Source organism: Chryseobacterium sp. PvR013, from assembly GCF_017833095.1.
In the GTDB taxonomy this organism is placed as follows: Bacteria; Bacteroidota; Bacteroidia; order Flavobacteriales; family Weeksellaceae; genus Chryseobacterium; species Chryseobacterium culicis_A.
In genome coordinates this window covers 4488694-4546364 of the sequence record NZ_JAFIBT010000001.1, presented here as the reverse complement: position 1 = coordinate 4546364, position 57671 = coordinate 4488694, and the positions used below count along the sequence as shown (strand labels likewise).

The window sequence follows — 57671 nt, the reverse complement described above, 5'->3', positions numbered from 1 at the left end:
CTTTCGATAATTTGATTGAAATTTATTTTATTTTCATTCCTATCTTCGATGATATATTTTGAGTTAATTTCGTTAATTCTATTTTTAACTTCATTTAGCTTATTATTATTAGCAGAAATTTTGTTTTCGAACTTATTGAGTGCTTTTACTATTTCGAATAATTGTATTTCTGCCTGCGATTTGTCAACTAGGATTGATGCTCTATTAACGATAGAATTTTCGTGTATTGTACCACATAGTGGGCATTCTATTTCGTCATCAGGAATATTTTCGACAGTAAATCGATAATCAGAATCTAACTCCAAAATAATTTTCTCTGTAATCTCTTTTTGATGATTTAAATGTGTTAATTCTGCATTGTTAAGAGCTAAATTTTCAAGCAGCTCTTCTTGTTCTTCTTGTAAATTAAGTAAATCATTTTTAATATTCTCTGTAAGTATTTCTAATTGATCAACAGTAGTTACAGTAGTTAATGGTTCAGGGATGTAATTAGAAACAATATCAATAGCTGTTTCAATTTTTTCAATTTCTTCTTTTACGACATTTTGACTAAACTTTTTTTCTGATTTTTCAATCTCAATTTCAAAATGCTCTGCAGTTAAAAGTCCTATGTGATATTTAACAATTGTTTCCTTCCAATTTCTATATTGACCTAAATTTTCAAAATTGTTCCAGGCAGTAGACCAACTTCTTTTTTGGTCGATATAAAATGGGATGAAATAATATGCTGGGGGTGGGATTTCAAGTTCGTTCGTATTCTGATTCGGTAGTAAAGCTCTAAATTGAAGTAGGTCCGCAATGTCTTTAGAAAAATCTCCGGTTATCTTTTCATAATATATAGCCTTAGAATTTGGTGCAAGTAAAGTAACCTGATTTTTATATCTCTTAAGCTTATATAACTTATTAGAAATTTCAAATTCCACTAAAGTTGTACAATCTTTTGATTTCCAAGCAGTATCAAACTCCGGTTCACAGCCAAAAGTCCAGAAAATCAATTTTAATAAAGTAGATTTACCAACACTGTTATCAGTTGCCGTTATTAGATTCAGTGTTTTGCTGAACTCGAATTGATTTGCTAATTTTTCGGAATTCGATAGCACTAGAAGACGACTGAATTTTAAGCTTTGCATTTTTCTTTGTTCTAAGGTTTCTAATTAGTATTTTAAAATTTTCTTTATTCATTAGTTCATCATTATAAATTCACATATAATTGCAGATGCTATTTCTTGTTCGTTTGTGAACTGCTTTTTGATATTTTGAGGCAGTGATTTACTAACATTATTTATTAAATCCTTAATGTCAGTTTCTCCGTTAGAGAAGTTTTCATTTATAAGCTTAATTACATTTTTTGTTGTATCCAACTGCAGTGTACTTCTATTACTTAATTTTTGTGTTCTATATCTATTAAACTGTTGTCGTAATTGCTTTGATTGAACAGACTTTAAGTTAAGTTCTTTACAAATATCATTGAACTCTATATCAATATTTGATTCATTCTTAATATTTGTAAATTGGGCGATTACATTTACTACTTGTACGGAAGTTAGTGCTTTGTTTTTGAGAACTTCTTCCCAAAGTGTGAAATCATATGTTTCTTTTCCTTTTCGAATTAACTCATCTATAAGTGTGGTATAAATATTTTTAGCGTCTGTATAAGAATGCGGAAAGAGAGAATTAATTAATTCGGCAATCGCTCCAATAGTTATTAATTGATAATTTGTCTCAGGAAGATTTGTAACAATAAACTGTAAATTATCGGGTAACCCATTTACACCTATTTCTTTTTTTAGTTCGAGTTCTAATTCATCCAACTGTTTTTTAGACAAGTCGTCTTTTGTAATTGTTTTAAGTGTAATGCCTTCTTTTTTTAATTCTAATCCATAATCTTTAACCGCTATCAAGTTTATTTTATTAATAGCCTTTGTAAATGGCTTTTCAGAACCGCTTTTTACAAGTTTTCCTAAAACAGAACTTCCATTCTTTTTACTTTTTACGAGTTGATTAGTATTAAATTTAACATTTGTTGTTTTGACCTGATTAAAATCAAACTTTGCTTTATTAACATCTAAAGAATCACAGATTATAACATCTTCATGTAATTCAAGAAAAATAGCATATTCGGGAATGGTACTATGTTCTGTGATTATTTTATATAAAGCCCAATGATATTGAAATAAATATTTACTTATAGTTTTTGAACCGGATTTTTCTCTTTGAGCTTCAAATAAAGGATTCTTCTTTTCTGGCATTTAGTTTTTATTTTGGTTCAATATGACATGTAGCTGTGCCATTAGATTATTTATATATGCTGTTATCTAGACACTTATTTTTTCACTAATGTAATAATTATTTCTTATTAAGATACAGGATTCAAAGATAAATATTCTATCTTATAACAAATTACGGTATACCGTAAATAAAAAAATAGAAATTTTTAATTAGAATAATATTTTTATAATATTTACTTTTTAACTCCCATCTTTTTTATTTCTTCATCTGTATTATTGTCTAGAATCTTAGCATATCTGTAAAATGTTGCTCGAGTTAATCCAAATGGCTTGTAGATATCTTCCGGTTGTAATGTTGGATCCTTATAAATTGAACGTAGAAGTAGTAGCTTTGAAATTGTTTCTGCAGTATAACCTTTAGGTCTTCCTCCCAATCTTCCTCTTGCAGATTGCAATCCTGCATTAGTTCTTTCTCTTATTAGCTCCCGTTCATATTCAGCCAACGAAGCCATAAGGTTTAAAAATAAGCGACCATTAATAGTTTGAAGTATCTACACCATCAACAAGACCTTTTATTATAATTCCTTTATCACTCAAACTTAAAACAAGGTCAATAATGTTTTTTAAGCTTCTTCCTAATCTGTCCAGTCTCCAAACATAAAGTTCATCACCTTTTCTAAACTGTTCAATCATCTTATCAAGCTCAGGGCGATTCTTTGTTGTGCCGGATATTTTCTCCTGATAGATTTTCTCACATCCTGCTTTTTCTAAAGCTTCGATTTGTAAATCCAAATTTTGGTCTTTGGTTGAAACCCGAGCATATCCTATTTTCATAATTTGTTACATTAAACTCGTCTCTTGTAAATTTATAAAACTTTGTTTACTGATACGACATTTTGAGAAAATATATTTAAAAAGTAAAGTAATCAGATCCAACGACTTTAGAAATCTCATAAAACCACCGAATTATTTATGAAATATTACAACGGGAAATAATCTTAATATAAGCTTATTAATAGTAGAAAAAATTTACTTAGATCACGAATTTAATTCTGCCAACATTTCCAAATCAGCAACTAATTGGTTCGACATTTGTTCATCTTGGACTACAAACCATCCTTTTTTAAGGATGGTTTTTGTTTTTATTCTACATAGTAAATAGTAAATTTTATAATAATAAGAATTATTATAAATCAAACGCAAAATTTGGGGATTAAACCAAAACACCAACTAGTCAACACTCTTTCTTTCAACCATCTAAGCTAGATAGTACAGGAAAATATTCTTCTATTTTAATAATCAATCTTTCAAATTTAAATTACAAAAGTTGAAAATTCTATTTTTCATTGCTTACTTTCAGGCAAAAGAATCCTTTGATATGAAAAAAAATAAAGTGAGATTACGAAAAAATAAGAGTGGAATTTCTTCCACTCTTATCTAATTGGATGATAATTATTAGAGCAAGTATTAAACTTACTTATAAGGCTTTCCTTTACAATACCAATCATGTCTGATAATAGTATCTTTTTTATGAATAACAAGTTCTAGATTTCCTGCTCTCTTAATTATTGTATCTCCCGCTTCCACTTCATTATAGTCGTCAATCCAATTATTATGTACCATAATATTTGATTTTTCATAGGTTATGGGATGATAGCCTGTAATTTTGATCCAGGAATTATCTATACTTGCTTCTCCGACAATCAAATTATACTCATCAGGGTAGAACGCTTTTTTCACATCATTGCAATCAGGTTCTCCACATGAAGACACCAAGATTAAAAAGCTAAAAAAGACAAATATTTTCATAGTTTAATCGAATTGAGGTTTAAGGTAAATATGTTTTTTAAACCAACTTTCATTTATTCTTGTTGTCTCAGTAGTAGCAACTCCTATATCATTACCTATCATTAAATTTATACTTCTAGTTGCTGTCCCATAGTTTACAGCACGTCTATTTTTAGAACTTCTATTCATTTCTCAACCTAGTAAGAATGATCCAGCCTCAAAACACTATTAGCAATGTTTAATATGAGTTTTATCATTTATAAATGCAAAGATATTCATACAAAACGACCGATCTTGTCGCAACAAAATCCAATTGATATAAGTATTCAAAATACTATTGAGGTACAAAAAAAGCATACAAAAAGACCTTTTGCAAGGTCTTTTATATTTAGATTTATTCGTTTATTATTTTTTAAGCTCATCAATCTCTTCCTGTATCGATTTGATTCTGTCTCTTAATTCCTGGCTTATTTTTCCCGGAATCTTTTTGACTTTCCTTAAATCCAGAGCGAGCATAATGGAAGCAATTCCCATGAAAATGAAAGAAATGCCTGTAAGGGTCACTAACGAAATTCCTGTAAACATCGGATTAAATATCAGCAACAGAGAAAAAATGATTCCTCCTACACTGGCCAGCGCTACATTTCCCCAACTCATAATTCTCATGCTTTTCAGATCGAAGGCAAATCCTAATAATTGAAAGGAGCGAAACAGCAAAGTAAATCCTATTACAAAAGGAAGTACTGTCATAGAAATCTGAGGGTTTGCAATAAGATAAACCCCTATTGCAGTTGTTAATAATCCACTTACAAGAAACCAGCCCCATCCCTGTAAGGATTTACTGTTTTGCAGGGAAAAAAATATTTCAGTAATTCCTGAAAATAAAAATGAAACACTGAAAAAAATAGAAAGTGTAACATACGTTGCAAGGGGTACACTGAATACATAAAAACCACAGATAAGGAAAAGAATTCCAAAGATTAATGGGATGTACCAATGTTTTACAGTGTTGGTAAGGGTTTGAAATAAATTGGCCATAGGTGTCTTTTTTGGTCCTGCCTACTTTTTTGTAACGGTTTTCGGCTTATCCGCAGGTATTTCAAACAGATTATAATTTTCACCTGAATTTGAAATATACCCTCTTACCAATTTACGAAAAATAACCGAGGAACCTTTCAGATTCCGTGAATTGTTTTTACAAAAATCAAATGAAGCAATTTATTCAATTAACTTCATCTGATCTACAAAAAATTAATTTCAATATTCTTTAAATTTATCTTACCAGATTTCCGGCAGGCTGCTGCTGGGTTACACAATGCACCATTCCTCCGTTTTCATATAGGTTTCTTACATCTATTCCTATTACTTTTCGATCCGGATATTGATCCTGAATAATCTTATTGGCAATTTTATCATTAGGATCTCCATAATTCGGAACTAATACAACAGTGTTGGCGACATAATAATTAACATAGGAGCCTTTTTCTTCCAATTGCTTTCCGTACGCTGTTTTCACTTTATTTTTAGTGGATGGTACGTAGACTTTTTTATATTCTTTTCCGTTGACATTGGTTGCTGTATAAAGGGTATTGACATCTTTTTCAGAAAGTCCCAGCTCAAGAAGATCATCATCTTTCATGGTAAGCATCGTATTATGGTTAATAAACTTCATAAATCCGTCAATATGCATATCGGTAACATCCAGGCCTGTCACTCCTTCCAGCCAGATTACTTTAGATACTCCATAATAAGTTTCAAACATTTCTTCTGCTTCCTTCTGAGTGATGTCTTTGTTTCTGACAGCTCCTTTTTTCTGACTGATAACAGAGCTTTTGCAAGCCATTAAAACACCATTTCCATCAGTTTCTACAGAACCTCCTTCGTTGACCATTTCTTCATTCAGGTTGATTACTTTTACTCCAAGGTCTGCCCCTATCTTTTGTGGAATTTCATCACAGTTTTCAAAATCAAATTTCTCACCCCATCCATTAAATCCCCAATCTTCAATAAAAACATTTCCTTTGTTGTCTTTTACGAAAATAGGTCCGTTATCTCTGATCCATACATCATCGGTAGGATAAACCTTAAAATCAACGTTTTTCATCGGAACTTCATTTTCTTCCAAAAGATGGATAATTCTGTTTTTTTCTTCATCATTATAGGTAATAATGTGAACTTTCTCGCCGGACTGAAGGGCTTTTGTCATATCTACCCATGTTTGCTCTACCCTTTTACGGTAAGTCATTCCATGTTGATAGTGATGCGGCCACTGCAGCCATGTTCCTTCATGTCGTGAAGATTCCTCTGGAAAATGATAGTCTGTCTGTGCCATACTTAGTATAAAACTCAATACAAAAGTGAGTGTGAATAATTTTTTCATATCATTAAAATTTCTTTTCAATTAATACCTCCAAATTAGTAATGGCCTGCGTAGAAATCCGTGACCAGGAAAAAAAAGCAAGAGGATGAGGAGAAATATATTTTTCATTCTATTTGTTTTTTAAGTTTTACACTGCAGCTTCATCATTGTGATGATTTACAGGTGCAAAATTACATCTCTCAAAAAACCAAATCTTGTCCTAAATTGACATTCTTTTCATACAGAGAAAATAAAAGACAGGTACTCATATTCTCTATCTAATTTACAGAAAATAAAACAAAAGAGGTGAAAACCGTATGATTTTCACCTCTTCCAAACCCATCTGAATGAGTTGTTATATTCTTATTTTGGTTTGTACAATTTATACATTACGAACAAAAAGCCAATCCATATCGGAATCAGGATCACCTGAATTTCCATTCCTGTGATACTCATCAGCCCAAGAATCAGAACCAAAAATGCAATACAGATATAGTTGGAAATCGGGTAAAATATAGATGGGAATTTTGATTGAACACCTTCTGCATTTATAGATTTTTTAAACTTCAAATGGGTGTAGCATATCATCAGCCAGTTGATAATCAATGTAGATACTACTAAAGCCATCAGGTATTCAAAAGCTTTTTCCGGTACTAATTTATTGATGATAATACAGATCCCGGCAAAACATGAAGAAATAATGATTGCATTAGTAGGAACGGAGTTTTTGTTCAGTTTTTTCAGGAATTTCGGAGCATTTCCCTGCTGGGCTAATCCGAAAAGCATTCTGCTGTTACTGTAAACACTACTGTTGTACACGGACAAAGCAGCTGTCAAAACAATCAGGTTAAGAACATTCGCAATTAATGTATTGAACTGTACAACCTTTCCAAAAAGACTGAATTCAAGCCCATTCAGATTTTGAAATACCATTACAAACGGACTGGATCCTTCTGTAATATCTCTCCACGGACTTAATGAAAATAAGATCACCAAAGCACCTACGTAGAAAATAAGAATTCTATAGATCACCTGGTTGGTAGCCTGTGGAATTGTTTTTTCCGGATTTTTTGCTTCTGCAGCAGTAATCCCGATAAGTTCAAGGCCTCCAAATGAGAACATGATCATCGCCATTGCCGCAAACAATCCTGAATATCCGTTTTCTGTTTTATTAAATAATCCTTTCGGGAAAAATCCGCCATCATTCCACAGATTGGTGATCGTAGCTTTTTCTCCTCCAGTACCACTGATTAAAAGGTATACTCCAAAGATAATCATCGCAATAATAGCGACTACTTTAATGATGGAAAACCAAAATTCTGTTTCTCCATAGACCTTTACAGAAGCCAGATTAAGGGCATTGATAACGATAAAAAAGAATAAACTGGAAACCCAAAGTGGTATTTCCGGCCACCAAAAGTGGATATAATGCCCGATTGCCGTGAGTTCGGCCATACTTACCAGAATATAGAGAATCCAGTAGTTCCATCCGGAAGCAAATCCAGGGAAATTTCCCCAATATTTGTAGGCAAAGTAGCTAAAACTTCCCGATACGGGTTCCTGAACGACCATTTCACCCAGCTGACGCATAATAAAAAAGGCGATAATTCCGGCCAGGGCATAGCCTAAGATTACAGATGGTCCTGCCAGTACTGCAGCGGGTCCGATTCCTAGAAATAACCCTGTTCCTATGGCACCTCCAAGGGCAATTAATTGTATGTGTCGGTTTGTTAATCCCCTAACTAAAGTCTCGTTTTGTCCTGTTTTATTTTCGTTGCTCATTGAATGAATTATTCGGTCGCTAAATATATAAAAACTTTTCAGAGAAATTCACATTCCATGGGGCAAATTGACAATTTGTAATTCACGGGACAAGAAAAAACCTTAACAATTTGCCAAGGCCTTTTCTGAGTATAAATATAAAATCGTTGATCTTTTTTATTGAAATTGGTTTTAAAATTCTTTTTCGTAGAAATGTCCAACAATTTGCAAAAAATTCTTTTCAGCGGTTTCATCTCTTTAACAAAACTAAAGAAGTTGTATTAATGAATTTCGCTGTAGATTTCCAGCAATTCAACAAGATTGGTGATCTTTAATTTTTGATAAACCCTTCTTTTATAAGTTCCTACAGTAGATTCTTCAATATCAAGAGCATTGGCAATTTCAAGATTACCATTTCCTTTTGCCAGAAGATTAAAAACCTGCAGTTCTCTCTCTGATAAATTCTCAATGGCTTTTCGTTTTTTATTTCCTTTCAGCAATTCACTCAATATCTCCGGAGTGTAATACTGTCCATCTTTAAAGAGCGCCTCAACAGCTTTGACAAAATTTTCGGGATCACTTTGCTTATTCAAAAAACCGTTTGCTCCTTCTTCAATGTATTGCAACGCAATATTTTCTTTGTAGGATGTAAATATTAAGATGAGTGTGTCTTCAGCAATTACTTTGATCTCTTTCACCATTGATTTGAGAATACTTCCTGGAAGTTCAATATCAAGAATAACCAGATCATATTTTTCCGATTGTATTTTCTGTTTTACCTCATCATAGGTTTCTGCAAAATCGACCTCAAAATGGTTAAAATTTTTCTCCAGAATCATCGCGGTTCCAATTCTTACCACATGATGATCATCTGCAATGAGTATTTTTTTCGTCATATTTTAATAAAGATTTTAATAGTGGTTCCTTTCGGAGTATTTTTATGAAAAGTCATTTCGGAATTAATCTTCATGAGCAGCTGAACAACCATATGAAGACCTAACCCATAGTTTTTGAAAATCATATGTTCATCATTTTCCTTTTTCTTAAAGAGCCCGGAATAGTAAATTCTCTGTTCCTCAGACATTCCGTTCCCTGTATCTGAAATATTGATTTCCAAATGGGAAGCTGCGGAAGCTGATGTGATGGTAATTTCTCCATCTGAAGTATTTTTCACTGCATTATCTATGATATTGTGGAAAACTGCAAGGAGAATGTTTTTATTGAGCCGTGTTCTCAACTGGTGATCACAAAAGTTGTAGATAAATGTATTTTTCTGCGCTGCAATTTCTTCAAACAGTAATCTTTTGGTTTCAATCAGATCATAAATAGAGTATTCTTCATTGGCTGTATTTTCCTGCTTATACAGTTCGGTGTATTCTTTAAGACTTAAAGTAAATTTATACAGCTGTTCAGAAGTTTTGTAAATACTGTCAAAATATTTTTTCTGTGTCTTCAAGTCCTGAGACTGGTTGAGTTCCTGAGAAAGGAGGGCAATAAATTTCACAGGTGTGGTAATATCATGACTGATGCTTTCCACCAGTTTTTTTTGATAGTCGGACGCGTTTTTAAGTTTGTTATTCGTTTCGAGAAGTTCTTTGTCTTTATGAACAAGGGTATTTTTCAGCACTTTATTTTTCAGTCTTAAAAAATTGGTTCTGATCTGTACAATCACCAAAACAATGAAAATAATAATCCCAGCGATCAGTATTTTAAAGATAAGCGTCTGATAAAAATAGGCTTCTACTTCTACAGGGATGGTTTTATACATAAATTTCCCTGTTTCGGAAGACAGAAACCGAACGAGAAGATTGTAGGTTCCAGGATCTATATTGGCCAATCGGAATGTTTTATCACTTTTAATATTTATCCATGAGCTGTCTTCATTGTCAAGCTTAGCCTGTAAATAAATATTTTCCAAATCGGAATAGTAAGGAACATCAATATAGATTTCTGCATTTTTATATCCTCGTTCCAGAAAGAGTTTATCTTTCACCTCAATCATCTTTCCTTTTATCTTTGCTCTTTCCAGATGTATGTCTTCAAGCCGGGGATAATACGTTTTTACATTTTCAGGATTAAAAAATACGAATCCATCCATGGAAGGAAATACAAACTGTCCATCTTTCAGAATGTGGGCACAGGGATTTGCACTGCCGTTGAATTCATTATTTAAAAGTCCCTGTTTTTTGGTGTATCGGTAATAAGCGAGATCTCCTTTCGGATCATTTATATGTTGTAAAAGTATATTTTTATTGATTTTAAACAATCCGTTATTGGACGGGATCCACAGATTGGAATTCTTATCTTCCAACAGATAATGGGCATTCGCCAGGAAATCATTTTTATCAGACGGAATCCTGACTGCCTTTTGATCTTTTAGTAAGTAAAGCCCTCTATTGTATGTGGTAAACCAGATATTTCCGTCTTTTGTCCTAATAATTTGTTTTACCGGAAGACCTTTTCCGATAAGCTTCACCACTTTATTCGCAGTAAGAGAATACACATATATTCCACCGCTGCTTCCCAGATAGAGAAAATTTTTATCATATCGGAGAACAGCATCTATATTATCTTTACAGGGAATGATTCTTTCTATTTCTTTAAAATGGTCTTTCTTAAACAGATAGAGATAAGACCCTTTTCCGCTGACAAACGATGCCATATAAAGCGCTCCGCTTTTATACAGACCATCAAGTTCCTTATTTTTAAAAGAAATGGAATCATATTTTGTAAATCCGCTGTTCTTATATCTGATGTAAATGGAATTATTTTCCCTGTAAACCAGATTTCCGGCATTATCTTCCAAAATATACCGTTTATCATAAGATTGGGGAGCGGGATATAGTCTTTCTGATGTATTCTGATAGTACCTGATACCTTCTGATGTCAGGACAGAATTATTACCATAGCGTAATGCAGCATAGCAAACCTCATCCTGATAAGATAAGTTCTTTCTGGAAACTGAAAAATCGGATAAGCTTAGGATTTTAAGCCCGTTAATAGAACTTCCGATGTATAACTTCCGGGCTGCTTCATCGTAAAACATAGCACCGGAAATATCTTTATTAATATCCTTATATTCCAGCAAATAAGTAAGCTTCAACTTTCCATCTGAAAATTCACTTCTGTATATTTTACCATGACTGATCATGAAGACCTGTCCGGTAATCTGCTGCCAGTAAATTTTAGTTTCCGGATCCGTATAAACAGATGGTGCGTTGATATAAGAATATTTCCCCTGATAGAGCTGAAGAATTTTTTTATTCTCAGCATCAGCAACAAAAACGTAATCCCCATGAACAAACAATCGGTTCAATCTGCTTTGTGAAAATGCCAGATCAATTTCCGTACGCTTCTTATTTTTCTTTTCAATATAAATAATTCCATTCTTTTCAAAATAATAAGAACCTTTATTTAAATGGATGAAAAACGAATCTACAATCGAAACATACCGTACCGTGAAATTATTTTTAAAAATCTGTTTGTATATTTTATTGTTTGTTTTATTTCTGAAATTGGATACCAGTCGGGAAGATATAATATGGGGGCTTCTATGGGAAATCATCAGAACATCTTTTTCAGAAGCATTAAAAACAGCAATACTGTCTTTTTGAATGTTTCCGGAGAAATCACCAAAACTTAAATTTTTAAGTTTAAAATTTTTGTACTCAACGAAATTACTTCCATCGTACCGTACAATTCTGCCTTCCATAGACAGCCATATAAAACCATACTTATCTTTTACAATGTCCTTGATGCTGTTTTGAGGCAAACCATTGTCCATGTTGCACCAATGGGTAGTATAGCTTTGCCCGTTGACACTTAAAAAAAACAAAAGTGAAATAAAGTAAAGAAGCTTCATTCAATAGGGCAGCGTTATATTTAAGACAAATATATTATAGAAAATCAAATCCATTGTAAATATTTATCCACAATTATGTGAATTTTTCTCTACATAATTATTTATGAATAACATATCTATTATAATAAATTTGAAAACACTAAACACTTGTCCCTGTCAATGCCTCATCAGGCATGGTGCTAGAAACACAGTCTTTTTTGTCCGAAAAAAACATGATCTCCTTCTGTCCGGGGAGATCATTGTTTTATGAGCGTTAAAATGTAATATAAAGGGAAAGGGTAAAGCTTATAACAATTCTTTCGGAATAGAAATATTATTCTTTTTCATGTACTCCAGAAGATTTTGATATTTATCTTCATAGGCATCATTACCACATTTATGCGAAATACTACAGATATCCGATGGCTTGATGTCTAAAATATCAGATATTTTAGTCAGTATCTCCAGGTTGATCTTCACTTTGGAATTCTCAATATCGGAATATGCTTTTTGGGATATACCCATTTCAAAAGCCATATATTCCTGCGTAAGATCTCTGCTCCTACGTATTTTCCTGATATTTTGTCCACATACTTTCATCGTTTTTGTTTTAGTAGTTTTCGGTATATTTTAGAAGATTAGCTATTAGTCTCTAACAAAGTTAATAAATACCTTTGGCAAAACATTACACACGTTACATGATATTTATTTTCAATATAGAAAAGGCCTAAAAATAAGGTTTTTTCAGAGAAAATATCACTTCGGTAAACACTATTGGAATTTATGGAGACGCAAAAATTTAATTATGACAATAATATTGTCAGAGCATTCCTCTATGCGACTATCGCATTCGGACTTGTAGGATTTCTGCTGGGGCTTACAGCTGCACTGATGCTTTTTTATCCTGAATTACCTGAATTTTTATTCGGTACGGATGATACAACTATTAAAAGCTTGGCTTCGGGTAATATTCAAGGACTGATCAACACTCAGGGAGCCATGGGCTTCGGAAGAATCAGAATGCTTCATACCAGTGCGGTAATTTTTGCTTTCGTATGTAACTCCTTTTTCTGTGGTGCTTATTACAGTATGCAAAGGCTTCTTAAAACCAGAATGTACAGTGACACGCTTTCATGGCTTCACTTCTGGTCTTGGCAGTTTATGATTGTAAGTGTAGTGATTACATTCCTTATGGGAATCAATACTTCTAAAGAATATGCTGAACATGAATGGCCAATTGATATCTTAATTGCTTTCTCCTGGATCATTTTCGGAATCAATATGTTCGGAACTATTGCCAAAAGAAGAGTGAGACATTTATATGTTGCTATATGGTTCTATCTTGCAACCTGGATCGCTGTAGCAATGCTTCACATCTTCAATAATCTGGAAGTTCCGTTATCTTTCACAAGCTGGAAATCTTATTCTGTATATGCAGGTGTAAAAGATGCATTAGTACAATGGTGGTATGGGCACAATGCAGTAGCATTCGTATTAACCACCCCTGTATTGGGTCTGATGTATTACTTTATGCCAAAAGCAGCTCAACGACCGGTATTCTCATACAAATTATCCATCATTCACTTCTGGTCGCTGATCTTCGTATACCTTTGGGCCGGGCCTCACCACCTGCAATATACAGCTTTACCGGCCTGGGCTCAGGCGGTGGGAACAGGATTCTCCATCATGCTGATTGCTCCATCATGGGGAGGAATGCTGAACGGTCTTCTTACCCTGAGAGGAGCCTGGGATAAAGTAAGAGAAAATCCTATTCTAAAATTCTTTGTTGTGGCAATTACCTGCTACGGTATGGCTACTTTCGAAGGACCTTTATTAGCAACAAAATCATTAAATAAAATTGGTCACTATACCGACTGGGTTATTGGTCACGTACACTTAGGAGCTCTTGGATGGAATGGTTTCATGGCATTCGGAGTGGTATATTACCTGGTTCCTATTATGTGGAGAACACCTCTTTGGTCTAAAAAATTAGCCAACTGGCACTTCTGGCTGGGAACATTAGGAATTATCTTCTATGCTGTTCCGATGTATATTGCGGGATTCACACAGGGATTGATGTGGAAACAATTCAACCCGGACGGAACCTTGTTATGGAAAAACTGGCTGGACACTGTTACAGCAATCATTCCTTACTTTAAAATGAGATTCTTAGGAGGTGTATTTTATCTTTCAGGAGCTATTTTAATGGTGGTCAATGTTATCAAAACAATTAAAGCTGGTTCATTCCAGAAAGAAGTTCCTGCGGAAGCTCCTGCGTTAGCCAATATCGGAAGTTCAAGAAAAGAAGGCGAAGGAGTACACTTATGGTTGGAAAGAACTCCTACTCTCCTTTCTGTATTAGCTTTCATCACTGTAGCAATCGGTGGATTGGTGGAAATTGTCCCGACCTTATCTCTTAAACAAAGTGTTCCCAACATTACAGCAGTAAAACCTTATACTCCATTGGAACTGGAAGGTAGAGATCTCTATATCCGCGAAGGCTGTAATGCTTGCCACTCTCAGATGATAAGACCTTTCCGTGATGAAGTAGTAAGATTTGAAGGGAAAAACGGACAGTATTCCAAAGCAGGAGAATTCGTATATGACAGACCATTCTTATGGGGATCTAAAAGAACAGGACCGGATTTACACAGAGAAGGAGGAAGAAACCCGGATTCATGGCACTTCAAACATATGTATAACCCAAGAATTACTTCTGCAGGTTCCATTATGCCACGTTTCCCATGGTTAATCACCAATAAACTGGACAAAACAGAAATGGTAGACAAAATGAAGCTGATGAAAAATGTCTTTGATGTTCCTTATACAAAAGCACAGATTGATTCTGCCAACCAATGGGCGGATAACCAGTCAAAAGCAATTGTACAGAGAATTTACGCTGAAGCAACAGACGTAAAAGATCAGATGGTAAAAGAAAAAACAGCAAAAGGATCTGCCTATGTACCGCTTGAACAAAGAGAAATTGTAGCTATGATTGCTTACCTGCAAAGATTAGGTACAGACATTAAAACAACCCAGGTACAAACCGCAAGCGTAGAGTAACATTTAAAATTGAATTGCAATGAAAACGAGAACCCCAATTTCAATATATATCGCCACAACGATAGGTTTAACGATCATGGCCTTTGAAATGTTCGCCGGAGATTCAGGATATTTTTCTTCTCCTTTTTTCTGGGCGCTGATATTAATCGCCGTTATCCTTCTGCTGATTATGAATTCTATTGGAGATCTGGTGGAAAATGAAAATTTCAACAGATTATCTGAAGAAGAGAAAAAACAATACCTGGAAGAGAAAAAAGTTCCGTATTACCAGAAATTATGGAACTCTGCCTTCAAAAAACAAACCGCTACGGAAGAAAAAGATATCCTTATCGACCATGGTTTTGACGGAATTACAGAGCTTGACAATTCTCTTCCTAAATGGTGGATCGGTCTGTTCTGGTTCGGATGTATCTTCTGTGCTGTATATCTTTTTGCCTTTTCTTTTACAGATTATGCCCATCCGGATGCAGAATATACCAAAGAAACAAAAACGATGTTAGCTTCCATTGAAGAGTATGAAAAAACCGCACCTCAGATTAATCTGGAATCGGCAAAATACAGTGCTGATAATATCGCAGACGGACAGGAACTATTCAAAACGAATTGTGTTACCTGCCATGGAGACGGTGGAAAAGGAGGCATAGGACCTAACCTTACCGATACCCACTGGATCAATATTAAAGAAAAAAGCTTATTTAAAAATGTTTTCTGGATGCTTGAAAACGGCTCTCCTAACAATCCTACCATGAGACCTTTCATCAAAGAAGGAACCATTACCGGAAGAGATGCTGAAAAAATTGCCGCTTATATTTACCATATCAACCAGGAAACCGCTCCCATCACAACCGCACAAGGTGGTGCCGCTCCTCAGGGAGAAGAAGTGAAATGGGAAAACGGAAACAATTAAAATTATTATCTATCATATAAACCATGCCACGCCCCCATCACAACTACTAACATTTGAATTTTCATTTTTGCTAACTAACCTTTTCAACATTAAAAAAATGATAAAAAGGGGGCGTTTTTTAAAATAACAATCACTGCCTTGACCCGTCTTACTCAACTATTCACTTGACAACTACAAACTAGAAATTCCATAAAAAGACAGCCAAGGCAGGATTTTTGCATTCGCAAAAGTGTACCACAACAAGGACCAAATAAAATAGTATTATTATCTTTGTTAGAAACCACTTCGCATTTGAAACTGAAAATCAACACTACAAAACTTTTAAGGCGTATTGCAATAACCATTATTTCAATATTGGTTCTTCTTACCCTGTTGATACTAAGCTTAAGACTTCCTGCCGTCCAAAACTTTATCAAAGACAAGCTCATTGTTTATCTGGAGAAAAAAATCAAAACTCCGGTAAGCCTTGAAAGAGTTTACATCGGATTTCCCAACAGCCTTGTCATGGAAAATCTCTACCTCAAAGGACAAGATGTAGATACCCTTCTGGCAGTAAAGAAACTGGATGTAGGGTTACACATGCTGAAACTCCTTAATTCTACAGCAGATATCACTTCAGTCAATATGGAAGGTGCCCGTGCTAATGTGGTACGGAAACCGGATGGCAAATTCAATTTTGATTATATTATTGATGCATTTGCGTCCAGTGATAAAGAAGAAAGCCCTTCCAAACCCTTTATTATTTCTCTTGATAAAATCAATTTAAAAGATATTGGAGTAACCTTCAACGACCAACAGTCGAAGAATGACATCAAACTCTATTTTAAGTCATTTGATACCAGAGTCAAAACTTTTGATCTCAGCAAAAACAAATATGCAGTCAATGACATCAATCTTGACGGATTAAAATTAAAGTTAAAGCAGGGACTTGTAGAAGAAGTTGCTCAAAAAGTTGAGAAAAAAGTAGATTCTCTCAATGAAAAGAAACCGATGAATATTGGATTGAGAGGCATTAAACTTACTCATTTCGATATTGATTACGGTGACGAAAATACCAAAACATTCGCAAAAGTTATATTTAAAGAACTGAGCACAAAGGTTAATAAACTTGATCTGGAAAACAATGACTACCATGTAGCCAATGTATTTCTTTCCGGAGCAGACATTAATGCCAATCTCTATCTTCCCGCTCAGAATGCCAATCCGAAAAAAACACAGGAACCTGAGGTTTCCAAAGTTTCCGATCAGGATAAAGCCATGAAACTTCTCTTAGGGAAACTTGTTTTGAATGATGTAAAGGCAACTTATAACAATACTGCTATTGCTCCAACTAAACAAGGTATAGACTTCAATCATCTTAATTTTTCAAAAATGAATGTTGAGGTAAGAAGCTTCAAAATGGAGAACAATACTTTTGCTGGAACTGTAAATTCTGCAGAAATCAAAGAAAACAGAGGCCTGGATATCCAAAAATTCAATACGGATTTCGTGTATGCAGAAAAGGAAGCTTATCTCAAAGACCTTTATCTTCAAACCCCGAAAACAGTATTGCGTGATGAGGTTATTTTAAACTATAACTCCATTGATCAGCTTAGCTCAAATTTAGGTGCTGTAAAGATTTCAGCCAATATCAAAGATTCAAAAATAGGATTCTCTGATATTCTGAATCTGGTTCCCACTTTAAGAAATACGGTTCCATTCAACAAATATCCAAACGCTGTTCTCAATGTAAATGCTAATGTAAAAGGGAGCGTCAATGATCTTTTAATTCAGGATCTTAAAGTTTCCGGGCTTGATCAGCTGAGGGTAATGGCATCCGGGAAAATCAAAAATGCGATGAATCCTGATCAGTTGTATTATGATCTGAGAATCGGAGAATTTTCTTCCAGTGCCAAAACGATATTCAATCTTGTCCCTAAAAATACGATTCCTTCCAATATTTCGCTTCCTTCCCATTTCAGCATTAAAGGAAATGCAAAAGGTACAACCAAAGTGGTGAATACAGATCTGAACCTCTACTCTACTTTGGGAAATGCAGCCATCATCGCGCAGGTAGACATGCGTAGAAAGAATCACGAACTCTATGATGTAAAAGCAAATCTTCAGGGAATACAGGTAGGAAAAATTATTCAGAATAAAGATATTGGTCCAATCACCGCGCAAATTGCGGCAAAAGGTGAAAGTTTTGATTTTAAAAATGCCAAAGCGGATTTAAAGGGGTATGTTGCTTCTGCCGTTTACAAAGGATACCGTTATCAAAACATGAACCTTACCGGAAAGATCAACAAAGGAGCATATCATGTGATTTTAGATTCCAAAGATCCGAATGCCAGTTTACAGCTGACTGCTTCCGGAGTGTATGATGAAAAAAATCCCACGGTAAAAGTGAATGGAGAAGTCATCAAACTGGATGTCAACAAACTTGGTTTCTATGAAAAACCGATGATCATTGCCGGAAAAATTGATGGAGATTTTACAAGCTTAGATCCCAATAACCTGAACGGATACTTAAACCTTAAAGATTTTGCATTCTCGGATACGAAAGAAGTGTATCCCGTACAGGAAGTCAATCTGAAAGCTTCATCTACTCAGGATTCTACCCAGATTGTTTTTAACTCTCAGGTGGCAGATGTTGAACTGAAAGGTAAATATAAGCTTACCCAGATCTTTGGTGCTTTAACCCAAACGATCAATCAATATTATCAATTCCAGAAGCCGGATAAAAGCCAGAAAATTGATCCGGGGCAGCATTTTACATTTACTGCAAAAATCAAAAATGATGATCTGATCAGAAAATTTGTGCCGGAATTAAAAGATTTTGAAACCATCAATCTGACAGGAAACTACGATGCAGATTCTCAGAAAATTGAAATTGACGGGCAGATTCCAAGATTATTATATGGTGAAAACACCATTGAAAAAGGAGCCTTGAAAGTCACCAATGAAAATCAGGCATTGCAGTACAGCCTTAATGTTGCCGCATTAAAAAGCTCGAGCTTTTCTTTAAATAAAATTACTATTGACGGTGATGTTGCTGACAATACTATTCGTTACAATGTTACGACAAAAGATGAAAAAAATGCAACCCAATTCCTGATTGCCGGAAATGCAAAATCTCTGAATGACATTACCGAAATATCTCTGAACCCGAACGGACTTAAACTTAATTATACGGATTGGAATGTTGCAGAAAATAACAAAATCCAGATCAGCAATAAAGGAATTCTGGCTGATAATTTTATTCTCTCCAATGGAAACAGTGAAATCGCTGTTCAGTCGGAAAGCAGCAGCCCAAGCAGTCCTTTGAACATTTCGTTGAAAGATTTCAAGATTGAAACCATTACGGAACTTATTAAAAAAGATACGGTTCTGGCAAGAGGAACCATCAACGGGACAGTACAGCTTCGTGATGTGACTAAAAATATGACCTTCACTTCGGATCTGAATATTTCAGATTTAATCGTCTATGGAAGCCCTGTCGGAAATCTTGCGGTAAAAGTGAACAATGCTTCACCGAAGATTTTAAATGCAGATATTGCCCTTTCCGGAAATAACAATGATGTAAAAATCCTGGGTGATTACAATACTTCTTCCAGTACTTTTGATCTGAATATGGCGATCAATCAGCTTCAGATGAAAAGTATTCAAGGGTTTTCAATGAATGCGATTACCAATACGGAAGGTTATCTCTCAGGAAATTTAAAGATCACCGGAACTACTGCTCAACCTAATATTTTAGGAAAAGTAAAATTCAATGATGCCGGATTGGAAATTGCCAAAACGGGAAGTGATTTCAGACACCTGAGTGATGAAATAGATTTTACGAACCGGGGAATCGAGTTTGATAAATTTAAAATTAAAGATAAAGACGGAAATGCTCTTGTTGTAGACGGAGAGGTTCTGACACAGACTTACAGAGATTTTGCCTTTAACCTGAATGTGAATGCTAAAGACTTTAAAGTAGTCAATTCAGAAAAATCCAATGATGCAATGATGTATGGTGTTCTTGCTATTGATGCCGGACTTCATATCCGCGGAAACCTTGATCTTCCAAAAGTAGATGGAAGACTAAGCGTGGCAGACAATACGGATTTCACTTTTGTTCTTCCTCAATCCAGCCCTACTTTACAGGAAAGAGATGGTATTGTAGAATTTGTGGATCAGGATCAGGTGGTTTTAAACAAAACAATCAAAGCAGATTCTCTTAATGCGCAAAGCCGTATCAAAGGGATGGATGTGAGTGTTAATATTGAAGTCAGCAAAGAAGCAAAACTGTCGCTAATCATTGATAAAGCCAATGGTGATTTTGTACAGCTGCAGGGTGAGGCAGAATTAACCGGAGGAATAGATCCGTCAGGAAAAACCACATTGGTAGGAGTATATGAAGTGGAAAAAGGAAGTTATGATCTTTCTGTGAGTTTCCTGAAACGTAAATTTGACATCCGGAAAGGCAGTACCATAACATGGACCGGTGAACCTACAACGGCTCAAATGGATATTACCGCCGTTTATAAAACAGAAGCTCCGCCTATTGACCTTGTAGAACAGCAGATCAGTGGAGAAAGTGCTTCAACATTGAACCAGTTTAAGCAGAGAGTTCCTTTCAATGCTTTATTAAAAATGAAAGGGGAATTATTGAAACCTCAGCTTTCTTTTGATATCACTACAGATGAAAAAAATAATTCCGTATCTACGAATGTGAAAGATGTTGTAGATCAAAAGCTCGCCCAGATCAGAACTCAGGAATCTGAACTGAATAAGCAAGTGTTTGCCTTACTTCTTCTGAACCGTTTTATCGGAGAAAATCCATTTGAAAGCGGTGCAGGAATGTCTGCAGAAACCATGGCGAGACAGAGTGTGAGTAAAATTCTTTCTCAGCAGCTGAACAATCTTGCCGCAGGTCTGATCAAAGGAGTAGATCTTAATTTTGGTCTTGATTCTTCAGAAGATTATTCCAGCGGAGAAAAAAATACGCGAACTGACCTGAATGTAGATATCAGTAAAAAATTATTGAATGACCGACTGAAAGTAACGGTAGGAAGTAATTTCGGACTGGAAGGTCAGGCCCGCCAAAATGAAAATATGACCAATATTGCGGGTAATGTTTCAGTAGATTACAGCCTTTCTAAAGATGGAAGGTATATGTTACGAGCTTACCGTAAAGATGAGTATCAGGTGGCTCTTCAGGGGCAGATCATAGAAACCGGAGTTGGATTCATTATTACATTGGATTATGACAAATTCCGCGAGATTTTCCAGAAATCTAAAGAGAAGAAGCCGAAAAAAAATCAAAATAACCAAGTGGTAGAATTTAAATAATGAGTAATAAGTTCCATATATATTGTAAGTATCTGTTGGTTTCCGGAATGGCATCCACTGTGGTCTCGTGCAGCAATACCAGGTTTTTGAAAGAAGGCCAGATGCTTTACACGGGAGCCAAAGTAAAGATTGAAAATGATACGATTTCCAAAAAAGAAAAAAAAGATCTTCAGGCTGCTTTGGAAGCCAATCTTACTCCAAAGCCCAATTCTACGTTTTTAGGACTGCGCCCAAAGCTATATTTCTATAATATAGCCAAGGAACCTAAAAAGGATAAGGGTTTTAATTACTGGCTAAAATATAAAGTGGGTGAAAAGCCTGTATTATTGGGTGATGTAGACCGGGAGTTCAATAAAGATATTATTGAGAATTATTCTGAAAATAAAGGGTATTTCAATGCTAAAGCTTCTTATGATACGGTTTCAAAGAATAAAAAAGCTCAGGTTATTTATACGGTAAGACCAGGTTCCAGATATCTGATTGACGGCGTAAAATTCCAGAAAGATTCTACACTGGTTAATCAGGAAATTCAAAGCCTTACTGATAAAACGCTTCTTAAAAATGGAAGACCATTTGATCTGGATGTCATCAAAGCTGAAAGAGACAGAATTGACAACAGGTTAAAAGAAAGAGGTTTTTATTATTTCCATCCTGATAATATTATTGTTCAGGCAGACAGTACGGTGAGCAAAAATCATAAGGTGGAACTTAATGTAAAACTGAAAGACAATACACCTGATTTAGCCACTCAGCAGTTTAGCATTGATAATGTTATTGTATTTCCCAATTACAACATTCAGGACGTAAAAGATGGTAAATACAGTATACCTATGGACAAAGATTCTCTTTCCAAATATCGTTTCGACGACATTTACGTTATTGATCCTCAGCATAAATTCAAACCGAAAATTTTTGACAGAGCTTTATATTTCAAAAAAGGAGATCTTTATAACCGCTCTAATCATAATCTTACCCTGAACCGACTCATCAGTCTGGGTGTATTCAAATTTGTAAAGAATGAGTTCATTGTATCTGACTCTTTAAGCCATAAATTTGATGCGTATTATCTATTGACCCCTAGACAAGTCCAGTCGCTGCGCCTGGAAGCATTAGGAAGAACGAACTCTGCCAACTACGCAGGTAGTGAGCTGAACCTTAACTGGACTCACAGAAACTTTTTCCGTGGTGCCGAGCAATTCAAAGCCGCCATCTACGGAGCATTTGATTTCCAGATGGGAGGTGCCCAAAATGCCAATAATATTTTCCGTGCCGGAACAAACGTACAACTTTCTATTCCGAGAATTGTAGCGCCATTCCGTTTTCACTCGTCCAGTGAATTTGTTCCCAGAACAAATATTACATTGGGATATGAATTCCAGAACAGAACACAATATTACACGCTTAATAATTTCACCGGATCATTCGGATATGTTTGGAAAGAAAATGCAAGAAAGGAACATGATCTGAAAGTGATTGATATTACATTGGTTTCTCCTGCCAATGTTACGGAAGAATATGAATCTATCTCTGCAAAAAATCCTGCCATGAAAAGAGTTGTAGCCAAACAACTTATTTTCGGTCCTACCTATTCTTATACCTACACCAATACGATGCTGCCAAGAACCAATACCTTTTACTACAAAGGAACACTTGATCTGGCAGGAAATATTACAGGTCTGGTTACCGGAGCTGATGTAAAAAAGGACAAAGAGAAGAAAATATTTGGGATTCCTTTCAGCCAGTATGTAAAGATTGAAAATGATTTCAGATTCTATCATAAGTTTACTGAAAAATCTTCACTGGCAACGAGATTTATCGGAGGAATCGCTTATCCTTACGGAAATTCAGAATTTATTCCTTTCTCTAAACAGTTTTTCTCAGGAGGGAGTAACAGTATCAGAGCATTCCGTGCAAGAACATTAGGGCCGGGAAGTTTTGACCCGAGAACGATAGATCCGAGTATTTACTTTGATCAGTCCGGAGATATCAAACTGGAATTAAATGCTGAATACAGAGCCAATCTTTATAAATTTTTAAATGCTGCCGTTTTTGTAGATGCCGGAAATATCTGGCTGCTTCACGACGACAAAGACAGACCGGGAGCTAAATTTTCAAAAGATTTTTTAAATGAAATTGCGGTGGGAGCCGGAGTAGGTCTGAGACTGGATTTTTCTATCCTGATTCTAAGACTTGATCTTGCCATGCCATTGAGAGTTCCTTACTATCAGAAAGGAGACAGGTGGACCTTCGACAAAATCAACTTCGGAGACTCAAGCTGGAGAAAAGATAACCTTGTTTTTAATATTGCCATCGGATATCCTTTTTAATATGATCAAAAATCTTAAATTTTTCTGGGAAGTTCTTAAAGATACATTTACTGAATGGAACAATTCTACTGCATCAAAAGATTCAGCAAGTCTTGCCTATTATGCTATCTTTTCTATTCCGGGATTATTGATTATTATTATCTGGGTCCTTGGAAACTTCTTTGGTGAAGAAGCCATCCGCGGGCAGATCAGCACACAGATCAGCGGTATCATGGGACCGGATGTAGCGAAAAGCATTGAAGGCATGCTGGCAGGTGCTCTTATTGATAAAAAGAATATTTTTATGAAAGCGGTAGGAGTGGGATCATTGGTTTTTGGTTCTACTACACTCTTTTTTCAACTTCAGCATTCTTTAAATACACTTTGGGAAGTAGAAGCTGCTCCAAAGAAAGCGTTGCTTAAATTTTTACTGGACAGAGCGAATTCTTTAGGGATGATTCTTATTCTGGGATTTCTTCTGATGATCACCATGATTTTATCTTCTCTGATCAGTCTGTTTAATACGATTATCACCCAATATTTTGGTTTTGAAACGTATATGCTGGTAGAAACCGTGAATTTCGCTGTAGGCTTTGGACTTGTCATGCTCTTATTTGCTTTAATGTTTAAAGTTTTGCCGGATGTTTTGGTCAGCTGGAAACCGGTATGGAGGGGAGCTTTTCTCACTACTGTTTTATTTACGCTAGGGAAATTTTTATTAAGTCTTTATTTTAATCAGGTAAAACCTACCTCAGCCTTTGGCGCTGCCGGAACAGTGATTCTGATTATGATGTGGATCAATTATTCCTGCATGCTGATATTCTTTGGTGCAGAATTTACCAAAGTTTATACTTACAAAAAAGGATATAAAGTTATTCTTTCCAAACATGCACGGTGGACTCCAGCCAAACTTTACGCTGACAGCTTAAAACAGATGAAAGATAATCAAGAAGAGACCAAAAGTCCAGAAACTTCGGAATCAAAACAATCTTAGTATTAAATAGCTCTATAATAAAAAAGCCTCCTGAAATTCAGGAGGCTTTCTATTTTTACATTCTGTTTACCGTTCCGATTCCCAGCAACTCTAACGATTTTTTGATCGTCTTTGCTGTGATATCTGAAATATTTAAACGGAATTGTTTTACGTTTTCATCTTCCTGATTCAGAATTGGATTATTCTGATAGAAAGAGTTATATGCCTTAACAAGATCGTAAACGTAGTTGGCAACCAAAGCCGGGCTTAATGTTTCCGCTGATTTAGCGACTACAGTTTTAAAGTTGGCCAACTGCATAATCAATTCTTTTTCGGATTGATTCAATTCAATATCTGCAGTCTCTGTTTGTAAAGCACCCGCTTTAGACAATAACGACTGAATACGTGCATAGGTATATTGAATAAACGGACCTGTATTTCCATTAAAATCAATACTTTCTGCAGGATTGAAAAGCATTTTTTTCTTAGGATCTACTTTAAGCATGAAATATTTCAATGCTCCCAATCCTACTGTTTCATAAGATGCTTCTTTATCTTCTTCTGAAAGAGTTTCCAATTTTCCTAACTCCTGAGCTTTAGATTTTGCCGTTTCGTACATCTCCTGCATCAGATCATCTGCGTCTACTACAGTTCCTTCACGGGATTTCATTTTACCTTCAGGAAGTTCTACCATTCCATAAGAAAGGTGGAACAACTGATCTGCCCATTCATATCCTAATTTTTTCAGGATTTTAAATAAAACCTGGAAGTGGTAATCCTGTTCGTTTCCTACTGTATAGATTAGCTTTTGGATATTATTTTGCTTGAAACGCTCCACGGCTGTTCCAAGATCCTGTGTCATATAAACTGATGTACCGTCTGAACGAAGCAATAGCTTTTGATCAAGTCCCTCATCGGTAAGGTCGCACCAAACAGAACCATCTTCTTTCTGATACAAAACTCCTTTATCTAATCCCGCCTGAATGAGATCTTTTCCTAAAATGTACGTGTTGCTTTCATATTGAACCTGATCAAAATCAACTCCTAATCTTTTATAGGTTTCATTGAATCCTTTGTAAACCCATGAATTCATCTCTGCCCAAAGTGCTCTTACAGTTTCTTCACCATTTTCCCAATCCAAAAGCATTTTCTGAGCTTCTTTCATTACCGGAGCATCTTTTTTCGCCTGCTCCTCTCCTACACCTTGGTTTACAAGATCTGCAATTTCTTTTTTGTAGTTTTTGTCAAATTCTACATAGTAGTTTCCTACAAATTTGTCTCCTTTTGTATTGGTTGTTTCAGGAGTTGCTCCGTTTCCGAATTTTTCCCAGGCCAACATAGATTTACAGATATGAATTCCTCTGTCATTGATGATCTGAGTTTTAATCACATCATATCCGGCTTCTTTTAAAATCTGAGCTACTGAAAATCCTAATAAGTTATTTCTGATATGCCCTAAGTGCAATGGTTTATTAGTATTCGGTGAAGAATATTCCACCATCACTGTAGCATTTTTCTTTTCTATAGTAGAGAAGTTATTAGTTACTGATCTGAAGTTGTCTACAAACAATTGGTTTTTAACTTTAACATTCAGGAAACCTTTTACCACATTAAAGCTTTCAAAAATTTCCGTCTGCTCTGTCAAAGCTTCACCTAATTCAACCCCGATGCTTTCAGGATTTTTTTTCAATTGTTTTACCAACGGAAAAGTGACAATGGTAAAATCACCCTCAAATTCCGTTTTATTTTCCTGAACTTCCAGCTTGATGTCTTTTAACTGATATACGTTTAAAATGACCTCCGAAAGTTTTTCTTCGATAATATATTTAATATTCATGTTTCTAAATTCTCTTTTTAATGCTTATCGCCGAAACATTTTACCGTGTGTTTCTGCTCAAAATCCAAGTTACAAATATACGGAAATAAAAAAACCGCCCGAAGGCGGCCAAAATATATTAAATGTTAAAAAGTATTTGTTAAAATTTATCCCAGAATAGTTTGGTCGTTGCTTTATCTCCTCCTATTGCTGCAGCCGCTGCTGAAACATTATCGAAGTTTACGACATACTCCTGATCGGAATATAACATTCTATAGGGCACACCTCCTATCTGACTGTTGGGTGGAGTCTGAAGAGCCGGATAATCCAGTCTTCTAACAAAATTCCATGCAGAAAAAGGATTATTCCACATAGCAATCCAAGATTCGTATCCAATAGATTTTTTCCAGTTTGCAGCATCTAATGGATGAGCAGCGATATAAGCAGCAGCATCTGTGGATGACACTTCGTGTTCAGACATAGAAGATTGTATAGCAGAAGAGAAAAACAAAGATGCAGTCCCACCAGCATTATAACCTCTAGCTGCAGCCTCTGCTTTCAAAAACTGAACTTCTGTAAAGCCAAATAATTTAGCTGGTGCATTTGCCCGTTTATAAGCAGGGTTAATATGACTATTAGAAGTATAAGAGTTTTGAGATCCATAAGTTCCTCCCTTATAATAATCAAAAGTTAATAAATTTTCGGCATTTACAGCCATAGACATATTATCCAGAGTAATCGTAGTGGAGGTAGAAGAAATTACGTTTCCTATAAAACTTGTTGCTGTAGTATCATCAGCATATAGATATACTTTTGATCCGACGGTTACCCAAGAAGGAATATTACTAGAAAATGTAATCACATTACTCGTTACACTTGAAACTTTAGCAGGTGATATATTTTCAAAAAGCATTCCATGTCTTCTAGGATCAGAATTTGTATTCATTGGAGTAACTAGTACTGAAGAAGGAATAAAATCATTTCTACTTGATGCCACTAAATCATCGAATAAAGGATTTGAAAATGTTCCCCCATCAAATGTTAATGAAAATGAAGAAGCTTCAGAATCAATTACTCCAGCAGCTATAGCAGCTTCAGCTACGGATTTAGATGTTGCAGGATCTACATCAGCTAAATTTATAGCTAAACGCAGCTTAATAGAGTTGGCTAATTTTTTCCATTTGGACATATCTCCTTTGTAAACCAGATCAGCTGTATCATAGCTTTTTTTAGCTGTATTAATTTTTGATATTGCTATATCTAATCTTTTAATAAGGTCCAGATAAATAGATTTGGCATCATCATATTTAGGAGACTTGATTGTTTCTGCCTGTAAAGCCTGGCTATATGGTACGTTTCCATAAGTATCAACAATATTTTCCCATACGAATATTGAGGAGATTTCTAAAGTAGCCCATTTATTATTTACAATACCATCATCCGCATTTAGTTCAGCAGGCAGGTTTTTCATTGCCTGATTTAAACTATTCAGAGCATAAACATACATTCTATTAAAATGAGACCTAGGTTGTGCTCTAGTAATTAAATTATAATTGGTTTCTTCGGTATAAGTTGTTTCTGTCCACTGTTGTGTGAAAAATCGGTAATTATTAAAGTTCACACTACCAGTATACATATAATAAAAAGCTTGATATAGACCTGTAGCAAGCAAATTACTTGAAGGTACTACAGATGGGTGTTTAGGATCTTCGTTCAACTGTGTGATATCACTCTGGCAAGAGTTGATCATAAACAATGATGAAGCCAAGGTACCTGATAATAATATATTTTTTATCTTGTTATTCATAATAATTATAAATTATATTAATATTTAGAATTTACATGTGAAGTTTATTCCTACCTCTCTAGTAGTTGGTAAGGCCCCTATAGATGAACCATAAGAATATAACCCTCCCATCTGTGTTGCTTCCGGATCTGCATAAGGTAAGTTTTTATGAAGAATCCATAAGTTTCTTCCTACTAATGAAATTTTAGCATCATTCATAAAAGTATTAGCGATTAATGTTTTAGGCAACGAATATGTGATACTTGCTTCTCTTAATTTTACAAAAGAGCCATCATAAACAAATCGTTTACCTGGTGCCTTATCATAACTATCATTTGGATTCATATCATAACCTGCTACATCTACCTGAGCTTGGGTGGTATTTACCTGACCATTAGGATTCACTCCCTGAAGTACAACTCCATTTGTTCTATACCCATCCACAGCAGTTTCAGGATACAAACCACTAGCTAAGCCATAATATAAATCTGATGAAAAGATATCACCTCCATGTCTTACATCAATCAGGAAGCTAAGAGATATATTTTTATATCTGAATGTGTTTCTTAATCCTCCTGTCCATTTTGGCTGTGTATTACCAATAACTCTATTACCTTCTTTTAAATATAGCCCTGTAGTGGGATCAACAACCTTTTGTCCATTCAGGTAAACATAATCTGTTCCGAAGATATCTCCCCACGGATTTCCTACAGAAGCAACAATAGTTGCTCCAACCATACCCACTAATGGATACACTTTCAAACCGTCTTCCAAGGCCACAACTTTACTTGTATTTTTAGCCCAATTGGCATCTACATCCCAAGAAAAATCTTGTGTTTTTATGGGTGTAATCCCTAAATGAACTTCAACTCCTTTGTTATTAATTTGTCCAGCATTGATTGCCGCCGCTAATTGTCCTGATCCGGAAGATATATTAGGTGTAATAATCTGATTAGATGTTTTGGTATCATAATAAGCGGCATCTAATATAATTCTGTCTTTTAAAAAGTGTACTTCTGTTCCAAATTCAAATTCTTTAGATCTTTGAGGTTTAAGATCTGGATTAGGCAATGTGGTTTGAGGTTTATATATTCCAATCTGTCCATTGAATGAACCCGCTGTGAAATATTGTGGTGCTAATTGGTATGGATCAGCAGTACCTCCTACTTCAGCATAATTCCCTCTTACTTTCCAGAAATTTACAATAGAGTTTTGAGATTTAAGCAGCTCTGACAATATCAATGATCCGGAAAGAGAACCATAATTATATTTATTATTCTGTTTAGGAAGAGTTGAACTTACATCTCTACGGAATGTTCCATCCAAATAGAAAATTTTATTAAAATCAAGCGATACTGTTGCATACAAGCTATTCGTTTGAATAGTTGAAACATTCTCTACTGGATTTAATTCTGGTTTTAATGAATTATCCAAAGAATATAACCCAGCTTTTATAAGTCCCCCTTCTGTTGATGCTTCGGTTGAACTTGCATTATTTCTACGCACTGTCCCTCCAACAATACCACTCATGTTTAACCAAGGAAGCAAATCATATTTATAGTTGGCAAAAAGATCATAATTGATCTCTCTTCTTGTCAAATCATATCTGTCATAACCTGACCCTACACTTTTTTGTGAAATCCCAAATGCCTGAGGATATGATCCTACAGCCAATCTTCTTTCAAAAAGTAAATTGGTATTATCATAACTAAATTTACCTGTAATATTTACATGGGAATCAATATCATAAGTTAACTGTGCATAAGTAAATATTCTGGTTCGATCATCAGATTCATAATTCTTGTATCGTTGAAAATATGGGTTATTCCAAAACGCAGGAGTTCCATTAGCTGCAGATTTTCTATTCCAGGTTACATTTCCATAATTATTAGCGGCTGTAGGATTGTTAATATTGTTATTATATGAATTTTGTAACGCAACTACATCCACGTTGGTTTGCCACCATTGTCTGAATCCTGTAACAATGTTATCACTATATCCAGTTTCAGTACGGCCAATTGTACCTTGCACAGTTAAGGTTGAATAAACTGTAGCATGTAACTTAGATGTCAAATCATAATTAATCTTAGTAGATAAAGTATTCTTTCTTAAATTCGAATTTGGCAATAATCCATTAGACAGATTATTATCATAAGTTAAATTAAAATTAAATCCTTTACTCCCCTTAGATAAAGCTATTGAATTTATATACGACATTGGGGTTTCAAAAAATTTTAAAGGTCCGTTTTTGGCTGCTACCCACGGTGTTGCCTTACCATAATTTGGTGATGTAGGATCAAAAGAATCCCATTGATAAACCAATTTATTTGGATCATATTCCGGGCCCCAAGAAGCATCTTCACCAAAATTCACGTTATTAATTCCATTTGCTCCCGTCCCATAATAAAAAGATGGATCATACCCGGCTCCATATCTGTTTTGATAAGTAGGGAATGTAGATTTATCTATAAAACCGGCTTGTACAGACGATGATAATGTAACTCCCCAAGATCCATCTTCTTTACCTTTACCATTTTTAGTTGTAATTACAATCACCCCATTTAAGCCTCTTTCTCCATATAATGCAGAAGCAGCAGCTCCTTTTAGTACATTTATTGATTCAATATCTTCCTGGTTGATATCGGATAAGGCATTCCCTAAATCAAACCCTCCATTCGCACTACCTGAAAATGTAGAAGTGTTATTTACCGGAGATCCATCAATTACAATTAATGGGTTACTTCCTTGTAGAGATTTAACACCTCTGATTACTAAATTGGTTGCGCCACCAAAGTTGGAATTGGTATTAACATTTAATCCAGCAACTTTTCCAGAAAGCTGGGAAGCTACATTTCCAGTATTAGTAGTTCCACCAAATAATTTATCAGCTTTCACTTCCTGAGAGGAGTATCCAAGAGCTTTCTTTTCTCTCTTAATACCTAATGCAGTTACTACCACACCTTCAATCTCTTTTGTCTGTGTAGTAGTATCTTTTTTCTTCTGCTGAGCATTTACAATAGCAACGGAAGAAGATAATACAACGACAAGTAGACTCATTGTTAGTTTCTTCATATCAAAATTAATTTTTACTCATCAAAATTGTGTTTTTATTAACAATTCAACAAGTAAAACTTGAAAAAGTTAAAAATAAACCAGTACAAAGAAGTAAAAACCCATAAAACAATTAAAAAAAAACATTAAAAATAAAAATTTAAATAAAAAAAATAACATCAATATTTCAATTGATGCCATTTAAATCCACCTCTCAACAAAACCACATAACACATTGAATAAGTGATTAATATAAATACAAAAACCAAATTTAATTCCCAAAATTCTTTATTAAAACGATTACAAATAAAAAAAAACCGCCAAAAGGCGGTTTTTTATACATAAACAAGAATATTTATTCTTTTCTGAAAACAAGGACAGCCTCGTCATTCCCAGGCGTATTATCCAGGTTTTTACTGTTGTCATTAATTCTTAATTCAGTATCAGAATAAGACTGTACTACTTTTTTCATTGTTTTAGTAACTCCAGCATCTGTATAAGTGATTGTAAGTGTATTATATAAACTATCATAAGCCCATTTTCCGACAAAAGAATCTGATAAATTACAATTTCCTGAAACCCCTGATTCATATCGATCATAGGCTCCTGAGAAATCGGCATTAATCATGATGACTCCCTTATCTTCACAATCATTCAATGCAATAGTTTTACCTCTGAATTCATATTTAAATGGTCGCCAGGTTCCGTTTATACTTACATTATTGGCTACTACATGAGTATCATCATCACTAGAACATGAAGCAACTCCCATCAATAAAAGAATTCCAATAAAATATTTCATAATTAAGTATTTTCTACATCCGGTTATCATTATTATTAACCGGATTATTATTCACATTAAAATTTATCCCAGAAGATCTTCGTGGAAACTTTATCTCCTCCAATTTTTGTTGCAGCTGCATTTACGTTAGTTGCATTCAAAAGATATTCCTGATCAGAATAACGCATTCTAATGGGAACAGCTTCTACTCTGGAGTTTGAAGGGTTTACGAATACCGGGAAGTCTAGTCTTCTTGTAAAGTTCCATGCCTGGAAACCTTTATTAAACATGGCTACCCATGATTGCTCTCCAATTGATTTTTTCCAGTTAGCAGCATCATATGGATTAGCCAAAACATAAGCTTCAGCGTTGGCAGTACTAACCCCATATTCTGTCATAGAAGCCCTAATTGCATCAGAATATAAAGTGGCAGCAGCTCCTCCCACACTGAATCCTCTTTGTGCAGCTTCAGCTCTTAAAAACATAATTTCTGTATAATCCAACAAGAATCCCTGAGCATTTTCCCCTGAAATAGCATTCGTAAAATGAGAATATTGTCCGAAAACGTTTTGCTTAGCATATTTTCCACCAATATATACACCTCCCACAGTGGTAAACCAAACGGCTCTTCTTGGGTCATTTTTACCATTCATAAAATTCATTAAGACATCAGATGGTAAAAAGTCATTTCTACCAGACTGAATCACATCCTGATAAACAGGGTTTGATAATAAACCTGAAGGGAAAGTCTGTAATCCGAAGTTATCTAACTTCTCGGTAAATAATCCACCTGAATAAGCAGCTTCCGCATAAGTTTTAGCTAAAGCAGGTTCAACATCAGCAAGGGTAACAGCCAGTCTGAATTTCAAAGAATTACCCATTTTTTTCCATTTTGACATATCTCCTTTATAAATCAGATCATTGGAATATCCAGTACCTGAAGTATCGATCATAGCAAGAGCTGCATCTATTCTTTTAATAAGATCAAGATAAATAGTTTTTGCATCATCATAAGGAATTTCTGAATTTCCCGGATTTTCTGCAGTTGCCTTAAGAGCTCCAAAATAAGGAACATCTCCATATGTATCTACTAAATTGGCCCATGCATAAGCATTTACCAATTCAATCATAGCAATATTATTATTTTTTGCAACACCACTTACTCCCTCGTTATCAAGAAACCTTCTGGCATCTCTCAATGCTGAAAGAACTCCTGGAGAATTTACTGTAGCCGAAGAAGAAGCCATCATACGATTGTAATGGTTTCTAGGAATCGGTCGTGATACCATATCATATCTTGATTCATCAATGTAGGTTGTTTCTGACCATTGCTGAGTAAAAAATCTGGTAATATTACGGTTAACATTAACATTCAATATTTGATCCAGTAAAACCTGTTCGGCACTTGCAAAAAGTACTCCGGAAGGTACTTCCGTCGGGTGCTTAGGATCTTCATTCAATGAAGTAATCTCTCTTTCACAAGACGTAAAAGTTAATGATAATGAAGCTAAGCCTATAATTAAAAATATTTTTTTCATTTTTTTAGAATTTTAAAGTTATATCTATTCCAATATCACGAGTCGTAGGCAGCACCCCGATAGACTGTCCTTTTGCAGCTAATCCGTTACCTGTACCTGCTTCCGGATCAGCGTATGGTAAATTCTTATGGATAATCCATAAATTTCTACCTACAATAGATATTTTTGCATCTCGAATAGAAGTATTCGCTAAAATAGATTTCGGCAATGAATATCCTATACTCGCTTCTCTTAATTTCACATAAGAAGCGTCATATACGAATCTCTTGTTTGGCATAACACCATACCCGTCTACACTACCAGCAGAGGTTGGATCACCTGCAACAGTAGTATTGACATTTCCATTAGGATTCACTCCCGGATTGATCACTCCACTTTCTCTATAATAAGCAGTCTCTTCATATAAACCAGTGGCTGTACCATAGGCCATATCCGGAGAATACACATCTCCTCCCTGTTTTACATCAATAAGGAAACTTAAAGAGAAATCTTTATAACGGAAACTGTTTCTTATACCTCCTACCCAGTCTGGGGTAATATTTCCAATAACCTGGTTGTTATTTCTAAGATAATTTCCGCTCACCGGATCTACAATTTTGTTACCATTGGCATCATATTGATAATCTGATCCTACCAACGCTCCAAAAGCTTCACCTACACGAGCATTCAAAGACACTCCGTTCTGATACGTTGCCATTAGATAATTCTGTGAATTACCGTTTAGAGCAATAACTTTATTTTCATTCTTAGACCAGTTCACATTAACATCCCAGGTAAAGTTCTCTGATTTGAATGGAGTACCATTCAACTGAACTTCTATACCTTTATTATCAATTTGTCCGGCATTTACTAAGAATGTTCGGTATCCTGTAGCTGAAGATACGGGTAAATTGATAATCTGATCAATCGTTTTGGTCTTATAAATAGCGATATCAAATCCTAATCTATTTTTGAAGAACTGAGCCTCCATACCAAATTCAGTTTCTTTAGACCTTTGAGGTTTCAAATTAGGATTCGCAAGGAAATAAGGCTGATCAAACAATCCTTCTCCTCTTGCTTTAAATGTATTGGCTAATCTGTAGTTCGATGTAGAAGAACCTACTTCTGCATAGTTTCCTCTTACCTTCCAGAAGCTAAGCCATGGTTGTTTTACAAATTCCGACAGGATAAGGGATCCTGTTACGGATGGATATGAGTAACTGTTATTTCCTTTTGGTAAGTTTGAAGATTGGTCAACACGGAAAGTACCATCTACAAATAAGAAATTCTTATAACCAAATGATGCTGTCGCATATAAACTTGAAGTTAAAAACTTCGCATAATTTTCATCAGGAGGAAGTATTGTTCTTACCGAGTTGGATATAGCAAAAAGTCCTGGTTTAGATAAACCACCTTCTGTACTCATATATACATTATCGATCAAATTTCTTCTCACGTTTCCTCCGGCAATCCCACTCACATTCAAATCAGGAGTGATATCAAATTTATAGTTCGCAAATAAATCAAAATTCATTTCCGAATTTTTAACATTCGTTCTTGCATATCCTGAGCCCACATTAAGACCGGAAGCTCCGAATACTTGAGGTAATGATCCGTTCATCAACCTTTCTTCTACCACCATCTGCAAATCATCATAGGATAATTTTCCGGTAATACCAAAGTTTTTAGAAACGTCATATTTTAATTGTGCATAGCTAAAAACTCTTGTTCTATCATCTGACTGATAACTCTGGTATCTTTGGAAATAAGGGTTATTCCAATACTGAGGAGTTCCATCAGTTGCAGAGGTTCTGTTCCAGCTGAAATTACTGTTGCCATTGTTTTGGTAAGCATTTCTTAATGCAGCTACATCCACATTGGTTTGCCACCATTGTCTAAAACCAGAAACAATATTATCTGAATATCCTGTTTCATTACGTCCTCTTGTCCCTTGTAATGTTAATGTAGTGAAGACTGAAGCGTGGAGTTTATCTGTAAAATCATGGCTAAATTTTGCAGAAATTGTATTTTTTCTTAATTCTGAATTAGGCATCAGACCATTGGAAAGCATATTGGAATAGGATAAGGAAAGATTTGAAGTTTTATTTCCTTTTTCAATGGTAAGTGTATTAACGTATGTGACTGGTGTTTCAAAGAATTTAATAGGTCCGTTTTTAGCAGCTACCCAAGGTGTTGCTTTACCATAGTTTGGAGAAGAAGGATCAAATGAATCCCATTGATAAACCAATGAATTAGGATTAAACACAGGACCATAAGATGCGTCATCCCCAAAGTTAGCATAATTATACCCTCCAGGCCCCGGATCTTCATTCCAAGATTCTCCTCCATATCCAGCTCCATATTTTGTCTGATATTTAGGGAATGTAGATTTATCAATAAAACCAGCCGTAATTCCTGAGTTTAAAGTAACTCCCCAGCTTCCGTCATTATTCCCTCTACCACTTTTGGTCACAATAAGGATAACCCCATCACTTCCTCTTTCTCCGTATAAAGCAGATGCTGCTGCACCCTTTAGTACGTTGATTGATTCAATATCTTCCTGGTTGATATCTGATAAGAAATTACCATAATCGAAAGGAGCTCCTGTTGTTACAGTTGTATTATTTACAGGGGAACCATCAATTACAATAAGTGGAGAACCTCCGTTTAATGATTTGTATCCTCTGATCAAAAGGTTGGCAGACCCGCCAAAGTTGTTATTTGTATTTACCTGTAGTCCGGCTACCTTACCTGAAAGAAGAGATGCTACGTTACCTGTATTGGTAGTTCCACCAGTTAACTCTGCTGCTTTTACTTCTTCAGAAGCATAACCAAGAGATTTTTTCTCTCTTTTAATCCCGAGTGCGGTTACTACCACACCCTCAATTTCTTTTGTTTTAACAGTATCATTCTTTTGCTGGGCATTGGCAACAGCTATAGAAGAAGATACTACTAAAACAAGAAGACTTGCTGTTAGTTTCTTCATATCAAATTAATTTTTGTGACTGTACAAATTTGTAAAACTTTCTTAATACCACAAAGAAAAATGTAGAAAAATTGAAACTTATTTAATATTTTAGAATAAAAACAATCAATAAATTATTAAAATAAGTTAAAAACAAAACATTTAACAAAAACCCCTCATTTAAAACTTATTTTTTTTTAAGAAATAATAACAATCATTTAAATTGATAGAATCTATAATAATTTGCGCTCCTAAAGAAGTTAAACAAACTGAATGTCAATAACTTGAAAATCATAAAAAGAAAGAAAATATCTATACCCATTACAGATGCTATGTTGTGCATATTTTCCTAAATAAAGAAACTTTTGCTTTTTAAAACAAAAAAAACCGCCCGAAGGCGGTAAAATATATTAAAATTGTTTTATAAAAAATTAGTTCTGATTCCAGAATGGAGTCGTTTGGTTCTTAGTAAAACACTGAGCATTTGAAATCTGAGGAACGTTCGCTGAGTTAGCTACATATTCAGATGACGGATACATCAATCTGTATGGCTTATTAGGCTTCGCTGAAGTTGTTGCCATAGGAGTAACCGGGTAACCAGTTCTGTTATAATCAATGAAAGATTCCGTAGGGTTAATTCCTGCAGTAGCTAACCATTTTTGAGTCATGATCGCTTCAATCTTATTATCGTTAGTACCATTCCAACCTAAACCTACTTTAGCCTGAATAGCAGTAATGTATGTAGCAGAAGTACCCGCTGTAGCATATAGATAATCAAAAGATGCTTTGATACCATTTTCAAATTTGGCTTGTCCATTAGAGAAGATAGATGGATATCTAACAGCAGCTTCAGCCTGAAGGAAGTTACTCTCTGAACGTGTCATTAAAACACCAGATTTCGCAGATCCAACCGATGTAAGCTGAGCAGTAGTACTAGGGCTACCTTGACCAAATATCCAACCATTTCCAAATCTTGAAACCGTTGTAAGATCAGTCGGAGCTCCCGGCTGTCCTGGTGTAGCACCCTGTCTAACTCCTTTAACAACTGAAAGACCATTATAAGCAACTAATGAGAACATTCTTCCTCTTCTTGCATCAATGATACCATTAAATTTCTGATAAACATTATCAGCCATATTATAAGGGTTACCATTAAGACAAGTTGCAATATGTTCAGATGCTGTAAATAATGTATTATTCTGCAACTGAGAATTAGAACTGTTTCTCACATAGTATCCATAAAACGGGTTCTGCTGGTCATCATTAGCAGCACTGTACCCAGGATTTACTAAAACATCGCTATCTATAAAGTCTGCCCCTGCTAAAGTTTGAAGTTGCTGATCTCTAAAAGTAGCCATAGAACCTGTTACTTTAGACATTCTAACCAACATTCTTAGTTTCACAGTATTCGCAAGACGCTTCCAGTTATCCATTGTTCCCTGGAAAACAATATCAGTAGCACCAAGTTCAAGTGCAGCAGCATTACCGTTATCAATAAGAGTGATAGCATCATTCAGACCAAGAATTAATGATCTGTAGATTTCCTCATCATTATCGTATTTTGGAGTTGCATTAGCCTGACCCATAAATGCCTGGCTATAAGGAGCATCCCCATACAAATCTACAATAGTCTGCATATAAAATGCTTTCATCACTTTTGCAGCAGCTACATAATTATCATATTTATGGTTAGAATTATCATATTTCTCAATAGCAACAAAGTTACTTACGTTTCTGTATAATCCATCCCAGATCTGTGGATAAAAAGAACTATCTACATTTAATGTATATTCGTTACCAAATGGAGCTCCAAAAGAATAAGAGTTACCCGCATAAGAGTTCATCATAAGCCCTCCAAATCTATTCATCCATGTAGCTTGTGTTCTGTAAGTCTGAGCAACAGCACCAGGAAATAATAAAGTTGGTGTAATAGCTTCCGCATGAATATTATTTGGATTTTCATTAATATCCAGATAATGATCACATGAAGTCAACGTCATTGAGGTAACGATTAAACCAAGTATTGTATATTTAAATTTTTTCATTTTCAAGTAATAATTAATTAAATTTTAGAAAGATGCTTTAAGGTTAAATCCAAAGCTTCTAGTTGATGGATACTGCGTTGTATAAGCAAAACCTGCAGCATTCCCTGTTGTACTTGCAGTTTCCGGATCAGCATAGTTTCTGTTATTATCTGCGTACTTAAAGAATGGGTTTCTTGAATAAACACCGATTGTTAATGAGTTCAAGAAAGTTGAGCTTAATACTGATCTTGGTATATCATAGCTTAACGCAATTTCTCTAATCTTCAATGCAGTTGCATCAACTACCAGGTTTTCACCTACAGCTCTATACGCACTACTTGAGAAATAGTTAGTAACGTTAGTATACGTTCCTGCACCTCCTACTGGCGTATTATTTGGAGTGTAGATTGGGTTAGCAGCAGTTCCTGTATTCTGTACTGAATTAGGAACAACATATCCTTGAGTTCTGTCAAACTCAGCTGACTCCTCTAAACCTCCTGTAAATGCAAGTAAGTTTTTCGTAAAGGATACAAATTTACCACCTTTTCTAAAATCTCCCATCGCAGATAAAGTAAATCCTTTATACTTAATGTTTGTAGAGAATCCAAGAATATAATCAGGAGTTGCTCTTCCTAACACCTGAAGATTACTTGTTGTCAAAGGATTTCCTTTAGAGTCAACAATAATTCTTCCCTGATCGTCTCTCTGGAATGCACTTCCTTTGATAACCGGGAAATCAGATCCTTTTACAGCAAAGATACCTACTGCTGCTGAAGTACTGCTTAATAAAGATACTTCATCAGCTCCATCAGCTAATTCCAATACTTTAGATCTATATGTAGAGTAAGACACCTTCATATCCCAAGTAAAATCACTTGTTTTAATTGGCGTTATTCCTAAATCAAGTTCAAGACCTCTTAGTCTCATTTTACCCACGTTATCAAGAATACTTGTTAATCCTGATGTACTTGATGCAGTTCTTGCCGTAATTAAGTCATCAGTTGTAGATTGGTAAACAGACGCATCTAATCTAATTCTATCTTTCAGGAATCCTAGAGACATTCCGAAATCTAAAGTATTAACAAATTCAGGTTTAATATCTACCGATGTAGGCGTTTGATTATTAATATATGAACTTAATCCGTTAAATGGGAACCCTGTCGGGAATACTCCGATTTCATCTGTTCTGTAAGGATCTACTGCAGTTGTGTTACCTACTCGTGTATATGATCCGGTAATTTTTGCGTAGTTAAGAATATCTCCTTTTAAGTTAGCAAATGCTTTAGTTGGCACAAAAGATAAACCTACAGAATAATAAGGATAAACCGGGTTTGTTCTTTTTCCTGTGCTATAAGGTCTTGTTGACAATACTGAAGACTGCTCAATTCTAAATGTAGAGTTTAAGAACAAATAATCATTATAGCTTAAATCTAAATTCGCAAATCCTGCAATAATTCTACTGTTTGTCTGATAGTTATCAAGATTAGCACTAGAGAATGGATCTGGATTAAGTACATTTTTAATGTGATACCAACCTGGAATATCTAAATTATTACCTCCTACAGATGTTACATTGTAAGTTCTGTCCTGGATGTTATTACCAATGTTAAACTTCAATCCGATTTTATCCGTTAACTCATAATCAAAGTTAATCATTAAGTCACCATAGTAATTTCTCTCTTTAGAAGTACTTTCATAGAACCAAGAAGTGATATCACCATTTCCTAAATCACCAAAAGTAATTCCGTCGATGGATGCTCCAGGAAGGTTATATGTATTAGTAAAAATAGCACCATCATTATGTCTTGTATAAGTCATCCCTCTTGTTGTAACGTTTCCGTTATACGTAATGTTGATGTTCTTATTCAATTCATAATCTAAACCAAGGATAGCACTAAAGTAATCACTACGTCTGTCATATCTTTCGTGATCAATTGTCCAGTATGGGTTTACAGCATATCCTGTGTAATATCCTTCAATTCCACTATTTCTATACAGTTTAATGTTGTTGTTAGTTGGAGTTTGAAGAATATCATCATATAATGATGAGTTTGTAGTGGATATTATTCTATTGATATAGTTGATGTTACCATCAATTTTCAATTTTCCTATTTTCTTTCCAGCTTTAAAAATAAAACTGTTTTGTCTTAATTTATCACCCTCAACTACGAAATTATTTTCAGTTCTGTTAGCAGAGAAGGACACATATGAATCAGATCCACCTGCTGTTGCTGTAATTCCGTTTTGGGTTAATACTCCTGTTGAAAAGAATTTATTCATGAAATTCTTCACTGGAGCATATTTTTCATAAATAAATGAACCATCAGCCTGTGGAAGACCTGAAGGCATCATTGTTCCTCCGATAGCCGGGTTGTCATAAGCAGCTCCCCAAGACATGTTTTCCCATGGCACATAGTTTGTACCACCGTAATCCACATCACTCCATCCTTCATCCTGAACTCCTTTACCGTACTTCTGCTGAACTTTTGGAAGCATGAAAACATTAGAGATATCAATAGACGAATTGAACGTCATCTGAAGTTTCTCAGATTTTGTTCCTCTTTTTGTCGTCACAATAATTACCCCGTTCACCCCTTGCTGCCCATAAAGAGCTGCTCCTTGTAAACCTTTAATTACGTTGATGTTTTCGATTGCTTCTGGTGGTATCTGCTGTAAGATGTCAGCAGATGAAATAACGTTATCAATTACAATTAACGCTTGGTTATTACCCGTGATAGATTTAGCACCTCTTAAGACAACTCTATAGCTAGGATCCACACCATTGTTTGTCAAATTGATTTGTAAACCTGAAACCTTACCCGTCAATGCCTGTACAGCAGTTGGTGCTGACGCCTGATTCAGTTCTTTTGTCGTTACAACTTGCTGTGTATTTGTTATCGCATCAGCCTTTCTTTTGATACCTAAGGCTCCGGTAACAACTATCTCCTCTATATTTTTGGTTTTTAGAGTATCTTTCGTGTTTTGGGCTGATACCATCATAAATGACGACGACAGTACCACCGCGAAAACACTCGCAGTTAATTTCTTCATATCAAATTCAATTATTTTTACAGATTACAAATATGTGAAACTTTCACAAAATAACCAAAGAAAATGTTAAAATTTTATAATTAACAAAAACAAAAGCATTTAACATATGCCAAAACTAACAACTCATTAAAAAAATATACATTATTTCATCAATATGAAAAACACATACAATTAGCAACCCCAATAAAAAAAATTAAAAACAGTAAATTATACTTGTTATAACAATAAAAACAGTAAAAAACACACAAAATCACTTCCTGCAAAATTTTATATTTTTGCATTTATAGAAACAATTCATGGAGCTAATAAAAAACTGGTCAAACCTTTACATTGAAGCCGGATGTGATGAAGTAGGAAGAGGATGTTTAAGCGGTCCGGTAGTAGCAGCAGCGGTAATTTTAGATGATGACTTCAAACAAAATCTGGTGAATGATTCAAAAAAATTAACATTTAAAACCCGGATGGAGCTGGACCATTATATCAAAGACAATGTAAAAAGCTATGCTATTGCAGAACTTCCCCCATCCTTTATTGATGAACATAATATCCTCAATGCAAGCATTCATGCCATGCATCGTGCACTGGACAAACTGAGTATTACACCGGAACTTATTTTGGTAGACGGGAATAAATTCCATCCCTATAATTACATTCCTCACCAATGTATCATTAAGGGAGATTCCAAAGTTTTATCTATTGCCGCAGCTTCCATTCTTGCCAAAAATTACAGAGACCAATTAATGATCCAGCTTCATGAAGAACATCCGGAATACGGCTGGGATACCAATTTTGGTTATGCCACAAAAAAACACCAGGAAGCCCTTATAAAACACGGTCCAACAGTTCATCACAGACAATCTTTCAGACTGAAATATGATTGAAAACCTCTCATTTTCAATTATTAAATTCGCATATAACAATTAGAAATTTAAAATCTTTCTAAATAAAAATTACTATAAAAAAAGAGAAGCAATACTGTATTGCTTCTCTTTTTTTAAGATATAATTAAGAAAATTATTTCTTTTTACTTCTTTGTTGCTCCTGAGTCTTTTGCTGCTCCTGAGCCTTCTCCATCATCTCTCTCATTCTCTTCTGGAATTTACCTTCTGCTTTTGGTTTTTCCTTGTTAGACTGAATCTGAGCATGGATTTTCTTTTCATCCAAAATCACATATTTAATAACAAGGATGATTAAGATGTTAATCGCATTCGATACAAAATAATACCATGAAAGTCCTGAAGCCGAAGTGTTAAGGAAGAATAAGAATGTCACCGGGAAGATGTACATTAATACCTTCATATTTGGCATTCCTTCCTGTTGAGGCTGCTGCATATTTCCTGAAGTCATTACAGTATAGATTAAAATAACAACGGTACAAGCTAATGCAAAAATACTTAAGTGATCTCCAAGGAAAGGAACTTTGAACGGAAGCTTGATCAAATCATCATAAGCTGTCAAATCCTTTGCAAACCAGAAGCCTTGCCCTCTAAGATCAATAAAGTTCGGGAAGAAACGGAATAATGCATAGAAGATAGGAATCTGAACTAATGCCGGTAAACATCCCGCCATCTGGTTTACTCCCGCTTTTCTGTACACTTCCATTGTAGCCTGCTGTTTCTTCATCGGATCTGCATCCTTAAACTTAGCGTTTACCTCATCAATTTCCGGACGGATTACCTTCATCATCGCACTCAATTTATGCTGCTTATACATAATTGGTGAAAGGATTAGTTTCACAATGATTGTCATTACGAAAATTACCCAACCTGCTGATAATCCCCACGCAGCAATAATACCATATAACCACATGAAGAAATAACGGTTCATCGCTCCGATGAATGACCAACCTAACGGAAGAATTTCATCAAAGTTTTTATCATAGGATTTAAGCAATGGTAAATCCAATGGCATGAAATACCATGTAAAGTCCTGGTTCAGCTCACTTCCTGTCATCTGAACAAAGCCTTCATAGTTGAGTTTCTTCAAATATTCACCTTCTTCAACATTTTCCTGGTTTCCTTTACTTTGGGTGAATCCGTTTTTCGCTTCAATTACTGAAGTGAAGAACTGCTGTTTTACCCCAATCCAGTTAAGAGTCTCCTTTTCTTCTTCCATCGTTGTTCTTCCATCATAATCATAGTCTTTATAATTATTGAATGCATAGGAAAATTCTGAGTGAGATTGCTCCTGAGCTCTACCTTTCTCTAAGTTTCTTACATTGTAATCCCAGATGAAATCTGCTTTGTTATCGGAAGTAATTTTGGAAAGTCCCTGAGTTCTTACTTTAAAATCAAGGGTATATTTTGGAAGTAGTGTGTAAATGAATTGAATTACAGCACCATTATAATCTGCAGTTAAGGTTACAGCATTTCCACTAACAGAAGGCGAGAAAACTAAATCTTTAGTATTAACAATCTTTCCTGTTTTATCTTTAAACTGAAAACCGTAGTTTGAATTATTCTTAGTGATCAGATAAAGTGGCTGATCTGCATTGTCTGTTTTGTGGTTGTAGGCTTTATATTTTAAAAGCTCTACTTTGGAAACCTGTCCTCCTAAGCTTGAAAATTCAAGTTTCAGTTCATTATTTCCAAGACTTGCGGTCTGGATGGCGTTAGGAGTTACATTTGGATTGATATTGTTTGCCTGAGTTTGCTTTACGGCATTTTTAGCCTGTTCCGTTTTCTGCTCCTGAGCTTTCAACTCCGCTTCTTTCGTTTGTTTGTTCTGGAAATAGAACATAAAACCGAAGAGAACAAGGCATAAAACCGCGAAACTAATCATTTGCTTCTTATCGATTCCGTTGTTTTGTTGCATTTTATTTTATATTAAAATTTTAAATTTAAAATGTACGCACTGGTGTACGTAATTTGAGCTGACAAAAATACTGTTTTTTTATCAAAACTCTATGCTTTACGTTGTTACTATATAATAAACTCAAGCTGAGAATAATCAGCCTGAGTTTATGTGTAGACGTTTATGATAAAATTTTACCTTATTTCTTTTCGCAAGCCTTAATGAAAGCTCTGAATAAAGGATGCGGCGTCGCTACCGTACTTTTATATTCCGGGTGGTACTGAACTCCCACATAGAATGGATGATCAGGTAGTTCAAGCGCTTCTACCAAACCAGTTTCGGGATTGGTACCAGTAGCAAGGAAACCGCTCTTTTCAAACTCCTGAAGATAATCACTGTTGAATTCATAACGGTGACGGTGTCTTTCAGAGATATTTTTGCTTCCGTAGATATCATAAAGCTTAGAACCATTTTTCAAAGAACACTTCCATGCTCCCAGACGCATTGTTCCACCTTTATCTACCACATTTTTCTGTTCTTCCATCAAGGAAATTACAGGATCCGGAGTTGCTGTATCAAATTCCATAGAGTTTGCTTTTGTATGTCCTAAAACATTTCTTGCAAATTCAATCGTCATGATCTGCATTCCTAAACAGATTCCCAACATCGGAATTTTATTTTCTCTTGCATATTTTGCCGTAAGAACTTTTCCTTCAATCCCTCTGTCTCCGAAACCTGGAGCTACAAGGATACCATTTACTCCTTTCAGAGTATCTTTGATGTTTTCCTCCGTAATATCTCCACTGTATACCCATCTTACTTTTACTTCAGTTTCAAGGTCAGCTCCTGCATGTTTGAATGCTTCAGCAATAGAAATATAAGAATCCTGAAGGGAAATATATTTTCCGACTAATGCAATTTCAACAGTTTTCTTTGGATTTTGGAATTTCTTAAGGAAACTCTTCCAGTCTTTTAGATCAGCATCTTTATCACTCTTCAGATCAAGTTCTTTCAATACTACATCATCGAAATTCTGCTTCTGAAGATACATTGGAACTTCATAGATCGTTTCAAGATCTTTACATTCGATAACATTATCTAAAGGAACATTGCAGAACTGAGCCAGTTTTGCTCTCTGATCTTTAGGAATTTTGTGTTCTGTTCTACATACTAAAACATCAGCCATAATTCCGCTTTCCATCAACTGACGAACAGAGTGCTGGGATGGTTTTGTTTTTAATTCTCCACTTGAAGCCAGGTAAGGCAATAAAGTCAGGTGGATTACCATAGAATTACGCTCTCCCAATTCCCATTTCAACTGACGAACAGTTTCAATGTATGGTAAAGATTCAATATCCCCTACCGTTCCTCCGATTTCAGTAATGATGATATCGTAGTTCTGTTTTGAAAGGATTTTAATTCTACGTTTGATTTCGTTAGTAATATGAGGAATTACCTGAACTGTTTTTCCAAGAAAATCTCCTTTTCTTTCTTTTTCGATTACAGTCTGGTAAATTTTTCCTGTAGTAACGTTGTTGTTTTGGGATGTAGGAGCATCAAGATAACGCTCATAATGGCCTAAATCCAGATCCGTCTCCGCACCATCTTCAGTTACATAGCACTCTCCGTGCTCATAAGGATTCAAAGTTCCTGGGTCGATATTGATATAAGGATCTAATTTTTGGATCGTTACATTAAAGCCACGTGATTTTAGTAGAAGTCCCAGAGAAGCAGAAACGATTCCCTTTCCCAAAGATGAAGTTACACCTCCTGTCACAAAGATGTACTTTGTATTCTTTTTACTCATTAGATTAGGTTTGTGCAAAGTTAGGGGAAAAAGAAATACAAAGCAATCTTTTACATTTTGAAAATGGTAAAACATCCTTCAAACAATCATAAAACCTGATAAAAATTTTTATCTATATTTGGTATAAGCAAATGAAACAAAGCTATAACCATCATGATTTCCGTATATAAACTAAAACCAAAATTCCAGCAGCTCCTCACTCCTGTTTTGTTATTTTTTCATAGAAATAAGATTACGGCCAATCAGATTACGATCAGTTCCATTCTCTTATCCGTGGTTATTGGGATACTGTTCTGGAATGCGGATATTTCGAAATGGTTCTTCCTAAGTCTTCCCGTGGGATTGCTTCTGAGAATGGCTTTAAATGCTTTGGACGGAATGATGGCCAGAAAATTCAATCAGACCAGCAAACTCGGAGAGGTTTTGAATGAAGTGGGTGATATTGTTTCCGATGTCATTATATTTTTTCCTCTTCTTAAGTTTCAGCCTGAAAGTTTATATCTTATCGTTGTCTTCATCGTTCTTAGCATCATTAATGAAATTGCAGGAGTAATGGGAAAAATCGTAGGAAAGGAACGCCGTTATGACGGACCTATGGGAAAAAGTGACCGTGCCCTTATCCTTGGATTGTATGGTTTACTCACCCTTTTCGGAGTAAACATTACCGTTGTTTCCCCATACATTTTTGGAATTATCATTGTTTTACTCCTGATCAGTACTTATACACGACTTAAGAAATCTCTGAATGAAGCCTGAAGAAAATAAATTTGCAGATGTTCCTATACGGGTAAAAACATGGATCTACATCATTATTGTTTTTGCGCTGGGAGTTTCACATCCTCTTGCTATGACCATTTTGGTTTCATGGATAAGTTTTCAATGTTTTTTTGAATTTTCAAGGATGTTCAAAATTTATGATTCTCCACTTACTCCTTCAATTTTCATAAGTGTTTTACAGTTTTTCCTGCTCTATTTTTTGAATACTGATGTTTACCTTTTGTACAGTTTCCTTATAACAATCCTCATTGTATGCCGTTCTGTACTGAAAGGTTCCTCCGTAAAACAGATATACGGAATTTCCATTGCCTTATTAATATGCCTTATCGCTTTTCCGAATTTGCTATGGATAAGAAATCGTTTTGATGGGTTGAATGCCATTATCTTCATTGTAGTAGTGACTGAACTGAACGATGTATTTCAGTATCTGATGGGAAAGTTTTTCGGGAAACATAAAATAACGCCTCAAATCAGTCCCAACAAAACACTGGAAGGGCTTATTGGTGGTATTTTTATTACAATTATCCTGAGTAATATCTTAGGGTATTTTCTGCTTACAACAGATATGGTAACCAATTCTATTTTAGGACTTGTTCTGGGAATTTCAGGATTTTTCGGTGATATCTTCATGTCTTATGTAAAAAGAAAAACCGGTGTAAAAGATACCGGCAGCCTGCTTCCCGGACATGGTGGCCTTCTTGATAGAATGGACAGTCTGGTTTTTAATGCGCCTTTATTCTTTTGGTTATTTCCTCTTCTGATAAAAAATTAATGCCATGGAAGAAAAATTTAAAAGAGCTGTTATTTTTTCAGGAGGCGGAACAAGGCTGATGATTTATCTCGGAATCTTCGCTGCACTGGAAGAATTGGATCTTAAACCGGATCTCCTGATTGCTTCCTGTGGTGGATCATTTGCAGCAACAATCATCAATGCTTTTCCTGATCATCTTTCCCGGAAAGAATACCTGACATCTGAAGAATATTTTCAGTTTGTTTCAGGAACTGTATTAACAAGGCAGAGAAAACTTTCACAAATAGGAATTTTCTCACTAAAAAAAATTCTGGATAAAAGAAAAGCCCCATTCATTGAAGATGTTTTCAACCGATATCTTGTTGAAATGCTCCAAGATCTATCCAAATGTTTTCCAGCCATCAAAAATGTTCAGTTTTCAAAAGAAATACCTACCCTAATTATGGGTTCGGAGATTCTTTTTACCCCAAAAGAATGTGGACAAAAAAGAAATGAAAAAAAATTATATCAAAAAACAATCTTCACAGATCCGGAAACAGCAAAGAAGATTTACCCTGAACAAATTGTCAGTCATTCTGAAAGCTTAAAAAACAGTGCTGTTGAAGAAACGCTCAAAATAGTTACTGACTTTTCCATGCTTGAAAGTACCCGAGCTTCTATTTCCGATATGTTTTATGTAGAACCTGCATTTCTTAAGGGAAAATATTTTGCTGGCGGAGCTATAGATCTTGTTCCTGCAGAATTAAGTCAGCATCTCGCACAGGAAATCATTACCGAAAAAAAACAATCATACAATCCCGTGGAAGAAGCTCTTGTACGTTCTGTCCTTGGATTCAGTGGAAATGAAAGGCTTGCAGAGACAGACCAACTTTTATCAGGCTTCCAAATTGATACCATCAACATAAAACAGGAACTGGAAGGACATTATCTGAAAAAAGGAATTGACTGGAAAAAATTTGAAATCAATTTTTCGTTTCCTAAAAGTTATCAACAATTTGTGAAAGACATGGAAATACAATGGCAATATGGATTTGATCAGACCATGAAAACTATTAGAGGATGATGACAAATCCTCCAACTGAAGACGGGAAAATTCCCCTCCTCCGGAGGGGTGGCGAAAATTCAAAGAATTTTTGACGGGGTGGTTTTTAACACATAGTTTTAAGTTTCGGCTAAAGCCAATGGAAATGCAACCTATTGTGATCACGGGCTAAAGCCCGTGCCTATTGAATATCTTAGTTTTATAAATAATACTAAAACCATTAAGAAAGTTTAAGAAATAAAGTATAGTTAAGATGAATCATCCTGATTTTTAAGCTTAAAGCAAAGCTCATCTTCATATTCTAAACATCTTAAAAAAATCTTAATGTTTCAATCGTTAAAAACATTCACCTTATTTTCACTTTTAAAATCTATTTTTACATAGAATTGAAAACCATCAGACACTCATGAACGTTTTTATCGCAGGCGGAACTTCGGGTATTGGCTATGCACTGGCCAGACACTATCTTTCTAAAGGATACTGTGTAGGAATCTGTGGAAGAGATCTTACCAAAATCCCGGAGAATGATTCTAAAGATATAAAGGCTTTTCAGACAGATGTTTGTGACATCAACGCCCTGTTATCCACATTACAGTCTTTTCTTGTGGATAAAAATGAACTTGACATTTTCATTAACTGTGCAGGAAGCTATGCAGAAGATGTAGCAGGAAGAATTTCTTACGAAGAGGCTGAAGAAATGCTACAGACCAATATTCTGGGAACCGTTAATTTTTTCGAGGCAGCAAGAAAAGTAATGAAAAATCAGAAAAAAGGAAGGATTGCCGTGATTGCTTCTGTTTCAGGGATATTGGAATATGAAAATTCCAGTCTTTATACGAAGACAAAACGTTCTGTAATACAGATTGCCGATGCGTATCACCGTGCACTGAAACCTTTCGGAATTTCCGTCACTACAATTGCTCCGGGATATATTGATACCGAAAAATTAAGGCAGCTTAACCAAAATGACTTAAGTAAAAAACCATTCCTTACGGAGGTAGAAACTGCAGTTTCCATTATCTCAGAAGCCATAGAAAAACAAAAAAAGCTTATTATTTTCCCAACAAAAATGAAGTGGATGATGAAATCTTTATCCCTCCTTCCTTCTTCTTTATTAAATATCATCATGTTCAGAAAAGCCCAATGGATGAAAAACGACTGACAATACAACGAAAGCTGTACGCCTTGATTCTGTGTTCCATTGTATTTATGATGGTTTACAATTTTACAGCATGGTATATTTCAAAACTGACTGATGTTCCGTCCTTCGTTTTTAATTTTGAAAATTACATTCCATTTATTCCGTGGAGCATTATTCCTTATATGACCAGCGGAATCTTTTTCTGTCTGGTATTTTTTTTCTGTCAAAATAAACAACAGCTTAAAGTTTTAACACAGCGTATGCTCTTCGTAACGGTTGTTGCCGGAATTTGCTTCTTATTATTTCCCTTAAAATTTTCATTGTCCAAACCTGAAATCAACGACCCGGTTCTGGGATATTCTTTTCAGTTTTTAAAAGTATTTGATTCTCCTTTCAATCAGGCTCCGTCCCTTCATATTGCCTATGCTTTTATTTTCTGGTCTGTTTTCAGGAATTTAAAAAAAGGAAGATCATTCGTAATGCTTTGGCTTATTATCTTGGGAATTTCTACGTTGACAACGTATCAGCATCATTTCATTGATGTCATAACCGGAAGTATTCTTGCCCATTTTAGTTTTATCATCTTTCCTTATCAAAAAAATAATTTTCTGTATAGAAATTTTCATATCGCCAACCTCTATTTTTTATCAGGATGGTGTATTATTTTAATCGTATTTCTGGCTAATCAATTCATCGGAGAAACAGGGTTGTTATTTCTTTGGCCAGGGTTGATGATTATTCTGATCGGGTATCATTATCAGAAAAACAACATCTTCTTTTTAAAAAATAGAGCAGGACATATTCCGTGGATAAAAAAGATTTTCTATATCCCATATCTGTTAATTTACAGGATATTTTGGAGGTTTTTCCGGAAAAACAGAACTCCCTTGGAAATTATTCCCCAATTATATATTTCATCTAGACCTGATCGTGAAAGCATACAGGATTTCGGAATTAACAAAGCAACCCTTGTGTATGACCTGTCAGCTGAAATAGAAGAACTCTCTATCATAAAAGATACAGCAGTTTATCATTCTTTTCCTCTTCTGGACATTGGAACATTTGATAGTTCTGAAACCCAAAAGCTGGTTACGGAAATCACAGAATATTATCAGAAACTTCCGCCGGACGGTAAGATTCTGATCCATTGCACAATGGGATTCGCAAGAAGTTCAGTAATCGGAATTTTAGTAATCAAAAATATTCTATCTTTACCTCTTACAGAAGCAATAACCATGATGAAAACCCACAATAAGCATGCGGTCATACCTACTTATCTGGAGGATTTTCTGAAAAAATTTTAATCTATGAACAGCGGACATTTTACAAGTTTTGACAACAGTGAAATTTTTTATCGTGAGTGGAATTATCAACCTCAGCAGAAGAGTATCATCATGATCCACCGTGGACATGAACATTCTGAAAGACTAAATGATATTGCACAATCTCCTCAGTTTTCAAAATACAATATCTTCGCATTTGATCTTCGTGGGCATGGGTATACGAAAACCCAAACCTCATCTGTTTTTATGGATTATGTAAGAGATTTAGATGCTTTCTCTCAATTTATCAATTCCCAATACGATATAAAAACGGCAGACATTTTTGTTGTAGCCAATAGTATAGGCGGAGTGGTAGCTTCTGCATGGGCTCATGATTTTGCTCCTTCTATTGCAGGAATGGCTCTTTTGGCTCCAGCTTTTAAAATCAATCTCATTGTTCCTCTTGCTAATGAAATGATTACGTTAGGAACAAAGCTTAAGAAAGGACTGATAATTAAAAGCTATGTAAAATCTAAAATGCTGACTCATGATCCTGAACAGCAAAAAGCATATGATACAGATCCCATGATCTCAAGGTCCATTGACGCAGAACTTCTTATTGATCTGGCAAAAGCAGGAAAACGTCTGGTAGAAGATGCTGAAGCTATAGATACGCCGACTTTAATTCTGGCTGCAGAAAAAGATCATGTGGTTTTCAATAAAGATCAGAAAATATTCCATGAAAAACTGGATACAGATTTGAAACATTATGAAGTGCTGCCTGATTTCTTCCATGGGATTTTATTCGATACCGGAAAGGAAAAAGTCTACGATAAAATTGTGGATTTTGCTGAAAAATGCTTCAAGAGAGCAACAAAGCAAAACTCTCTTTCTCCCGACCGTTTTTCTGTAAAAGAATATAACGATCTGCAAAATAATGTCGGGAATAATCTGAATTTTAAAATGCAGAAATTTTCTTTAGGAAAAATCGGGAAACTAAGCAATGGAATGGCCATTGGTCTGAAATACGGCTTCGATTCCGGAGCTTCGCTGGATTATGTATATCAGAATCAACCCAAAGGCAAATTCGGCTTTGGAAAAATGATGGATAAAAACTACCTCAATGCAATCGGCTGGAAGGGAATCCGCATCAGAAAACAACATTTGCTGCAGCTTTTGGAACAAAATATCAAAACACTAAAACAACAGGGCAGACCTGTGAAAATACTGGATATTGCAGGCGGAACAGGAAATTATTTGTTCGATATCAAAGAAAAATATCCGGACGCAGAAATCGTTATCAACGAATTTGTAAAATCCAATATTGAAATCGGAGAAAAAGTTATTAAAGAAAAGAACTATCAGGATATCAGATTTACCAATTTTGACTGTTTTGATCCGCAAACCTATCAAAAACTGAATTTCGAGCCTAATATCACCATTGTATCTGGAATTTTTGAACTTTTCGGAGATAATGAAATGGCAAGTAAAGCAATTCAGGGCGTGAATTCAATTTCGGAAAAGAATGCCTTCATCATTTACACCGGACAACCATGGCATCCTCAGCTGAAAATGATTGCCTATGTACTGAATAACCATCAGAACAAAGACTGGATTATGAGAAGACGCTCGCAGAAGGAGCTGGACAGAATGATGGCTTTTAATACCATTCAGAAAGAAAATATGCTGATTGATGATTTTGGAATTTTCACTGTTTCTTCTGGAAAAGTAAACGTTTCAGATTAATACTATTTTCCATTCCCGCAGATTCTCTAACCGGTTTTTATAAACAAAAAAAGGTTTTCCATGAGAACGGAAAACCTTTTTATATTTTAGGCGTTGAATATTATTGCTTCACCAGTTCAAAGTAAGCGGTTACTTCAACATCTTTTGCAATACCTGCTCCTGTAGGATCATATTTGATTCCATAATCCAGACGGTTGATGGTAAACTTGGTCTGAATCCCCATAATTTGTTTTCCGTCTTTATTTTTTGTAATCCCACCGAAGGTAACCGGAGCCGTAATATCTTTCTCCACTCCTTTGATCGTCAGTTTTCCTTTAACAATATAGTTGTTGTTTTTATCTTTTGTAACGGAAGAGCTCTTAAATTCAATGGCAGGATATTTGGCCACATCAAAAAACTCTTCACTTATAAGATGTCTGTCTCTCATGTCCACTCCGGTATTAATGGTGGAAGCACTTATAGAAAAGCTTAAATCAGCATTATCCAGATTTGCCCCACTACTGGCCATCCTTCCGTCAAACTTATCGAATCTTCCCTGTACAAAGCTAATTCCCATATGTTTAATATTAAAATTGATGGAAGAATGCATATGGTCTACGTCCCACGTACCTTGTGCAAAGGTAACAACACTTAAAAACACAAACACGAAAGATAAAAATACTTTTTTCATTGTAATGATATTTTACATTAATATTTTAATTGAATGAGGCTAATATATGAAAGATATTTCTACCATGCATGGATTAGTTTTTAATATTAAGTTCAATTAGATTCTGAAAAAAAAATGCTTTTTTATACCTTCGCAGTATGGCAAAACTGAAAACAGCATATTTCTGTCAAAACTGTGGAACACAGTACCCTCAATGGCTGGGACAATGTAAAAACTGTGGAGAGTGGAATACCTTAGTAGAAGAGGTTGTTGAAAAACCTTCTCACAAAAATCCTCCTTTCTCAAAGACGAAACAACATGTCATCAATATTGTTGAAGTGGAAACAAGCGAGGAACCGAGAATAAAAACACCTTCCGAAGAACTGAACCGCGTTTTAGGAGGTGGAATTGTTTTAGGCTCCGTTACTTTAATTGGTGGCGAACCGGGAATCGGGAAATCTACCCTTCTGCTTCAGCTTGCATTAAAAATGAAGAAAAAAATCTTCTATGTTTCCGGGGAAGAAAGTGCATCTCAGATTAAAATGAGAGCTGACAGGCTTACGGATATTCAAAATCCGAACTGTTTCCTTTTTACAGAAACGTCATTGGAGAAAATTCTTCATGAAGCAAAAAAACTGGAACCGGATTTCATGATCATTGATTCCATTCAGACGCTGCAGTCTCAACTGATAGAAAGTTCTCCAGGAACGGTCTCTCAAATCCGGGAATGTTCCAATGAGATTATCAAATATGCCAAAGAAAATAATACTCCTGTTTTCCTTGTAGGCCACATCACCAAAGACGGCCAAATTGCCGGCCCAAAAGTCCTGGAGCATATGGTAGATGTTGTTCTGAATTTCGATGGAGACCGGAATCACCTTTTCAGATTGTTGAGAGCCAATAAAAACCGTTTTGGTTCTACCGCCGAAATTGGTATTTATGAAATGGTCTCCCAGGGATTGAAAGAGATTAAAAATCCTTCTGAAATTCTGATCACCAAAAAATTTGAAGAACTGTCCGGAAACTCCGTTGCCGTAACACTGGAAGGAAACAGACCTATGCTTTTGGAAATTCAGGCATTGGTAAGCACAGCTGTTTATGGTACTCCTCAAAGAAGCTGCACCGGTTTTGATTCAAAAAGGCTCAATATGCTTTTGGCTGTACTGGAAAAAAGAGCAGGTTTTCAATTGGGGGCAAAAGATGTTTTCCTGAATATTACCGGAGGGATAAAAACAGATGATCCGGCACTGGATTTAGCGGTCATTGCTTCTGTTCTTTCCTCCAATGAAGACATTGCCATTTCGGAACATTACTGCTTTGCCGGAGAAATTGGTCTGAGTGGAGAAATACGTCCTATAGCCCAGGTAGAACAAAGAATTACTGAAGCTGAAAAGTTGGGGTATGAAAAAATATTCGTTTCTAATCTTAATAAAATTCCGAAGAGAAAATTTGGAATAAAGATTGAAGAAGTGAGCAAAATTGAGGATTTTCACGAGAGACTTTTTTAATGTGAATGGTCAATTTTGCTGCGCAAGTCAATGGTCAATGAGGATGTAGATAAAAAAATTCACAAGCGAAGAGGATTTAGATTGTGAATGGTCAATTTTGCAAGCAAGTAAATTGTCAATTGGAATGTGGATAAAAAATTCACAAGCGAAGCGGATTTAGATTGTGAATGGTCAATTTTTGCTGCGCAACTCAATGGTCAATGGGATGTAGATAAAAAAAATTCACAAGCGAAGCGGATTCACTATTCACTATTCACTTTTATCAAACATTCACATTTAATTCATACCTTTAAATTATGAATTATCTGGCGCATTCTTTTCTTTCTTTTACCGACGGACAGATCGTGGGGCAGTTTCTTGAAGATTTTATCCGCAACAGGGATCGTTTTTCTTTCCCGAAAGATATTCAGGACGGAATTACCCTGCACAGAGCTATTGATACTTTTACAGATTCCCACCCTGCCATTCATGAAGCCAAAAAAGTGTTTGCTCCTTTGGTAAGATTGTACGCAGGTGCATTTGTAGATGTTTCTATGGATCATTTTGTAGCCAACGATTTTTCTTTACATACGCTTGATGGCTGGAAAGCTCATTCCCTTCGAGTCTACTGTGTTTTGAATGCCAATGAACAGTGGCTGCCCGAAAACTTCAAAAAAATGCTTGTTAAAATGGAGCATGATGACTGGCTTTATAATTATCGTGAAAACTGGGGAATTAAATTCAGTATTCAGAAAGTACTTAATAAAGCAAAATATCTTGATAAGGACATTCCTGTTTTTGAAGCTTTTTTAAAGAATAAAGAGCGTCTTCAGCAATGCTATGATGATTTTTTTCCTGATCTGCTCGCCCATGCAAAAGGTATCAATACCTTGATTCAGCTGGAAAATTAATATTTTCGAATTGGTTAAAACACAAAGTTCATGTCAAATAGCTTATCAGAAGTGAGCTAAGAAAGCGACAAAGTCGCTGACTAAGCTGAGTGGATATGAATAAGCTTAAAAGGAATCAATGAAGTTGATTCTACCTTTGCTCCCTTAAGAACATCACACAACAGGTTAAATCTTTACGTCAAACGAAAATAATCTAAACCGAATTGTAATTCTACTTGTCTTTTAGAGCTTTATAATAGGTTTAAAATTGCTTATAAAGATAACGGTTAGGATAAGTAAGTTTTTCACTTCTTCTTTCTCCATTCACAATAATATGGACAATATTGATCTGATCATCAAAAAGGTTATATAGAAAGCTTACCGCTGTTTCTACTTTTTTGGGAGTGGGTACAGATTCAGATTCCAGAAATACATTTACCGATTCCTGGTCTTCTTCATACCCGATATAGTTGACCTTCAAAAATTTATTGTCAACTTTTAATTTGAAATATTCTGAACAATATTTTTGCAGGGCATCATTCAATTTTGCTTTGTATTGTTCATCATTAAAATGAAAAGCGCCTCCATATTTTTTCCCTAAGCCATTTTCCATATCATCAAGGAAAAACCTTCCTGTCACTTCAAATGTTCTGGATTTTGAATTATAATTAATTTCCACAGAGCCTACATGGTAGGGATGAACGGCCTCATCGCTTACAAAACTCTGAAAGACGATGGTTACCAATACAAGAAATCCAAAAAAAAACTTACGTGACATGAATTTTATTTTAAGCAAATATAAAAAAAGCAACAGTTATAGAAACTGCTGCTTTTTTATTTGAAATTGATTACTGAATTTTTATTCTTTAATCACCTTTTTCGTAATTTTTGTATTATCCTCCAATACAATGGTGAACAGATAAGTTCCTCTTACCAGTGCTGAAACATCAATTTTACTTGCGTTGGTGTTGACATTTGCTGTTTTAACCAGTTTTCCTGAAGCATCATAAATAGTCACTGATCCTTTAGAATGTCTGCCCAACACTACATTCACAAAATCTTTCGCAGGATTAGGGGTGATATTCACCTCTGCATTGATCTTAACATCTGCTGTTCCCAGTGTTGTCCCTGTTTTAACAAAATATCCGCCAAAACCTGTTGTCTGGAAGCTTACTTCCCAGTATTGGTAGGTATCATTCCAGATAATATCTGCAATATCAGGAGTGATAATCGCTGCAGTTCCTCCAAAAGAAGCTACTGTACCTGTGGTACTTGTTCCTGTGTATTTTTCAATAAGAAGATTGGCTTTATTGGCAACATCGGTAGGTGAAGTAGGTAACTTCACTCCATTGGTAAGATTATAAGCATCGAAATCACTCTGCTTAAAGTATAAAGTTACTTTACCAGTTGCAGTCGTAGTGTTTGCATCCGAATTGATTTCATATCTTCTTGCCACATAGTTGGGCTGTGCATTATCCACCCATACTTTTGATGTTACATTTCCTGTTACGGTACTTGCGGCTTCTTTTTCTACTCTTGCTATAAGCTGGCAGATATTTGTAAAATAGTTATATCCATTGGCTACCGTGCTGGCTTTCGTTTGGTTGGAAGTTGCTAAATTCTTCACTTCAGCTACATTTTCATACACTACAGCTCTCATTTTAAAGTCAAATGTTCTTGAAGTCCAGGCTGTACCATCTGTAGATGTTTTAGATCTGTTATTAACTACTGCATTTTCAGCCTTCATGGCGATTCTTCCTCCCAAACCATTGACCACAATATAAAAATCT

Annotated in this window: 38 protein-coding genes (2 of these 38 only partly in view); 14 read left to right on the top strand and 24 right to left on the bottom strand. The window is 35.3% G+C overall.

Annotated features, from left to right (window positions below; translation table 11 throughout):
* The 11 genes from JOE44_RS20720 to JOE44_RS20675 all read right to left on the bottom strand — a co-directional run.
* Positions 1-1130 carry the 5' portion of a hypothetical protein gene (locus JOE44_RS20720; protein WP_209787176.1) on the bottom strand. The gene continues 574 nt to the left of window position 1, outside the view, so the window shows 1130 of its 1704 coding nt (coding positions 1-1130); the start codon lies at positions 1128-1130; the stop codon falls past the left edge of the window.
* A gap of 51 nt (positions 1131-1181) precedes the next feature.
* Positions 1182-2249 carry a DUF4297 domain-containing protein gene (locus JOE44_RS20715; protein WP_209787169.1) on the bottom strand — a complete coding sequence of 356 codons (1068 nt, stop codon included), beginning with the start codon at positions 2247-2249 and terminating at the stop codon, positions 1182-1184.
* Positions 2250-2461: 212 nt separating this feature from the next.
* A complete protein-coding gene (locus tag JOE44_RS25295) occupies positions 2462-2740 on the bottom strand; it encodes a hypothetical protein (protein WP_280895083.1) in 279 nt (92 codons plus the stop codon).
* Positions 2741-2762: 22 nt separating this feature from the next.
* A complete protein-coding gene (locus tag JOE44_RS25290; protein WP_280895081.1) occupies positions 2763-3062 on the bottom strand; it encodes a recombinase family protein in 300 nt (99 codons plus the stop codon).
* Between the two features lie 639 nt (positions 3063-3701).
* Positions 3702-4037 (bottom strand): hypothetical protein, encoded by a 336-nt coding sequence (locus JOE44_RS20705; protein ID WP_209787167.1) that lies wholly within the window; start codon positions 4035-4037, stop codon positions 3702-3704.
* Positions 4038-4421: 384 nt separating this feature from the next.
* The gene (locus JOE44_RS20700; RefSeq protein WP_209787165.1) at positions 4422-5054 is read right to left on the bottom strand and encodes a DUF308 domain-containing protein; all 633 of its coding nucleotides are present in this window, start codon (positions 5052-5054) and stop codon (positions 4422-4424) included.
* Between the two features lie 235 nt (positions 5055-5289).
* Positions 5290-6396 (bottom strand): agmatine deiminase family protein, encoded by a 1107-nt coding sequence (locus JOE44_RS20695; protein ID WP_209787163.1) that lies wholly within the window; start codon positions 6394-6396, stop codon positions 5290-5292.
* A gap of 342 nt (positions 6397-6738) precedes the next feature.
* Positions 6739-8157 (bottom strand): amino acid permease, encoded by a 1419-nt coding sequence (locus JOE44_RS20690; RefSeq protein ID WP_209787161.1) that lies wholly within the window; start codon positions 8155-8157, stop codon positions 6739-6741.
* 260 nt (positions 8158-8417) lie between these two features.
* Positions 8418-9032 carry a response regulator transcription factor gene (locus JOE44_RS20685; protein ID WP_209787158.1) on the bottom strand — a complete coding sequence of 205 codons (615 nt, stop codon included), beginning with the start codon at positions 9030-9032 and terminating at the stop codon, positions 8418-8420.
* Positions 9029-11998, bottom strand: coding sequence for a HAMP domain-containing sensor histidine kinase (locus JOE44_RS20680; RefSeq protein ID WP_209787156.1), 2970 nt, complete (start codon positions 11996-11998; stop codon positions 9029-9031). The genes JOE44_RS20685 and JOE44_RS20680 overlap by 4 nt, the downstream gene beginning before the upstream one ends.
* Positions 11999-12283: 285 nt before the next feature.
* Positions 12284-12577: a helix-turn-helix transcriptional regulator gene (locus JOE44_RS20675; protein ID WP_209787154.1), complete on the bottom strand. Its 294-nt coding sequence runs from the start codon at positions 12575-12577 to the stop codon at positions 12284-12286.
* Between the two features lie 183 nt (positions 12578-12760).
* Here JOE44_RS20675 and ccoN point away from each other — a divergent pair, with 183 nt between their 5' ends.
* From ccoN to JOE44_RS20650, 5 genes are all read left to right on the top strand, one after another.
* The gene (gene ccoN, locus JOE44_RS20670) at positions 12761-15040 is read left to right on the top strand and encodes a cytochrome-c oxidase, cbb3-type subunit I (protein WP_209787152.1); all 2280 of its coding nucleotides are present in this window, start codon (positions 12761-12763) and stop codon (positions 15038-15040) included.
* A gap of 19 nt (positions 15041-15059) precedes the next feature.
* On the top strand, positions 15060-15947 hold the full coding sequence (locus JOE44_RS20665) for a cbb3-type cytochrome c oxidase N-terminal domain-containing protein (RefSeq protein ID WP_209787151.1): 888 nt from the start codon (positions 15060-15062) through the stop codon (positions 15945-15947).
* Positions 15948-16238: 291 nt separating this feature from the next.
* On the top strand, positions 16239-21266 hold the full coding sequence (locus tag JOE44_RS20660; RefSeq protein ID WP_209787149.1) for a translocation/assembly module TamB domain-containing protein: 5028 nt from the start codon (positions 16239-16241) through the stop codon (positions 21264-21266).
* Complete coding sequence (locus tag JOE44_RS20655; protein ID WP_209787147.1) at positions 21266-23593, top strand: BamA/TamA family outer membrane protein; 2328 nt, start codon at positions 21266-21268, stop codon at positions 23591-23593. Before JOE44_RS20660 ends, JOE44_RS20655 begins: the two co-directional genes overlap by 1 nt.
* Before the next feature lies 1 nt (position 23594).
* On the top strand, positions 23595-24566 hold the full coding sequence (locus JOE44_RS20650) for a YihY/virulence factor BrkB family protein (protein ID WP_209787138.1): 972 nt from the start codon (positions 23595-23597) through the stop codon (positions 24564-24566).
* Positions 24567-24621: 55 nt separating this feature from the next.
* Here the strand turns inward: JOE44_RS20650 and argS are convergent, their stop codons facing one another.
* The 8 genes from argS to JOE44_RS20610 form a co-directional block, all read right to left on the bottom strand.
* Positions 24622-26382: an arginine--tRNA ligase gene (gene argS / locus JOE44_RS20645; RefSeq protein WP_209787136.1), complete on the bottom strand. Its 1761-nt coding sequence runs from the start codon at positions 26380-26382 to the stop codon at positions 24622-24624.
* 139 nt (positions 26383-26521) lie between these two features.
* On the bottom strand, positions 26522-28111 hold the full coding sequence (locus JOE44_RS20640) for a SusD/RagB family nutrient-binding outer membrane lipoprotein (protein WP_245169830.1): 1590 nt from the start codon (positions 28109-28111) through the stop codon (positions 26522-26524).
* A gap of 81 nt (positions 28112-28192) precedes the next feature.
* Complete coding sequence (locus JOE44_RS20635; RefSeq protein ID WP_209787132.1) at positions 28193-31219, bottom strand: SusC/RagA family TonB-linked outer membrane protein; 3027 nt, start codon at positions 31217-31219, stop codon at positions 28193-28195.
* 334 nt (positions 31220-31553) lie between these two features.
* The gene (locus tag JOE44_RS20630) at positions 31554-32000 is read right to left on the bottom strand and encodes a lipocalin family protein (protein WP_209787126.1); all 447 of its coding nucleotides are present in this window, start codon (positions 31998-32000) and stop codon (positions 31554-31556) included.
* 56 nt (positions 32001-32056) lie between these two features.
* Positions 32057-33517 (bottom strand): SusD/RagB family nutrient-binding outer membrane lipoprotein, encoded by a 1461-nt coding sequence (locus tag JOE44_RS20625; protein ID WP_209787124.1) that lies wholly within the window; start codon positions 33515-33517, stop codon positions 32057-32059.
* Between the two features lie 4 nt (positions 33518-33521).
* On the bottom strand, positions 33522-36482 hold the full coding sequence (locus JOE44_RS20620; RefSeq protein WP_209787122.1) for a SusC/RagA family TonB-linked outer membrane protein: 2961 nt from the start codon (positions 36480-36482) through the stop codon (positions 33522-33524).
* Between the two features lie 410 nt (positions 36483-36892).
* Complete coding sequence (locus JOE44_RS20615) at positions 36893-38506, bottom strand: SusD/RagB family nutrient-binding outer membrane lipoprotein (RefSeq protein ID WP_209787109.1); 1614 nt, start codon at positions 38504-38506, stop codon at positions 36893-36895.
* Between the two features lie 24 nt (positions 38507-38530).
* Positions 38531-41536: a SusC/RagA family TonB-linked outer membrane protein gene (locus JOE44_RS20610; RefSeq protein ID WP_209787107.1), complete on the bottom strand. Its 3006-nt coding sequence runs from the start codon at positions 41534-41536 to the stop codon at positions 38531-38533.
* 296 nt (positions 41537-41832) lie between these two features.
* On the opposite strand from JOE44_RS20610, the gene JOE44_RS20605 reads away from it, so the two are divergent.
* On the top strand, positions 41833-42417 hold the full coding sequence (locus JOE44_RS20605) for a ribonuclease HII (RefSeq protein WP_209787098.1): 585 nt from the start codon (positions 41833-41835) through the stop codon (positions 42415-42417).
* Positions 42418-42550: 133 nt separating this feature from the next.
* Here the strand turns inward: JOE44_RS20605 and yidC are convergent, their stop codons facing one another.
* Together yidC and JOE44_RS20595 are read right to left on the bottom strand one after the other, a co-directional pair.
* Positions 42551-44350, bottom strand: coding sequence for a membrane protein insertase YidC (gene yidC / locus JOE44_RS20600; RefSeq protein ID WP_209787096.1), 1800 nt, complete (start codon positions 44348-44350; stop codon positions 42551-42553).
* Positions 44351-44528: 178 nt separating this feature from the next.
* Positions 44529-46136: a CTP synthase gene (locus JOE44_RS20595; protein ID WP_209787094.1), complete on the bottom strand. Its 1608-nt coding sequence runs from the start codon at positions 46134-46136 to the stop codon at positions 44529-44531.
* Between the two features lie 153 nt (positions 46137-46289).
* Here JOE44_RS20595 and JOE44_RS20590 point away from each other — a divergent pair, with 153 nt between their 5' ends.
* The 6 genes from JOE44_RS20590 to JOE44_RS20565 all read left to right on the top strand — a co-directional run bounded on the left by JOE44_RS20590 (position 46290) and on the right by JOE44_RS20565 (position 52855).
* Positions 46290-46892, top strand: coding sequence for a CDP-alcohol phosphatidyltransferase family protein (locus JOE44_RS20590; RefSeq protein WP_209787092.1), 603 nt, complete (start codon positions 46290-46292; stop codon positions 46890-46892).
* On the top strand, positions 46882-47685 hold the full coding sequence (locus JOE44_RS20585; RefSeq protein WP_209787090.1) for a phosphatidate cytidylyltransferase: 804 nt from the start codon (positions 46882-46884) through the stop codon (positions 47683-47685). The genes JOE44_RS20590 and JOE44_RS20585 overlap by 11 nt, the downstream gene beginning before the upstream one ends.
* Before the next feature lie 4 nt (positions 47686-47689).
* The gene (locus JOE44_RS20580; protein WP_209787088.1) at positions 47690-48727 is read left to right on the top strand and encodes a patatin-like phospholipase family protein; all 1038 of its coding nucleotides are present in this window, start codon (positions 47690-47692) and stop codon (positions 48725-48727) included.
* A gap of 385 nt (positions 48728-49112) precedes the next feature.
* Positions 49113-49868: an SDR family oxidoreductase gene (locus JOE44_RS20575; RefSeq protein WP_209787086.1), complete on the top strand. Its 756-nt coding sequence runs from the start codon at positions 49113-49115 to the stop codon at positions 49866-49868.
* Positions 49850-51151 carry a phosphatase PAP2 family protein gene (locus JOE44_RS20570; RefSeq protein WP_209787084.1) on the top strand — a complete coding sequence of 434 codons (1302 nt, stop codon included), beginning with the start codon at positions 49850-49852 and terminating at the stop codon, positions 51149-51151. Before JOE44_RS20575 ends, JOE44_RS20570 begins: the two co-directional genes overlap by 19 nt.
* A 3-nt stretch (positions 51152-51154) precedes the next feature.
* A complete protein-coding gene (locus tag JOE44_RS20565; RefSeq protein WP_209787082.1) occupies positions 51155-52855 on the top strand; it encodes a bifunctional alpha/beta hydrolase/class I SAM-dependent methyltransferase in 1701 nt (566 codons plus the stop codon).
* A gap of 100 nt (positions 52856-52955) precedes the next feature.
* On the opposite strand, the gene JOE44_RS20560 is transcribed toward JOE44_RS20565, so the two are convergent.
* Positions 52956-53525, bottom strand: coding sequence for a YceI family protein (locus JOE44_RS20560; RefSeq protein ID WP_209787080.1), 570 nt, complete (start codon positions 53523-53525; stop codon positions 52956-52958).
* Between the two features lie 137 nt (positions 53526-53662).
* On the opposite strand from JOE44_RS20560, the gene radA reads away from it, so the two are divergent.
* Together radA and JOE44_RS20550 are read left to right on the top strand one after the other, a co-directional pair.
* Positions 53663-55012, top strand: coding sequence for a DNA repair protein RadA (gene radA, locus JOE44_RS20555; RefSeq protein WP_105681520.1), 1350 nt, complete (start codon positions 53663-53665; stop codon positions 55010-55012).
* Positions 55013-55308: 296 nt separating this feature from the next.
* Positions 55309-55902, top strand: a complete 594-nt coding sequence (locus tag JOE44_RS20550; protein WP_209787078.1) for an ACP phosphodiesterase — start codon at positions 55309-55311, stop codon at positions 55900-55902.
* A 241-nt stretch (positions 55903-56143) separates the two neighbouring features.
* On the opposite strand, the gene JOE44_RS20545 is transcribed toward JOE44_RS20550, so the two are convergent.
* Together JOE44_RS20545 and JOE44_RS20540 are read right to left on the bottom strand one after the other, a co-directional pair.
* A complete protein-coding gene (locus tag JOE44_RS20545) occupies positions 56144-56659 on the bottom strand; it encodes a DUF6702 family protein (protein WP_209787076.1) in 516 nt (171 codons plus the stop codon).
* 81 nt (positions 56660-56740) lie between these two features.
* Positions 56741-57671 carry the end of a S8/S53 family peptidase gene (locus JOE44_RS20540; RefSeq protein WP_209787074.1) on the bottom strand. The gene runs 2288 nt beyond the window's last position, so only the last 931 of its 3219 coding nucleotides appear in the window; its start codon lies beyond the right edge, outside the window — the gene reads right to left on this strand; the stop codon is at positions 56741-56743.

What these genes read in the sequence shown, in the direction of transcription:
- JOE44_RS20715 (WP_209787169.1), bottom strand. Translation starts at nt 2,249, where the DNA reads ATGCCAGAAAAGAAGAATCCTTTATTTGAAGCTCAAAGAGAAAAATCC.
- JOE44_RS25295 (WP_280895083.1), bottom strand. Translation starts at nt 2,740, where the DNA reads ATGGCTTCGTTGGCTGAATATGAACGGGAGCTAATAAGAGAAAGAACT.
- JOE44_RS25290 (WP_280895081.1), bottom strand. Translation starts at nt 3,062, where the DNA reads ATGAAAATAGGATATGCTCGGGTTTCAACCAAAGACCAAAATTTGGAT.
- JOE44_RS20705 (WP_209787167.1), bottom strand. Translation starts at nt 4,037, where the DNA reads ATGAAAATATTTGTCTTTTTTAGCTTTTTAATCTTGGTGTCTTCATGT.
- JOE44_RS20700 (WP_209787165.1), bottom strand. Translation starts at nt 5,054, where the DNA reads ATGGCCAATTTATTTCAAACCCTTACCAACACTGTAAAACATTGGTAC.
- JOE44_RS20695 (WP_209787163.1), bottom strand. Translation starts at nt 6,396, where the DNA reads ATGAAAAAATTATTCACACTCACTTTTGTATTGAGTTTTATACTAAGT.
- JOE44_RS20690 (WP_209787161.1), bottom strand. Translation starts at nt 8,157, where the DNA reads ATGAGCAACGAAAATAAAACAGGACAAAACGAGACTTTAGTTAGGGGA.
- JOE44_RS20685 (WP_209787158.1), bottom strand. Translation starts at nt 9,032, where the DNA reads ATGACGAAAAAAATACTCATTGCAGATGATCATCATGTGGTAAGAATT.
- JOE44_RS20680 (WP_209787156.1), bottom strand. Translation starts at nt 11,998, where the DNA reads ATGAAGCTTCTTTACTTTATTTCACTTTTGTTTTTTTTAAGTGTCAAC.
- JOE44_RS20675 (WP_209787154.1), bottom strand. Translation starts at nt 12,577, where the DNA reads ATGAAAGTATGTGGACAAAATATCAGGAAAATACGTAGGAGCAGAGAT.
- ccoN (WP_209787152.1), top strand. Translation starts at nt 12,761, where the DNA reads ATGGAGACGCAAAAATTTAATTATGACAATAATATTGTCAGAGCATTC.
- JOE44_RS20665 (WP_209787151.1), top strand. Translation starts at nt 15,060, where the DNA reads ATGAAAACGAGAACCCCAATTTCAATATATATCGCCACAACGATAGGT.
- JOE44_RS20655 (WP_209787147.1), top strand. Translation starts at nt 21,266, where the DNA reads ATGAGTAATAAGTTCCATATATATTGTAAGTATCTGTTGGTTTCCGGA.
- JOE44_RS20650 (WP_209787138.1), top strand. Translation starts at nt 23,595, where the DNA reads ATGATCAAAAATCTTAAATTTTTCTGGGAAGTTCTTAAAGATACATTT.
- argS (WP_209787136.1), bottom strand. Translation starts at nt 26,382, where the DNA reads ATGAATATTAAATATATTATCGAAGAAAAACTTTCGGAGGTCATTTTA.
- JOE44_RS20640 (WP_245169830.1), bottom strand. Translation starts at nt 28,111, where the DNA reads ATGATCAACTCTTGCCAGAGTGATATCACACAGTTGAACGAAGATCCT.
- JOE44_RS20635 (WP_209787132.1), bottom strand. Translation starts at nt 31,219, where the DNA reads ATGAAGAAACTAACAATGAGTCTACTTGTCGTTGTATTATCTTCTTCC.
- JOE44_RS20630 (WP_209787126.1), bottom strand. Translation starts at nt 32,000, where the DNA reads ATGAAATATTTTATTGGAATTCTTTTATTGATGGGAGTTGCTTCATGT.
- JOE44_RS20625 (WP_209787124.1), bottom strand. Translation starts at nt 33,517, where the DNA reads ATGAAAAAAATATTTTTAATTATAGGCTTAGCTTCATTATCATTAACT.
- JOE44_RS20620 (WP_209787122.1), bottom strand. Translation starts at nt 36,482, where the DNA reads ATGAAGAAACTAACAGCAAGTCTTCTTGTTTTAGTAGTATCTTCTTCT.
- JOE44_RS20615 (WP_209787109.1), bottom strand. Translation starts at nt 38,506, where the DNA reads ATGAAAAAATTTAAATATACAATACTTGGTTTAATCGTTACCTCAATG.
- JOE44_RS20610 (WP_209787107.1), bottom strand. Translation starts at nt 41,536, where the DNA reads ATGAAGAAATTAACTGCGAGTGTTTTCGCGGTGGTACTGTCGTCGTCA.
- JOE44_RS20605 (WP_209787098.1), top strand. Translation starts at nt 41,833, where the DNA reads ATGGAGCTAATAAAAAACTGGTCAAACCTTTACATTGAAGCCGGATGT.
- yidC (WP_209787096.1), bottom strand. Translation starts at nt 44,350, where the DNA reads ATGCAACAAAACAACGGAATCGATAAGAAGCAAATGATTAGTTTCGCG.
- JOE44_RS20595 (WP_209787094.1), bottom strand. Translation starts at nt 46,136, where the DNA reads ATGAGTAAAAAGAATACAAAGTACATCTTTGTGACAGGAGGTGTAACT.
- JOE44_RS20590 (WP_209787092.1), top strand. Translation starts at nt 46,290, where the DNA reads ATGATTTCCGTATATAAACTAAAACCAAAATTCCAGCAGCTCCTCACT.
- JOE44_RS20585 (WP_209787090.1), top strand. Translation starts at nt 46,882, where the DNA reads ATGAAGCCTGAAGAAAATAAATTTGCAGATGTTCCTATACGGGTAAAA.
- JOE44_RS20580 (WP_209787088.1), top strand. Translation starts at nt 47,690, where the DNA reads ATGGAAGAAAAATTTAAAAGAGCTGTTATTTTTTCAGGAGGCGGAACA.
- JOE44_RS20575 (WP_209787086.1), top strand. Translation starts at nt 49,113, where the DNA reads ATGAACGTTTTTATCGCAGGCGGAACTTCGGGTATTGGCTATGCACTG.
- JOE44_RS20570 (WP_209787084.1), top strand. Translation starts at nt 49,850, where the DNA reads ATGGATGAAAAACGACTGACAATACAACGAAAGCTGTACGCCTTGATT.
- JOE44_RS20565 (WP_209787082.1), top strand. Translation starts at nt 51,155, where the DNA reads ATGAACAGCGGACATTTTACAAGTTTTGACAACAGTGAAATTTTTTAT.
- JOE44_RS20560 (WP_209787080.1), bottom strand. Translation starts at nt 53,525, where the DNA reads ATGAAAAAAGTATTTTTATCTTTCGTGTTTGTGTTTTTAAGTGTTGTT.
- radA (WP_105681520.1), top strand. Translation starts at nt 53,663, where the DNA reads ATGGCAAAACTGAAAACAGCATATTTCTGTCAAAACTGTGGAACACAG.
- JOE44_RS20550 (WP_209787078.1), top strand. Translation starts at nt 55,309, where the DNA reads ATGAATTATCTGGCGCATTCTTTTCTTTCTTTTACCGACGGACAGATC.
- JOE44_RS20545 (WP_209787076.1), bottom strand. Translation starts at nt 56,659, where the DNA reads ATGTCACGTAAGTTTTTTTTTGGATTTCTTGTATTGGTAACCATCGTC.